General features: G+C 68.2%; 44 protein-coding genes (1 of these 44 running past the window's edge). 13 read left to right on the forward strand and 31 right to left on the reverse strand.

Translation table 11 applies throughout. The features are described from left to right. Positions 1-317: 317 nt before the first annotated feature. The 6 genes from NFU04_RS02040 (at position 318) to NFU04_RS02065 (ending at position 11,433) form a co-directional block, all read left to right on the forward strand. Entirely contained in the window at positions 318-3,227 is a 2,910-nt protein-coding gene (locus NFU04_RS02040) for a ribonucleoside-diphosphate reductase subunit alpha (protein ID WP_251307869.1), read from the forward strand. Positions 3,228-3,398: 171 nt separating this feature from the next. Next, a complete protein-coding gene (locus NFU04_RS02045) occupies positions 3,399-4,643 on the forward strand; it encodes a ribonucleotide-diphosphate reductase subunit beta (protein ID WP_251307870.1) in 1,245 nt (414 codons plus the stop codon). A gap of 1,141 nt (positions 4,644-5,784) precedes the next feature. Next, the gene (locus NFU04_RS02050) at positions 5,785-6,204 is read left to right on the forward strand and encodes an NUDIX hydrolase (RefSeq protein WP_251307871.1); all 420 of its coding nucleotides are present in this window, start codon (positions 5,785-5,787) and stop codon (positions 6,202-6,204) included. Positions 6,205-6,596: 392 nt separating this feature from the next. Next, a complete protein-coding gene (locus NFU04_RS02055; RefSeq protein WP_251307872.1) occupies positions 6,597-7,706 on the forward strand; it encodes an efflux RND transporter periplasmic adaptor subunit in 1,110 nt (369 codons plus the stop codon). After that, a complete protein-coding gene (locus NFU04_RS02060) occupies positions 7,706-10,819 on the forward strand; it encodes an efflux RND transporter permease subunit (RefSeq protein WP_251307873.1) in 3,114 nt (1,037 codons plus the stop codon). Before NFU04_RS02055 ends, NFU04_RS02060 begins: the two co-directional genes overlap by 1 nt. Next, complete coding sequence (locus NFU04_RS02065; RefSeq protein WP_251307874.1) at positions 10,816-11,433, forward strand: CerR family C-terminal domain-containing protein; 618 nt, start codon at positions 10,816-10,818, stop codon at positions 11,431-11,433. The genes NFU04_RS02060 and NFU04_RS02065 overlap by 4 nt, the downstream gene beginning before the upstream one ends. Before the next feature lie 61 nt (positions 11,434-11,494). On the opposite strand, the gene NFU04_RS02070 is transcribed toward NFU04_RS02065, so the two are convergent. Continuing rightward, complete coding sequence (locus tag NFU04_RS02070; RefSeq protein WP_146802006.1) at positions 11,495-11,674, reverse strand: PLDc N-terminal domain-containing protein; 180 nt, start codon at positions 11,672-11,674, stop codon at positions 11,495-11,497. Between the two features lie 148 nt (positions 11,675-11,822). Between NFU04_RS02070 and NFU04_RS02075 the strand changes: the two genes are divergently transcribed. Then, positions 11,823-13,640: a monovalent cation:proton antiporter-2 (CPA2) family protein gene (locus tag NFU04_RS02075; protein WP_251307875.1), complete on the forward strand. Its 1,818-nt coding sequence runs from the start codon at positions 11,823-11,825 to the stop codon at positions 13,638-13,640. After that, a complete protein-coding gene (locus tag NFU04_RS02080) occupies positions 13,624-13,968 on the forward strand; it encodes a Fis family transcriptional regulator (RefSeq protein ID WP_251307876.1) in 345 nt (114 codons plus the stop codon). The genes NFU04_RS02075 and NFU04_RS02080 overlap by 17 nt, the downstream gene beginning before the upstream one ends. Before the next feature lie 64 nt (positions 13,969-14,032). Here the strand turns inward: NFU04_RS02080 and NFU04_RS02085 are convergent, their stop codons facing one another. From NFU04_RS02085 to NFU04_RS02115, 7 genes are all read right to left on the reverse strand, one after another. Then, positions 14,033-16,321: an ATP-dependent DNA helicase gene (locus NFU04_RS02085; RefSeq protein ID WP_251307877.1), complete on the reverse strand. Its 2,289-nt coding sequence runs from the start codon at positions 16,319-16,321 to the stop codon at positions 14,033-14,035. After that, a complete protein-coding gene (locus tag NFU04_RS02090; protein WP_285835104.1) occupies positions 16,318-17,976 on the reverse strand; it encodes a VRR-NUC domain-containing protein in 1,659 nt (552 codons plus the stop codon). Before NFU04_RS02090 ends, NFU04_RS02085 begins: the two co-directional genes overlap by 4 nt. Before the next feature lie 85 nt (positions 17,977-18,061). Beyond that, positions 18,062-18,736: an SDR family oxidoreductase gene (locus NFU04_RS02095; protein WP_251307879.1), complete on the reverse strand. Its 675-nt coding sequence runs from the start codon at positions 18,734-18,736 to the stop codon at positions 18,062-18,064. 201 nt (positions 18,737-18,937) lie between these two features. Beyond that, entirely contained in the window at positions 18,938-20,245 is a 1,308-nt protein-coding gene (locus NFU04_RS02100; RefSeq protein ID WP_251307880.1) for a TRAP transporter large permease, read from the reverse strand. Continuing rightward, positions 20,235-20,714, reverse strand: coding sequence for a TRAP transporter small permease (locus NFU04_RS02105; RefSeq protein ID WP_251307881.1), 480 nt, complete (start codon positions 20,712-20,714; stop codon positions 20,235-20,237). The genes NFU04_RS02100 and NFU04_RS02105 overlap by 11 nt, the downstream gene beginning before the upstream one ends. A gap of 66 nt (positions 20,715-20,780) precedes the next feature. After that, on the reverse strand, positions 20,781-21,791 hold the full coding sequence (locus NFU04_RS02110; protein ID WP_251307882.1) for a DctP family TRAP transporter solute-binding subunit: 1,011 nt from the start codon (positions 21,789-21,791) through the stop codon (positions 20,781-20,783). 122 nt (positions 21,792-21,913) lie between these two features. Then, positions 21,914-22,783, reverse strand: coding sequence for a LysR family transcriptional regulator (locus tag NFU04_RS02115; protein ID WP_251307883.1), 870 nt, complete (start codon positions 22,781-22,783; stop codon positions 21,914-21,916). 108 nt (positions 22,784-22,891) lie between these two features. On the opposite strand from NFU04_RS02115, the gene tmpA reads away from it, so the two are divergent. Further along, entirely contained in the window at positions 22,892-24,040 is a 1,149-nt protein-coding gene (gene tmpA, locus NFU04_RS02120) for a 2-trimethylaminoethylphosphonate dioxygenase (protein ID WP_251307884.1), read from the forward strand. Next, positions 24,037-24,633, forward strand: coding sequence for an HD domain-containing protein (locus NFU04_RS02125; protein WP_251307885.1), 597 nt, complete (start codon positions 24,037-24,039; stop codon positions 24,631-24,633). Before tmpA ends, NFU04_RS02125 begins: the two co-directional genes overlap by 4 nt. Here NFU04_RS02125 and NFU04_RS02130 read toward each other — a convergent pair. The 12 genes from NFU04_RS02130 to NFU04_RS02185 all read right to left on the reverse strand — a co-directional run bounded on the left by NFU04_RS02130 (position 24,610) and on the right by NFU04_RS02185 (position 40,557). After that, on the reverse strand, positions 24,610-25,326 hold the full coding sequence (locus NFU04_RS02130; protein ID WP_251307886.1) for an EamA family transporter: 717 nt from the start codon (positions 25,324-25,326) through the stop codon (positions 24,610-24,612). The genes NFU04_RS02125 and NFU04_RS02130 overlap by 24 nt on opposite strands. Further along, entirely contained in the window at positions 25,323-26,720 is a 1,398-nt protein-coding gene (locus tag NFU04_RS02135) for an FAD-dependent oxidoreductase (RefSeq protein WP_251307887.1), read from the reverse strand. The genes NFU04_RS02130 and NFU04_RS02135 overlap by 4 nt, the downstream gene beginning before the upstream one ends. A gap of 105 nt (positions 26,721-26,825) precedes the next feature. After that, on the reverse strand, positions 26,826-27,644 hold the full coding sequence (gene phnX, locus NFU04_RS02140) for a phosphonoacetaldehyde hydrolase (RefSeq protein WP_251307888.1): 819 nt from the start codon (positions 27,642-27,644) through the stop codon (positions 26,826-26,828). A gap of 18 nt (positions 27,645-27,662) precedes the next feature. Next, entirely contained in the window at positions 27,663-28,790 is a 1,128-nt protein-coding gene (locus tag NFU04_RS02145) for a 2-aminoethylphosphonate--pyruvate transaminase (RefSeq protein ID WP_251307889.1), read from the reverse strand. 51 nt (positions 28,791-28,841) lie between these two features. After that, complete coding sequence (locus NFU04_RS02150; RefSeq protein ID WP_251307890.1) at positions 28,842-30,518, reverse strand: putative 2-aminoethylphosphonate ABC transporter permease subunit; 1,677 nt, start codon at positions 30,516-30,518, stop codon at positions 28,842-28,844. A 14-nt stretch (positions 30,519-30,532) separates the two neighbouring features. After that, complete coding sequence (locus NFU04_RS02155; RefSeq protein WP_251307891.1) at positions 30,533-31,654, reverse strand: putative 2-aminoethylphosphonate ABC transporter ATP-binding protein; 1,122 nt, start codon at positions 31,652-31,654, stop codon at positions 30,533-30,535. Between the two features lie 50 nt (positions 31,655-31,704). After that, positions 31,705-32,736: a putative 2-aminoethylphosphonate ABC transporter substrate-binding protein gene (locus NFU04_RS02160; protein WP_251307892.1), complete on the reverse strand. Its 1,032-nt coding sequence runs from the start codon at positions 32,734-32,736 to the stop codon at positions 31,705-31,707. Between the two features lie 120 nt (positions 32,737-32,856). Further along, complete coding sequence (locus tag NFU04_RS02165) at positions 32,857-33,570, reverse strand: UTRA domain-containing protein (RefSeq protein ID WP_251307893.1); 714 nt, start codon at positions 33,568-33,570, stop codon at positions 32,857-32,859. Continuing rightward, complete coding sequence (locus tag NFU04_RS02170; RefSeq protein WP_251307894.1) at positions 33,567-35,327, reverse strand: GGDEF domain-containing protein; 1,761 nt, start codon at positions 35,325-35,327, stop codon at positions 33,567-33,569. The genes NFU04_RS02165 and NFU04_RS02170 overlap by 4 nt, the downstream gene beginning before the upstream one ends. A gap of 149 nt (positions 35,328-35,476) precedes the next feature. Beyond that, a complete protein-coding gene (locus NFU04_RS02175; protein WP_251307895.1) occupies positions 35,477-38,689 on the reverse strand; it encodes an autotransporter domain-containing protein in 3,213 nt (1,070 codons plus the stop codon). 159 nt (positions 38,690-38,848) lie between these two features. Continuing rightward, a complete protein-coding gene (locus tag NFU04_RS02180; RefSeq protein WP_251307896.1) occupies positions 38,849-39,715 on the reverse strand; it encodes a LysR substrate-binding domain-containing protein in 867 nt (288 codons plus the stop codon). A gap of 176 nt (positions 39,716-39,891) precedes the next feature. Beyond that, entirely contained in the window at positions 39,892-40,557 is a 666-nt protein-coding gene (locus NFU04_RS02185; protein ID WP_251307897.1) for an HAD family hydrolase, read from the reverse strand. Positions 40,558-40,923: 366 nt separating this feature from the next. Between NFU04_RS02185 and NFU04_RS02190 the strand changes: the two genes are divergently transcribed. Further along, a complete protein-coding gene (locus tag NFU04_RS02190; RefSeq protein WP_251307898.1) occupies positions 40,924-44,418 on the forward strand; it encodes a putative bifunctional diguanylate cyclase/phosphodiesterase in 3,495 nt (1,164 codons plus the stop codon). 283 nt (positions 44,419-44,701) lie between these two features. Here NFU04_RS02190 and NFU04_RS02195 read toward each other — a convergent pair whose 3' ends face one another. From NFU04_RS02195 to NFU04_RS02240, 10 genes are all read right to left on the reverse strand, one after another. Next, positions 44,702-46,027: a PepSY-associated TM helix domain-containing protein gene (locus tag NFU04_RS02195; RefSeq protein WP_251307899.1), complete on the reverse strand. Its 1,326-nt coding sequence runs from the start codon at positions 46,025-46,027 to the stop codon at positions 44,702-44,704. 113 nt (positions 46,028-46,140) lie between these two features. Continuing rightward, positions 46,141-46,629 carry a DUF2946 domain-containing protein gene (locus tag NFU04_RS02200; RefSeq protein WP_251307900.1) on the reverse strand — a complete coding sequence of 163 codons (489 nt, stop codon included), beginning with the start codon at positions 46,627-46,629 and terminating at the stop codon, positions 46,141-46,143. A gap of 291 nt (positions 46,630-46,920) precedes the next feature. Beyond that, positions 46,921-47,340: a SpoIIAA family protein gene (locus NFU04_RS02205; RefSeq protein ID WP_251307901.1), complete on the reverse strand. Its 420-nt coding sequence runs from the start codon at positions 47,338-47,340 to the stop codon at positions 46,921-46,923. Positions 47,341-47,410: 70 nt separating this feature from the next. After that, the gene (locus tag NFU04_RS02210; RefSeq protein ID WP_251307902.1) at positions 47,411-48,604 is read right to left on the reverse strand and encodes a PqqD family peptide modification chaperone; all 1,194 of its coding nucleotides are present in this window, start codon (positions 48,602-48,604) and stop codon (positions 47,411-47,413) included. Beyond that, on the reverse strand, positions 48,604-48,975 hold the full coding sequence (locus NFU04_RS02215; RefSeq protein WP_251307903.1) for a hypothetical protein: 372 nt from the start codon (positions 48,973-48,975) through the stop codon (positions 48,604-48,606). The genes NFU04_RS02210 and NFU04_RS02215 overlap by 1 nt, the downstream gene beginning before the upstream one ends. 122 nt (positions 48,976-49,097) lie before the next feature. Next, positions 49,098-50,546, reverse strand: coding sequence for an ABC transporter ATP-binding protein (locus tag NFU04_RS02220; protein ID WP_251307904.1), 1,449 nt, complete (start codon positions 50,544-50,546; stop codon positions 49,098-49,100). Next, a complete protein-coding gene (locus NFU04_RS02225; RefSeq protein ID WP_251307905.1) occupies positions 50,543-51,373 on the reverse strand; it encodes an ABC transporter permease in 831 nt (276 codons plus the stop codon). The genes NFU04_RS02220 and NFU04_RS02225 overlap by 4 nt, the downstream gene beginning before the upstream one ends. Further along, a complete protein-coding gene (locus NFU04_RS02230) occupies positions 51,370-52,365 on the reverse strand; it encodes an ABC transporter permease (RefSeq protein ID WP_251307906.1) in 996 nt (331 codons plus the stop codon). Before NFU04_RS02230 ends, NFU04_RS02225 begins: the two co-directional genes overlap by 4 nt. Next, a complete protein-coding gene (locus NFU04_RS02235) occupies positions 52,353-53,891 on the reverse strand; it encodes an ABC transporter substrate-binding protein (RefSeq protein WP_251307907.1) in 1,539 nt (512 codons plus the stop codon). The genes NFU04_RS02230 and NFU04_RS02235 overlap by 13 nt, the downstream gene beginning before the upstream one ends. A 214-nt stretch (positions 53,892-54,105) precedes the next feature. Further along, a complete protein-coding gene (locus NFU04_RS02240; protein WP_251307908.1) occupies positions 54,106-54,624 on the reverse strand; it encodes a retropepsin-like aspartic protease family protein in 519 nt (172 codons plus the stop codon). Between the two features lie 73 nt (positions 54,625-54,697). On the opposite strand from NFU04_RS02240, the gene NFU04_RS02245 reads away from it, so the two are divergent. After that, positions 54,698-55,312, forward strand: coding sequence for a flavin reductase family protein (locus NFU04_RS02245; RefSeq protein ID WP_251307909.1), 615 nt, complete (start codon positions 54,698-54,700; stop codon positions 55,310-55,312). 72 nt (positions 55,313-55,384) lie between these two features. Here the strand turns inward: NFU04_RS02245 and NFU04_RS02250 are convergent, their stop codons facing one another. After that, positions 55,385-56,743: an MFS transporter gene (locus NFU04_RS02250; protein ID WP_251307910.1), complete on the reverse strand. Its 1,359-nt coding sequence runs from the start codon at positions 56,741-56,743 to the stop codon at positions 55,385-55,387. A gap of 196 nt (positions 56,744-56,939) precedes the next feature. On the opposite strand from NFU04_RS02250, the gene NFU04_RS02255 reads away from it, so the two are divergent. Continuing rightward, positions 56,940-57,671, forward strand: the 5' portion of a protein-coding gene (locus tag NFU04_RS02255) for a hypothetical protein (RefSeq protein WP_251307911.1). Its footprint extends 651 nt past the window's final position; the window shows 732 of its 1,383 coding nt (coding positions 1-732); its start codon is at positions 56,940-56,942; its stop codon lies beyond the right edge, outside the window.

A 57,671-nucleotide genomic window follows, 5' to 3' on the forward strand; every position in this document is an offset into this window, starting at 1 on the left:
GAAGGCGGAAGATAATACGGGTTATCTGAATTACTCGCGAAACCGCACCCCAGCGCCTCCCTCGCCGCCCCCGCCAACCGCCCCCAGAAGAGTCACAAGATACACACAAGTTATCCACTTGATGAAACCCACGGAGCACACTATCTTGTGCTCACCTACTGACTCGCCACAAGATGGTGTGCTCCTAGCAATTCGGGGCACCACTGTCAAATGCCCCGCTCGGGGCGCCAACGACGCCGCTTCCCGCGGGTTTTCAACGCACGGCGTCGACGCGATTTCGCATCATCCATCAACCATCGTCAGGGATACACGGCGCCATGGATACCACCCTTACCCCCGGCAAGACGTCTGTGAACGTGACCGCCCCCCAGCAACTGCGGGTGATCAAGCGCAACGGCGACGTGGTCGCCTTCGACGCCAGCAAGATCGCCGTCGCCATGACCAAGGCCTTTATCGCCGTGGAGGGGGACAACGCCGGCACCTCGTCACGGGTTCGGGACTTCGTGGCCCAGGCCAGCCAGGCCATCGTCGAGGCCTTCCAGCGCCGCCTGCCCGATGGCGGCACCCTGCATATCGAGGATATCCAGGACCAGGTGGAACTGGCGCTGATGCGCGCCGGCGAGCAGAAGGTCGCCCGCGCCTATGTGCTCTACCGCGAGGAGCACGCCCGAGCCCGGGCCGCCGCCGGCGGCGATATCGAGAAGCCCCACCCGACCCTCAATGTCACCCTGCCCGACGGCAGCCGCCAGCCGCTGGACCTGGGCCGCGTCGAGACCCTGGTACATGACGCCTGCGAGGACCTGGCCAACGTCGAGCCGGGCAAGATCGTCGAGGACTCCCTGAAGAACCTCTACGACGGCGTGACCATCGACGGCGTCTCCCAGGCGCTGATGATGACCGCCCGCACCCTGGTGGAGAAGGAGCCCAACTACACCTACGTCACCGCGCGCCTGCTGCAGGACAGCCTGCGCCGCGAGGCGCTCTCCTTCCTGGGCATCGCCGAGGACGCCACCTACAGCGACATGGCCGAACTCTACAAGCCCGCCTTCAAGGCCTATGTGGCCAAGGGCATCGAGTTCGAGCAGCTCGACGACAAGCTCGCCGAGTTCGACCTGGAGCGCCTGGGCGACGCCCTGGATCACAGCCGCGACAACGCCTTCACCTACCTGGGCCTGCAGACCCTCTATGACCGCTACTTCATCCACAAGGATGACGTGCGCTACGAGCTGCCCCAGGTGATGTTCATGCGCGTGGCCATGGGCCTGGCGCTCAACGAGGACGACCGCGAGGCGCGGGCCATCGAGTTCTACGAGCTGCTCTCCAGCTTCGATTACATGGCCTCCACTCCGACCCTGTTCAACTCCGGCACCCAGCGCAGCCAGCTCTCCAGCTGCTACCTGACCACCGTGCCCGACGACCTGGACAGCATCTACAGCGCCATCCGCGACAACGCCCTGCTCTCCAAGTGGGCCGGCGGCCTGGGCAACGACTGGACCCCGGTGCGCGCCCTGGGCTCCTACATCAAGGGCACCAACGGCAAGTCCCAGGGCGTGGTGCCCTTCCTCAAGGTGGTCAACGACACCGCCGTGGCGGTCAACCAGGGCGGCAAGCGCAAGGGCGCGGTCTGCGCCTACCTGGAGACCTGGCACCTGGATATCGAGGAGTTCCTCGAGCTGCGCAAGAACACCGGTGACGACCGCCGTCGTACCCACGACATGAACACCGCCAACTGGGTGCCGGACCTGTTCATGAAGCGGGTCTTCGACGACCAGGAGTGGACCCTGTTCTCACCGTCCACCTGCCCGGACCTCCACGACCTCTATGGCGCCGCCTTCGAGAAGCGCTACGCCGAGTACGAGGAGATGACCCGCACCGGCCAGCTCAAGCTGTTCAAGCGCGTCAAGGCCAAGGACCTGTGGCGCAAGATGCTCTCCATGCTGTTCGAGACCGGCCACCCCTGGATCACCTTCAAGGATCCGTGCAACCTGCGCAGCCCCCAGCAGCATGCCGGCGTGGTCCACAGCTCCAACCTGTGCACCGAGATCACCCTGAACACCAGCGTCGACGAGATCGCGGTGTGCAACCTGGGCTCCATCAACCTGGCCCAGCACGTGGTGGACGGCGAGCTCGACGACGCCAAGCTCCAGCGGACCGTACGCACCGCCGTGCGCATGCTCGATAACGTCATCGACATCAACTACTACGCGGTGCCCCAGGCCAAGCGCTCCAACCTCAAGCACCGTCCGGTGGGGCTGGGCATCATGGGCTTCCAGGATGCCCTCTACAAGCAGGGCATCGCCTACGCCTCCCAGGACGCGGTGACCTTCGCCGACCGCTCCATGGAGCTGGTCAGCTACCACGCCATCGAGGCCTCCAGCGACCTGGCCGCCGAGCGCGGTCACTACGAGAGCTTCGAGGGCTCGCTGTGGAGCCAGGGCGTGCTGCCCATCGACTCCATCGAGAAGCTGCGCCTGGAGCGTGGCGAGAAGTACATCGAGATCGACACCAGCGCCACCCAGGACTGGGACCGCATCCGCGACAAGATCGCCGCCCAGGGCATGCGCAACTCCAACGTGATGGCCATCGCCCCGACCGCGACCATCTCCAATATCTGTGGCGTCTCCCAGTCCATCGAGCCGACCTATCAGAACCTCTTCGTCAAGTCGAACCTCTCCGGCGAGTTCACCGTGGTCAACGCCTACCTGGTCCACGACCTCAAGGAGCGCGGCCTGTGGGACGAGGTGATGATCAACGACCTCAAGTACTACGACGGCAGCGTGCAGCCCATCGACCGCATCCCGGACGACCTCAAGGCCAAGTACGCCTCCGCCTTCGAGGTGGAGCCCAAGTGGCTGGTGGAGGCCGCCGCCCGGCGCCAGAAGTGGATCGACCAGGCCCAGTCGCTGAACCTCTATATCCAGGGGGTCTCCGGCAAGAAGCTCGACGTGACCTACCGCATGGCCTGGTTCCGCGGCCTCAAGACCACCTACTACCTGCGCGCCCTGGGCGCCACCTCGGTGGAGAAGTCCACCGTGGATCGCGGCAAGCTCAACGCGGTCAGTAATGGTAGTGGTACCGCCTCCGGCGCCGCCCCGGCCCCGTCGGCCAAGCCGGAGGCCAGCGAGCCCCGCGGTATCGAGGACTTCCTGCAGGGCCAGAGCGGCAGCGGCTCCCGGGCCCCCTCGGCGGGCGATATCGACGAGCTGGGCTGCGAGGCCTGCCAGTAAAGCCGTAAGCCATAAGCTGGAAGCCGTAAGAGAAGATCGCTTCCAGGCATTCGAGACCTTCCTGTAGGAGCGCGGTTTACCGCGCGAAGGGCGCCGACAGGCGCCCCGCCACGGCGCCATCGAGGCCGAGCTCCTGCAGGCTATCCGGAATAATCACCGGGAGAGAGACAGATGCTGAACTGGGACGAGTTCCACGAAGACGAGACCCCCGTCGCCGAGCAACCCAAGGCCGCCCCGGCGCCCGCGCCCCAGGCGGCGCCCTCCGCCGAGGTCGAGCCCGCCGTGGCCGAGAGCCATGGCGACTACCGGGTCGCCGAGGGCGACCGCCTGGCGCGGGCCCGTCAGTCCCTGGAGAATCTCGACGTGGCCGCCGGCCTCGAAGAGCTGGAGATGGGCGCGGCGCGCATCGAGGTCGATCAGAAGCGCATGATCAATGCCCGCGCCGACCTCAACCAGCTGGTGCCCTTCAAGTACGAGTGGGCCTGGCAGAAGTACCTGGACGGCAGCGCCAACCACTGGATGCCCCAGGAAGTGAACATGAACGCCGATATCGCCCTGTGGAAGAGCCAGGATGGCCTGACCGAGGACGAGCGGCTGATCGTGATGCGCAGCCTCGGCTACTTCTCCACCGCCGACTCCCTGGTGGCCAACAACCTGGTGCTGGCGGTCTATCGCCTGATCACCAACCCCGAGTGCCGCCAGTACCTGCTGCGCCAGGCCTTCGAGGAGGCCATCCACACCCACGCCTACCAGTACTGCGTGGAGTCCCTGGGCATGGACGAGGGCGAGGTCTTCAACATGTACCGGGAAGTGCCCTCGGTGGCCGCCAAGTCCGCCTGGAGCCTCAAGCACACCCAGTCGCTGTCGCGCCCGGACTTCCACACCGGTACCCCGGAGACCGACCAGGAGCTGCTGCGCAACCTGATCGCCTTCTACTGCGTCACCGAAGGCATCTTCTTCTACTGCGGCTTCAGCCAGATCCTCTCCATGGGGCGCCGCAACAAGATGACCGGCGTCGCCGAGCAGTTCCAGTACATCCTGCGCGACGAGTCCATGCACCTGAACTTCGGCGTGGACATGATCAACCAGATCAAGATCGAGAACCCGCACCTGTGGACCGCCGAGTTCCAGGACGAGGTCACCCAGATGATCCTCGAGGGCACCGAGCTGGAGATCGCCTACGCCCGCGACTCCATGCCCCGCGGCGTGCTGGGCATGAACGCGGCGATCATGGAGGAGTACCTGCACTTCATCTGCAACCGCCGCCTGGCCCAGATCGGCCTGAAGGAGCAGTTCCCCGGCGCCAAGAACCCCTTCCCGTGGATGAGCGAGATCATCGACCTGCGCAAGGAGAAGAACTTCTTCGAGACCCGGGTCACCGAGTACCAGGTGGGCGGCGCGCTAAGCTGGGATTAAGTTAGCAAGGCTTTGGGCTCTACCTGCAAGGTAGGGCCCAATAAAAAAGGCCCAGGACTGACGCCCTGGGCCCGGGAGAGGGGAAGGTGGCACTTCCCTCATCTCTTGGAGCAGGCTGATCGCCTACCTACTAGCACCCAGGATTTTGGTCGTGATGCTTGCTCAAGTCAACCACTGAAATGTGCAATGACGGAGGCTAGCCAGCCATGCAATTCGATGCTGCATTAGTAAAAGAGCAAGGCATTACATTCGCAGTCGTAGTAGTTAAAAAACATATTGTTAACTCATCGCACGAAAGCCAAAAGGCAATCGCCTCATTTTCCCGGCACTTTTCTCATATCCCAATAGTTTTGATGGGGCAAGATGCACGAGGAACCCCGGCATTCAGGGGGAGACATGACATTGTAAACTTTTTATCAAGAGTCCACATCTCGCGACTCCCGTGGAAGCGATATACTACAATAGCCTGAAAAACTTGAAAAAAAGACGCCCGAAGCGGCAACTTCGAGCGTCTTGACCAGCAGGGCGTGTGACCACCCCTCGGGCCGGCCTGGGTAGGCTAACTACCAAAGCAAAGGCATTGTCCTTTCTAGTCTAGCCAGGGTCAAGTTGGTCGCGCCACTCCAGAGAAATGGAGGCGACAACGATGGCCAAGTCAAAGACCACTTGCCGTCCGACTCGTACTTCTCCGAAGCCTGGGCCTAAGACGGTGCCGGTTAAACCACACCATCGCTCGAAGCCCAAGCCTCTCCCGAAGAAGTGCTGACCATCCTTGCAACCCAAGGGGTAGAAGGATCTACCCCTCAACCTGGAGAGCAATACCATGCAAGCTGCTCCGCCCCTGGTTCCCGATGATTCCTGGGCCTGGCAGGCTGCCTTGGAGCGTGCCCTGGCCGCCCATGCCGGTCCGGACGCCCTGGCCCGCTATACCCATATCGCCTTCGCTTTTCCTTCCCTCTCGCCCCATTCTTACGCCCACGAGCATCCCTTGATCGATTACCGAGAACTCAAGGTCTGGGCGAACTCGCGAGGCTGGCGGGTCCGCCCTGCTCCGGAACGTACCGCAGCGGGGCAGCGACATAGTCCACCGGTCCGCTTTACCCGCCGCTCGAACCACTGCCATTGAGGAAGGACTCTGTCGATGCCGAGCGCCCCACCCACCCTCTATGTCGCTGCCGCCCTGATCCATGACGAGCGGGGGCGATTGCTGCTGGTGCGCAAGCGCGATACTCGGGCGTTTATGCAGGCCGGCGGCAAGATCGAACCCGGAGAGACACCGGAGGCCGCACTGCGTCGGGAGCTGGACGAGGAATTGGGATGCCTGCCGCGACGGTTGCGCTACCTGGACGAGTATCTCGCCCCCGCCGCCAACGAGCCGGGGCACCGCCTGCACGCCCATCTATTTCAGGTGGAACTGGACGCAATGCCACAACCCGGTGCGGAGATCGACACCCTGTGCTGGGTCACCCCGGCACAGGCCCAGCGACTCCCGCTGGCGCCGCTGACGCGAGACCGGGTCCTGCCCCTGATGGAGCGCCAGGAGGTCGACGCGGCAGTCTGATCGAACCGCCACGCTTATCGGGTCCCGCTACCCAGGCCTTGACCGCCGTCAAGGACAGGGCGCCGCCCCGGCTGCTAGGGTAGAGGCATAACGACGGAGGAGAGTGCGATGAGCGAGCCCAAGAGCATTATCAAGCGCGTCTATGTCCCCACCCATGTGCGCCACTCGCCAAGCGGCGAGCGGGTCACCGTGCCCGGTCACTACAAGGCACCGCCGCGCCGCTGACCTCTCCCTCCAGCCTCCCTGTTCCTCGACGCCCCGGTCCCACGACCGGGGCGTCGGCGTTTGCGGTACCCCCTTCGCCCCCGACTCGGTTGCGATTTAATCATTTGATTAATACACTCTCGGGACGCTTACGACTCCGTCGCCAGGCTCGATCGAGGATCGCCGCCATGTCACTACGTTCCATCCCCCTCGCGGCCATCGCCGCCCTCGTCCTGCCCTGGCTGCTGACGGGCTGTTCGCCGGAGGCCGCTCCCCCCGCCGAGTCGCCCCGGGTGGTGGAGGCGCATGTGATCCAGCCCGACAGCGGGGCCGCGGCCACCCGCCTGACCGGGCGGGTACGTGCCGCCGAGCGCAGCACCCTGAGCTTCGAGCTGCCCGGCCGGCTGGCCCGGCTCGAGGTGGAGGCCGGCGACCGCATCCGCGCCGGGGAGCCCCTGGCCCGCCTGGAGGACGAGCGCTACCGGCTGGTGGCGGAGCAGCGCCGCGCCGAGCTGCGCGAGGCCGAGGCACTGCTCGAGGAGAAGCGCCAGGACTACCGGCGCCATGCCCGGTTGGCCGAGCGCGACTATGTCAGCGCCACCCGCCTGGATAGCGTGCGCGCCGCCCTGGCCAGCGCCGAGTCCCGCCAGGCCAGCGCGGCGGCGGCCCTGGCCCTGGCCGAGCGCGACCTGGCCCTGACCACCCTGACGGCGCCCTTCGATGGCTCGGTCGGCGCCCGCCGGGCGGAGCCGGGGGAGCGGGTCACCGCCAATCAGCCGATCCTCGAGGTGATCTCCGACCGGCAGGGCTTCGAGGTGGAGACCCGGGTGCCGGAGACCCTGGTGGGCGCCCTGGCGGTGGGCTCCCGCCATGTCGTCACCCTACCGGCCCTGGGCGACCGGGAGCTCGTCGCCACCCTGCGCCACCTGGGCACCCAGCCACGCTCCTCCAACGACTACCCGCTGATCCTGAGCCTGGCGTCGCCGCCCCCGGGACTGCGCTCGGGAATGACCGCCCAGGTGGCGCTGACCCCGCGGCGCGCCGACGCCGAGGCCGGCCTGCCGGTGCCCCTGACCGCCCTGGTGTATGACGACAACGGCGCGGCCCATGTGCTGCGCATCGAGGACCAGGCACGCCTGACGCGGGTCGCGGTGGAGGTGATCGACCTCGGCGACGGCTGGGCCCGGGTACGCGGCGACCTGGCCCCGGGCCAGCGCCTCGTCGCCCGGGGCGCCGAGTTCGTCCGTGACGGCCAGCGGGTCAGCCTGCTCGGCGAGGGACCGGAGCGCTACCACTGATGAACCTGAGCCAGATCGCCTACCGCCGCCGCCCCGTGCTCTTTCTGTCCACCCTGCTGGCCATGCTGCTCGGCGTCTACAGCTACTTCACCCTGCCGGCCCGGGAAGACCCGGAGATCCTGGTCCGCGAGGCGGTGATCACCACCGAGTTCCCCGGCCTGCCGGCGGAGCAGGTGGAGGAGAACATCACCAAGACCCTCGAGGAGAGCATCCGTACCATCGGCGAGATCAAGGAGCTGCGCTCCACCTCCCTGCGCGGCCGCTCCATCATTCATGTGCAGATTCAGGATCGCTACTTCGATCTCGAGCAGATCTGGGACGAGGTGCACCACAAGGTGGCCGCGGCTCGCCCGCGGCTGCCCGAGGGCACCCGGGACCCGGTGATCAACACCGACTTCGGCGACGTGGCGGTGATCACCGTGGCCCTGACCGCCCCGGACTACCCCCAGGCCGACCAGCAGGAGATCGCCGAGCATGTTCGCGCCCTGCTCTACGGGGTGGAGGGCACCAAGAAGGTGGAGCTGCTGGGCATTCAGGAGCAGCGCATCTTCATCGATATCGCCGAGGCGCGGCTCGCCGAGCTGGGCCTGACCCCGGGGGACCTGGCGGCGCAGATCCAGCGCCGCAATATCTTCCCCCCCGGCGGCGTCATGGAGGTGGGCGAGCAGCGCCTGGCCCTGGAGGTGAGCGGCGAGTTCCGCGACCTGGCGGCCCTGGGAGACGCCGAGCTGCGCCTGCCCGAGGGCGGCACCCTGCGCCTGCGCGACCTGGGCGAGATCCGCCGCGGCTATCGGGACCCCGCCGAGCGCGGCGCCTACTTCAACGGCGAGTCGGCCATCGTCTTCGCCCTCTCGATGCTCGACGGGGCCAACGTGCTGGACTACGGCGAGGCCGTCCAGGCTACCCTGGCGGCAGTACGCCCCAGCCTGCCGGCGGGCTACCGGCTGGAGATCATGACCTTTCAGCCCGAGCAGGTGGCCAACGCCGTCTACGGGGTGACCCAGAGCGTGATCCAGACCCTGGCCATCGTGCTGGGGGTGGTGATTCTCTTTTTGGGCCTGCGCACCGGGCTGATCGTCGGCTCGATCATCCCCACCGTGATGCTGGTCACCCTGGCGATCATGGGGCTGATGGAGGTCAGCCTGCAGCGCGCCAGCCTGGCGACCCTGGTGATCGCCCTGGGGCTGCTGGTCGACAACGCCATCGTCGTCGCCGAGGACTTCAAGACCCGCCTGGAGGCGGGCCTGGACCGCGACCAGGCCCTGGAGCAGACCGGCCGCGAGCTGGCCCTGCCGCTGCTGTCGTCCAGCCTCACCACCATCCTGGTGTTCCTGCCGCTGATGCTCGCCGTCCACGCCGCCGGCGAATACACCCGCTCCATCTCCATCGTCATCGCCATCACCCTGCTGAGTTCCTGGTTCCTGTCGCTGACGCTGACCCCGGCCCTCTGCCATCGCTTCCTCAAGGCGCCTTCTCGCGGCGACGCCGACGGCGAGGCCACGGCGGCGCCGAGCCCCAACCTCTCCGACCGGGCCTTCAACTGGGTATCGCGGCGCTATGGGCGGCTGCTGGTGCGGGTACTGCACCACCGGGCGCTGTTCCTCGGCCTGATGGGCCTGGCCCTGGTGGCGGGGCTGGCCATGATGCAGGCGGTGCCCCAGAAGTTCTTCCCCGATTCGGACCGCAATCAGGTGCTGGTGACCCTCGACTTCCCCTCGGACAGCGCCGCGGGGGCCACCGACCGACGGGTCCAGGCGCTGAGCCGGGAGCTCGGCGAGGCCCCCGGCCTGGCCGCGGACGTCACCGGGGTGGCCGCCTATGCCGGCTTCGGCGGGCCACGCTTCGTGCTCTCGCTGACGCCCATCGACCCGGCCCCCAACAAGGGCTTCATGGTGCTCAACGTGGCCGACCGCGAGCGGGTCGCGGCGGTGATCCGGGCCACCCGGGACTACCTGGGCCGCCACCACCCCGACCTCTCGCCCCAGGTGACGCGAATGTTCCTCGGCCCCGCCGACAGCACCCTGCTGCAGGTCCAGATCAAGGGCCCGGACCGGGAGGTGCTCTTCGCCGGCGCCCGGGACATCGAGGCCCTGCTGCATGACATGCCGGGCAGCCGCGACGTGCGCCAGAGCTGGGAGGCGCGCATTCCCTCGCTGCGCATCACGGTGGATCAGGCCCGGGCGCGCCACGCCGGCATCACCTCCGAGGACATCGCCCAGTCGCTGGCCGGGGCCATCGACGGCTATCGCCTCAGCCACTACCGGGAGGGCGACGACATCATCCCGGTAATGCTGCGCTACGCCGATCAGCAGCGCCACAGCCTGGAGCGACTGGCCTCGCTGACGGTCTACCCCCTGGGCGAGCCCGGCCCCGGCGTGCCCCTCAACCAGGTCGCGGAGATCCGCCTCGACAACGGCTACTACCGCATCGACCGGGAGAACCTGGTACGCACCATCACCGTGGAGGGGCGTCACGATACCCTGACCGCCGAGGACATGGTGCCGCGCCTGGAACCGGCGCTGCGCGAGCTGGAGGCGGACCTGCCGCCGGGTCACTGGATCGAGTTCGATGGGGTGGTCACCGATTCGGCGGAGGGTCAGGCGGCGCTGCAGGCCAACCTGCCGCTGTGCATCGGCCTGATCTTCGTGCTGCTGGTGGCCCAGTTCAACTCCTTCAAGCGCCCCCTGGTGATCGTCGCCACCATCCCCCTGGTGATCGTCGGGGTGGCCCTGGGCCTGCTCGCCTCCCGGGCCGATTTCGGCTTCATGGTGCTGCTGGGCATCTACAGCCTGGCCGGCATCATCATCAATAACGCCATCGTGCTGATCGACCGCATCGATATCGAGCGCCAGAATCCCCGGTTCTCGGGCCGCGACGCGGTGATCCGCGCCTCGGCGCGGCGCCTGCGGCCGATCCTGATGTCGGCCATCACCACCATCCTCGGTTTCCTGCCGCTGATCCTCGGGCGTGACCCGCTGTTCTACGGCATGGCCGCCGCCATGGCCTTCGGCCTGGGGATAGGAACTATCATGAGTCTGGGCGTGGTGCCGGTGCTCTATACCCTGTTCTTCGGCATCGACACCCGCAAGACGCCGCGGAGGAGCGCGCCATGAGCCAGACCAGCGTCGAGACCCGGGAACGGCTGGTGCGGGCCGCCATCCACCAGTTCGGCGAACGGGGCTACGAGGGCACCACCACCCGCCAGCTGGCGGAGGCCGCCGACGCCAATATCGGCTCCATCGCCTACCACTTCACCAACAAGCATGGCCTCTACCTGGCGGCGGCGGCGCATATCGCCGACGAGCTGAAGCGGCGCCTGGCCCCGCCACCGCTGCCCGCCCCCACGGATCGGGCGGGGGCCCTCGCGGCCCTGCGCGCCCTGGTCTCACGCATGGTGCACACCTTCACCGAGGACGACGACTGCCGCCAGTGGCTGCTGCTGGTGATCCGCGAGCAGGTCGCCCCCGGCGAGGCCTTCGAGCTGCTCCAGGCCCGGGCCTTCGCCCCCATCCAGATGACCCTGAGCACCCTGATCGCCACCCTGAGCGGGCGTCACCCCGACGACCGCGGGGTGATCCTCGAGACCCATACCCTGGTGGGCCAGATCATCTTCTTCCTGGTGGGCCGCGAGCCGCTGCTGCGTCGCCTGGGCCTGAGCGCCTACGACCCGGCGACGGTGGCGGAGATCGAGGCCCTGATGGCGGCCCAGTTGGCCCGCTACGGCTGAGGCTCGAAACGCCGCGGGCGGACCCGAAGGCCCGCCCGCCGCTGACGTTACCTCGCCGGCGCTACCCCTTGGGTCCCAGTAGCAGCCAGGCGATCAGGCCGATCAATGGGAAGAACAGCAGGATCAGGATCCACAACAGCTTGACCACCGGCCCCGCGCCGCTCTTGGCCACCTTGACGATGGCCCAGATAACGATGATCAGCCAGATCAGCCCGAACAGGCCAGCCACTTCGATCCCCATGGTCACACTCCTTCGTGGGCGCTTGTGAAGCCCCAGAAGTAGCACGCTTTCGGTATCCGGCACAATCGCGCTCCGCCCCCGGCTTGGCAATCCCGGCCCCGGCCGCCATTATCATCCCCTCGACTCACCACCACCGGAGCCCCAGACCTTGGCCGTCGACCTGCTGCTCAATGCCGCCATCTTCCTCGCCGCCGCCGTGCTGATGGTACCGCTGTTCAAGGCCCTGGGGCTCGGCGAGGTGCTGGGCTACCTGGTGGCGGGGGTGATCATCGGCCCCTCGATGCTGGGGCTGGTGCCGGACGCCGAGGGGGTGCTGCAGTTCTCCCAGGTGGGTATCGTCTTCCTGCTCTTCGTGATCGGCCTGGAGCTCAAGCCGGCGCGCCTCCGGGTCATGCGCCGGGCGGTGTTCGGCTTCGGCAGCCTGCAGGTGACCCTGACCACCGCCACCCTGGCCCTGGCGGCCTGGTGGCTGGGGCTATCGCCCCTGGCGGCCCTGGTGGTGGGCTTCAGCCTGGGGCTCTGCTCCACGCCCCTGGTGCTGCAACTGCTAGGCGAGCGCAAGGAGCTGGCCACCCGCCAGGGCCGCCACGGCTTCGCCCTGCTGCTGTTCCAGGACCTGGCGGCGATCCCGGTGCTGGCGGCCATTCCCATCCTCGCCGCCGGCTCGCTGCTGGCGGCGGGCCCCGAGGTGCTGGTCAAGGAGGCGGCCCTGGCCCTGGGCGCCTTCCTGGGGCTGATCCTCGGCGGGCGCTACCTGCTGCGCCCGCTCTTTCACCTGGCCGCCCGCACCCGCAGTCGTCAGGTCTTCACCGCGACCACCCTGCTGGTGGTGATCGGCGCCGCCCTGCTGATGGAGCTGGCCGGCCTCTCCATGGCCCTCGGCGCCTTTATCGCCGGGGTACTTCTGGCGGATTCCGAGTATCGCCACAGCATCGAGGCGGATATCGAACCCTTCCGCGGCCTGCTGCTGGGGCTCTTCTTCATGGCGGTGGGGATGATGGCGCAGATCGGCCTACTGGCGGAGATGCCGCTGACGGTGCTGGGCCTGACCCTGGGGCTGCTGCTGCTCAAGGGCACCAGCCTGGTACTGGCCAGCCGCCTCTATGGCGGCTCCTGGAAGGAGGCCACCGGGCTCGGGGTGCTGCTCTCCCAGGGCGGCGAGTTCGCCTTCGTGCTGCTCACCGCCGCCGCCACGGCGGCCCTGCTCGACCGCGAGCTCACCGAGCTGCTGGTGCTGGTGATCTCGCTCTCCATGGCCACCACCCCGCTGCTCTACGGCGGCTATGCCCGCTGGCTGCGGCCGCGCTTCGCCAAGTCCAGGAAGCGGCCCGGCTACGATACCCCCGAGGACGACGCCCCCCAGGTGATCATCGCCGGCTTCGGGCGCTTCGGGCAGATCCTCGGCCGGGTGCTCCAGGGCCTGCAGATCCCCTATACGGTGCTGGATATCAATGCCGAGCAGGTCGATTTCGTGCGCCGTTACGGCAACAAGGTCTACTACGGCGACGCCGCCCGCCTCGACCTGATGGCCGCCGCCGGCGCCGACAAGGCCCGCGTCCTGGTGCTGGCCATGGACGATATCGAGGCCTCCATGCGCATCGCCGAGCGGGTCCGGCGGCGCTTCCCCCGGCTGCGCATCTTCGCCCGGGCCCGCAACCGCTACCACGCCCATCTCTTGATGCGCGCCGGCATCCATGACCTGGTCCGCGAGATGCTCCCCGCCAGCCTGGAGCTGACCCGCGAGGTGCTGGTCGCCCTCGGCCTGCCCCCGGAGCAGGCCGACCACGGCGTGGCCACCTTCCGCGAGCACGACGAGCAGACCCTGCTGCGCCAGCTGGAGGTATTCGGCAACGAGAGCCAATATATTCAGACGGTCCAGGAGGCGGCCCGGGAGCTGGAGAGCCTCTTCGAGGCCGACGAGGAGATCGCCACCCCCGCCGGAGGCCCCCATGCGAAAAAGCGATAAACAGCTCGACAACCGCTTGCGCGGCGCCCTGATGGAGGTCTGCGAACTGGCCCTGGAGAGCGTGCCGGGCTTTCGCTGGCTGACCCATCTGGCCGACTATCGCCGCTTCCCCGACAGCCTGCGCATCGTCTGCGTCTTCGACAGCGACGACGCCCTGAGCCGGGCCCGGGAGGCCCGGGAGGACGACTACCTCTGCCAGCTGCTCCAGGCCAAGCTGGCCGCCGCCGCCATCAAGCCCGCGGCGCTGCGCCGCCAGGTGCACTTCGACAGCGAGGAAGCCTGCCAGCGGGAGCACCGGGGCAACTGGAAGCGTCGCCTAAGCCAGTAGGTCGGCTAAACGAGCCGCAAGCGAAAGCAGCCGACGCCAGGTGCGGAAGCGCTTCCCTCTTCCCTCATCGCTGTCCCCACCACTCGGGCAGCAGGGCCCGCACTTCCGGGCGGGCGAAGCGCTCGTCCATCAGCACCACCACGCCCTCGTCCTCGGGACCGCGGATCACCCGACCGGCGGCCTGCACCACCTTGGTCAGGCCGGGAATCCGGTAGGCGTAGTCGTAGCCGCACCCGAAGCGCGCCTGGAGCCGGGCGCGCAGCGCCTCCTGGAAGGGGTCCGAGGGCGGCAGGCCCAGGGTAGCGATAAAGGCGCCGATCAGCCGCTCCCCGGGCAGGTCGATACCCTCGCCGAAGGCCCCACCCAGCACCGCGAAGCCGATGCCCCGGCCCCCGGGCGCGAAACCCGCCAGGAAGGCCTCCCGGGCCGCCTCGTCCATGCCGCGGGCCTGGTGGCGCTGGGGAATCTCGGGATGCGCCGTGGCCAGTGCCTCCCGGGCCGCCTCCAGGTAGGCGAAGCTGCTGAAGAAGGCCAGGTAGTGCCCCGGGCGGCGCCGGTACTGGTCGGCCAAGGTGGCGACGATGGGCCCCAGGGAAGCGGGACGATCCGCCAGGCGGGTGGAGATATCGCTACGCACCCGCACCTCGAGCTGCTCGGCGCGAAAGGGGGCGGGCACCGTCTGCCAGACGCTTCCCGAGGGCAGCCCCAGCAGGTCGCGGTGATAGGCGGCGGGGCTCAGGGTCGCCGAGAAGAGCACCGCGCAGTGGGCGGCGGCGAAGCGCGGCGCCAGGAAATCCGCCGGCACCAGGTTGCGCAGCCCCAGCCGCGCCTTGCCCCGGCCGCGGCGCGCCAGGTCGCACAGGGAGTGGTCGCCGAAGCGCTCCGCCAGGCGACCGAAGGCCAGGGCCTCGAAGAGCAGCTCCTGCCACTCCCCCTGGCCGGGATGCTCCACCAGGTAGTCGCCGAGACGCGTCACCAGCCCCTGCAGGGCCCCCAGCAGGCCGCCGGGCAGCCCCTCGAGGACCGCGTAGGCGGGGCGCCGCGGCGAGCCTTCCTCGAGGCCGCTCTCCCGCACCAGGGCCTGCCACTGGCGGCTCAAGCGCGCCAGGGGCGGCTTGAGCATCCCGGGCGCGTCTCGCTTGAGACGATTGAGCCGCGCCTGATCCAGCTCGGCGCTGTACATGCCCCGGGCGCGGCCCACCAGGTTATGGGCCTCGTCGACCAAGAGCCCCAGGCGCCAGCCATCCGCCTGGGCCAGGCCATGCAGCAGCGCCGTCTCGTCGAAGTAGTGGTTGACGTCGCCGACGATCACATCGCACCAGCGGGCCAGCTCCTGACCCAGGTAGTAGGGACAGACCCGGTGGGCCAGGGCCAGCTCGCGAAGCGCCTGGCGATCCAGCCAGCCCCGAGCCACCGCCGCCCGGCGCGCCGCCGGCAGGCGATCATAGAAGCCCTCGGCCAAGGGGCAGGCCTCGCCCTGGCAGGGGGTGCCCGGATACTCGCAGGCCTTGTCCCGGGCGATCAGCTCCAGCACCCGCAGCGGGAGTGCCTGCGTGGCGGCGCCCAGGCTGGCCAGGGCATCCAGGGCCAGGCGCCGCCCCGGGGTCTTCATGGTCAGGAAGGCCAGGCGATCCAGGCCCTGACGGGGCATGGCGCTGAGCAGCGGGAAGAGGGTGCCCAGGGTCTTGCCGATGCCGGTGGGGGCCTGGGCCAGCAGGCAGCGGCCGGTGGCGGCGGCCTTGTAGGCGGCCTCGGCCAGGGCCCGCTGCCCGGGGCGGAACGCCGCATGGGGAAAATGCAGCCGGGTCAGGGCGGCGTCCCGGGCACGGCGGTGGGCCGAGTCCTGGCGCGCCCAGGCCAGGAAGTCGCGGCAGCGGGCGACGAACTCCGCCTCCAGCTCGGCGGCCGCCACGCTCTCGTCGAGGCGGGTCTCCTCGCCGCTGGTGATCTCCAGGTAGACCAGGCGAATCGTCACCCGGGTCAGCCCCTCGGCGCGACACAACAGGGCCCCGTAGGTGCGCGCCTGGGCCCAGTGCAGGGCACGCTGGTTGGCGGCCTGACGGCTCAGGTCGCCGCGATGGGTCTTGATCTCCTCGAGGCAGGCCTCCCCGGGGGCATAGCCGTCGGCGCGACCGCGTACCACCAGGCACATCCCCGCCTCGCGAAACTCGCCCGCCAGGGGCAGCTCGGCACGATAGTCGGCGCCGCGGCGAGCCACCACCCGGGCATGGCCGGCGATGCCCTCCCGGGCGCTGGGCGCCGGGGTGAAACGATGGTCCAGGTCGCCGCGCGGGGCGGTGAAGTCGCATAGCGCCCGCACCGCCACCCGATAGGTCAGCGGCTCGTCACTCATGCCCAGCGCACCCGACACACCGCCGCGGGAATGCCCCGCTCATGGAAGAAGGCGAGCCAGCGGCGCTGGTTGTCCTGGAGGCGATCCCCCGGTCCCTTGACCTCGATCAACCGGTAGTCGCCGCGCTCGGGGAAGCACTGGATCAGGTCCGGGAGGCCGGCCCGGTTGGCCTTGAGATCCGCCAGCAGGCGCTCGAAGCAGGCGCGCAGATGGGCCGGCGGCAGGCTCGCCAGGGCCAGCTCGAGGAGCTCCCGATCCAATAGCTCCCAGGCCACGAAGGGCGAGGCCAGGCCGTGCTTGGCCGCCCAGGTGGCGCGGATCGCCTGCCGATAGTCGCCGTTGTCCAGGCGCGCCAGGCAGGCGTCGAAGCGCGCCCGGCGTCGGCTCACGAAGTCGGGGCGGTAGAGGTCGGCGGGACCGCCCTGGAAGGGGTGAAAGAAGGCCCCGGGCAGGGGCGCGAAGATCGCCTCCCAGCAGAGCAGGCCGAACAGCCCGGTGAGCAGGCCGTTCTCCACGTAGCGCACCGGCGCCTCGGGGGTGGCGAGGTGCTCGGCCACCGCCCGCTCCACCCCGCCGGCCGCCTGGGGCAGGGTCAGGGTCAATCGCTCGGGGGCGGGCTCGGTCGGCGCCGGCGTCACCGCCAGGCCCAGGCGCTTCTCGAGGCGCGGCACCAGCCGCGTCAGGGCCTGGCGCTGGGCCTCGCTGGCCGGGGCGTCCAGGGCGGGCCGCGCCAGATCCAGGGCGCGCCGATGCTCGCCGAGACGCTCCAGCAGGCGCAGCCGACGCACCAGGGCCTCGTCCTCGCCGCCCTGGGCATAGAGGTCGAGGGCCAGCGCGGCCTCGCCCTGGCGTTCGGCCTCCCGCCCCAGGCGCAGGGCCAGGCGGCGGCGCCGGGCCGCCAGCCAGGGATTGGCCGCGGGCGCGGGCAGGCTCGCGAACAGGGCATCGGCCAGGTCGCTCACCGCCTCCCCCACCGCCAATCGCTCCCCCAGCGCATCCAGGGCCAGGTAGGCATCCAGCTCCTCCGGGTGCCGAAAGGCCCGGGACTCGGGCCCGAAGGGCACCGTCTCGAAGCGCTGATGGCCCAGCTCCGTCAGCACGAACTCCGACCAGTCCTGGCGCAGGTTGCCGAAGAACATCAAGCGTAGCCGCTCACAGGTCGCCATCGCCGTGAGGCGCACCAGTCGATCCGGGGCCTGGGGCCACCAGGCGGAGTAGCGCCCCAGCGCCGGCATCAGTGCCGGGAGTCGCGTCGTCAGCTCGCCCTTGGTGGCCCGGCCCAGCCCCGCCTCGGCGAGCGCCTCCGCCAAGGCCTGGCGCAGCTCCGCCAGGCGCAGCTGCCGGCACAGCTCCTCGACGCCGAGCACCGGGTCCGCCTCCACCAGGCCCGAGGCGATCAAGGGCGCCAGGGCGGCGTCGGTCTCGCCGATCTCGGCATACTCGAGCCGCGAGGTGCGAAAGTGCTCGCCGCGACGCATCACCAGGCGCACCAGCAACGCCTGGGCGGCCTCGGGCAGGGCGGCGAAGCGGGCCAGGAAATCGCGCTCCTCGTCCCTCAGCAGGTCGTCGTAACGCGCCACCACCCAGTCCAGGGCGGCACGGAAGTTGGCCAGGTAGTAGCGGGGATCGCTCAGGGGGGCGATGGGTAGCGGCATCATGGCGCCATGGTAGCAGTTGGCCTCGTGGCTGGCTGGCAGGAGTCGAGCCTCCCCGCCTCCTTGTCAAGGTCAGGGAGGGCCGCTACCAGGGCAGTGCCTCGCCGCTGCTGTGCCAGAAGCCGCCACTGGTGCGCAGGGTGAGTTCCTCGATGCGTTGGGCGATGCCGGCGGCGGCCTCCTCGGCGTCGATCAGGCCGCCGAAGTTGACCATGCGGGTCTTCACGTAGCCCGGGTGGATCTGGGCCACGGCGATGCCGCGGGGCTTGAGGTCCACCGCCAGGGACTTGCCGAAGGCGTTGAGGGCCGCCTTGGAGGCGCGATAGCCGTAGCGACCACCGGAGTCATTGTCGGCGATGGAGCCCATGCGGCTGGTGATATTGGCGACCTTGGCGCCCTCGCCCAGGTTGCCCAGCAACGCCTCGGTGACCCGCAGCGGCGCGTAGGCGTTGATCTCCATCTGCTCGCGAATCGAGTCGAAGTCGATCTCCCCCAGCGCCTCGTCCTTGAGCAGGCCGGCGTTGTTGATCAGCAGGTCCAGGCGGCGTCCCACCAGCTCCCGCTGCAGCCGGGCCACGTCCTCGGGACGGGTCACGTCGATGCCCTCGATCAGCGTCTCGGCGATCTCGGCGAGTTCGGCGGCCGCCTCGCCGCCGCTGCGGCAGACCCCGATCACCGCCCAGCCGGCGGCGTGATAATGGCGGGCCAGGGCCAGGCCGACGCCGCGATTGGCGCCGGTGATCAGTACGGTGGAAGTCATCTCAACTCCGGGGTGGGAAAGTGGGCGATGCCTTAAAGGTGGGGGGCGCGGGGCGCCAGTTCAACCCGCAGCACCCAAGGCCCCCTATCATGGCCCTTGCTTCTTGCTTCTTGCTTCTTGCTACTTAGCCGACGTTATAACCCAGCACCCGCGGCAGCCAGAGGGCGATCTCGGCCGGAACAAGAGGCGCGACTCTTGGCCTTAGCCGACGTTATAACCCAGCACCCGCGGCAGCCAGAGGGCGATCTCAGGAAAGATCGCGACGAGCGCCAGGGCAGCGCCCATGGCCGCCACGAAGAGCAGCGCCCAGCCGACGGTCTGCTCCAGGCGGATCCTGGCCACCTCGGTGGTCACCATCAGGTTGACCGCCACCGGCGGGGTGAACTGGCCGATGGCGATATTCATCGCCAGCAGGATGCCGAACCACACCGGATTCCATTCGAAGTGCTGCATCACCGGGATCAGCACCGGCATCAGGATCAGGTAGATGGAGATGGCGTCCAGCAGCATGCCGGCGGCCAGCACCGCCAGCATGATCAGGATCAGCAGCAGCACCCCGTTGTCGGTGAGGGCGATGATCCATTCGGCCAGGCCGCGGAAGGTGCCGAGCATGGTGCCGGCCCAGGCGAAGATGCCGGCCAGGGCGATGATCAGCATCACCACCCCGGAGATCGCCGCCGCCTCGCCGAACAGTGCCCAGAGGTCGCGCCAGCCGAGCTCGCGGGTCACGAAGAGGCCGATCACCACCCCATAGGCCACCGCCACCACGGCGGCCTCGGTGGGGGTGAAGAGGCCCGAACGCAGCCCGCCGAGGATCAGCACCGGGGCGAACAGCGCCGGCAGCGCCTGCTTGAAGGTCTCCCCCACCCGCAGCCGCTCGGCGCCCTGCGCCGCGTCGCCCCCTTCCCAGCCGAAGCGCTTCGCCACCAGCAGCGCCGGCACCAGCAGCGCCAGGCCGGCGAGGATGCCGGGGAAGAGCCCGGCGGCGAAGAGCGCGCGCAGGTCGACCCCGGGCACCACGATGGAGTAGAGAATCAGCGCCACCGAGGGCGGGATCAGGATCGCCGTGGAGGCCGAGGCGGCGATCAGGGTCGCCGAGAAGGGTTTCGGGTAGCCCGCCTTGGTCATGCTGGGCAGCATCACCATGGCCACGGCGGCGGCATCCGCCGGCCCCGAGCCGCTCATGCCGCCCATGATCATGCACACCAGCACCGCCACCAGGGCCAGGCCGCCGTGACGGGGACCGATCAGCGCCTGGGCGAAGCGCACCAGGCGCAGCGCCACCCCGGAACGCTCGAAGATCAGGCCGGTGAGGATAAACAGCGGGATGGCGATCAGCGGGTACTTGGCGATGCTGTTGTAGGTGTTGGTGCCGAGGGTCGCCAGCATCATCGGCGGCAGGCCGCTCAAGATACCCACGGCCCCGGCCAGGCCCAGGGAGAAGGCCACCGGCACCCCGGCGATCAACAGGCCGGCGAAGGCCAGCAGCATCCACAGATCAGGACTCATCGTCGAGCCTCCCGCGCAGGCGGTCCAGGGTCTGCTGGGTCTGGCGGACCAGCATCGCCGCCGAGAGCAGCGGCAACCAGACGATATACCACCACTGGGGCAGGCCGAGTCCCGGCGACAGCGACCGCCACTGATACTCCTGCCAGGCCAGCTTGGCGCCGAACCAGGTGATCAGCCCCAGCAGCGTGACGGCACAGGCCCATTGCAGGAGGATCAGGACCCGGCGCGGGCCCCACGGCAGGGCCCGCTCCAGCAGGCCGATACGAATATGGCCGTTACGGCGCAGCGCCACCGCGGCGCCGCCGAAGGTCAGGACCACCAGCAGGAACACCGAAAACTCCTCGGTGAAGGCCAGGGAGCCACCGCTGAGGTAGCGGGTGACCACGTTGGCCAGGCTGATCAGGGCGATGATCACCAGGGCCAGGGACGCCAGCCAGCGTTCCGGCCGCGCATCGAGGGAAGGTTTCATGACGACCTCATGCAAAAGGCCGGCCCAGGGGCCGGCCGACATTCAGGGTAGGAAAAGGGGGGCGACTCAGCGCGCCTCGACGGCCTGACGCGCGGCCTCCACCAGCGCCTCGCCGACCTGGGGCACCCACTCCTGGTGGACGCTCTCGGTGGCCTCGACGAAGGCCTGGTACTGGGCCTCGCTCAGCTCGGTGACCTCGACGCCCCGTTCGCGGATGGCGGCCAGGCGCTCGGCCTCCTGCTCGCGGGTCATGGCGATCTCCCACTCGCCGGCATCCACCGCGGCCTCGCGCAGGATCGCCTGATCCGCCTCGTCCAGCGACTCCCAGACCCGGCGGTTCACGGCGAAGATCAGCGGATCGTTCATGTAGTTCCACAGGGTCAGGTGGTCCTGGCCCACCTGGTCGATGCGCGCCACGTCGAACACCGACAGCGGGTTCTCCTGGCCGTCCACCGCGCCGGTGGTCAGCGCCGGCTGGGCGTCGGTCCAGCTCATCTGGGTGGGATCGGCCCCCAGGGCGCTGAAGGTGTCCTGGAAGAGCGGCGACCCCACCACGCGGATCTTCAGGCCTTCCAGGTCCTCCGGGGCGGCGATGGCGCCACGGGAGTTGGAGAGCTGGCGGAAGCCGTTCTCGCCCCAGGCCAGGGGCACCACGTCCCGGGACTCGATGGCCGCGAAGATCGTTTCCCCGGCCGCCCCGCCGGTGACCGCATCCACCGCCGCCTCGTCGGGCAGCAGGAAGGGCAGCGAGAAGAGGTTGAGCTCCGGCACCTGGGGCGACCAGTTGATGGTGGAGCCCACGGCGGCATCGATCAGCCCCGAGCGCATGGCGGAGAACTCGCGGGTCTGGTCGCCGGCCACCAGCTGGGCGTTGGGATAGACCCGCATGGTGAGGCGCCCCTCGCTGCGCTCCTCCACCAGCTCGGCCCACTTCTCGGCGGCCTGGCCCCAGGGGAAGGCGTCGGAGAGCACGGTGGAGATGGAGAGCTCGCGGGCCTGAGCCGAGAAGGCGGCGCTGAGCAGGGCGGCACCGGCCAGGCCGGCGGCGAACTTGGAAAAGACGGAGGTGGATGACATGGCGTGTCCTTGCGAGGAAGACCGGACGAGACTCCCGGCCCGGTGGATTATTTTGATCACCGCCATATTGTATGGCAACTAACGTTGAAAAAAAGCCACACTCCATCACTCCCGCGGCTCGCCTATCCGGCAGCGCCGCGCAAGACCTCCCGGACCCGCGCGAACTCCCGATCGGCGGCCCCCTCGGCGGGGCGCGTCAACCAGTAGCCCTCGGCCATGGGCAACTCGGCTGGGCTCAGGCGGCACAGGCGGCCCTCGTCCAGCGCCGCCTGGCACAGCGGCAGCGACCCCAGCAGCACCCCCGCCCCCGCCTCGGCGGCGCGCAGGGCCTGGACGAAGGTATCCAGGCGCAGCGCAGGCGCCGGCCCCGGGGCCTCTCCCAGGCACCGCTCCCACTCCCGCCAGCCCAGCCGCGGCCCGGCCACGGCGATCCGCGGCAGGCCTCGCCACTCGCCGTCGGAAGCCAACAGCCCGGGGGCCGCCATGGGCGTCAGTACCTCGCCGAACAGGCGGTGGGCCTCGCGGCCGGGCCAGTCGCCGTCGCCGAAACGGATCTCCAGGTCGGCCTCGGCCTGGGCATAGTCGGGCCAGCGATGCATGGTCGAAAGCACCAGCTGCCGACCGGGCAACCGGGCGCGCAGCGCGGCCAATCGCGGGATCACCCAGAGCTCGAGCAGCGACGCCGAGGCCATCAGGCCGAGGCGACTCCGCGGCGCCGCGAAGAGGCTGTCGGCACTCCGGGTCAGGCGCTCGATGGCCTGCTGCACATGGGGCAGCCAGGCCTCGCCCTGGACCGAGAGGACCACCCCCCGGGCCCGACGCTCGAACAGCGCCACCCCCAGGCGCTCCTCCAGGTGGCGAATCCGCTGGCTGACGGCGGCCTGAGTCAGTCCCAGCTCCTCGGCGGCGGCGGTGAAGCTGCCCAGGCGCGCCGCCGCCTCGAAGACCCGGACCCACTCCAGGGAGGGCAGCAGGGCAGTGGATTTAGCCATAAGTTTTTTGACCCTCTCATCCTAAAAACCATTGATTGTTCTTATGTCACGGCGAACGTCAAATGACCGGGCATTCCCTCACTGGAGAGCCCCATGCTGGAGAGCCCCATGCTAGAGACCGCCGACGTGATCGAGGACGGTGACGCCGTCCTCCTGACCTTTCGTCAGGGCATACGGCGACGCTTCCACGCCATCTGGCTGCGCGACAACGCGCAGGACGCCGCCACCCGCTCGCCGGACAATGGCCAGCGACTGATCGCCCTGGCCGATATCCCCGCCGCCCTGCGCCTCAGCACGGCGCGGGTCGAGGCGGGTCGCCTGATCGTCAGCATGGCCCCGGAGGGCCGCGAATTCGCCTACGACGCCGCCTGGCTCTGGCAACATGCCTACGATCGCGAGCCGCCGCGCCTGCGCGGCTGGCTCGATGCGCATCGAGAGACCTGGGACGCCTCGCTGGCCGAGCGCCTGCCCAGCGCCGATATCACGGCGCTGGGCCGCGACGCCGCCGTCAAGCGCCGGTGGCTCGCCGACATTCGCCGCTACGGCATCGGCAAGCTCACGGGCGGCCCGGTCGAGGATGGCGCCCTGCTCGAGGTGGTGGCCCAGTTCGGCTTCACCCGGGAGACCAACTACGGACGCTACTTCGAGGTGCGCAACGAGATCGCCCCGACCAACCTGGCCTTCACCGGCCTCGGCCTGCCGGCCCACACCGACAACCCCTACCGGGATCCGGCGCCGACCCTGCAGCTGCTCTACTGCCTGGAGAACTCCGCGGCCGGCGGCGACAACCGGGTAGTGGACGGCTTCCGCGCCGCCCAGCGCCTGCGCGAGGAGGATCCCCGCGGCTTCGAGCTGCTGGCCGGCTACTGCGCCCGCTTCGAGTACCGCGGCCTCGGCGACGTCTGCCTCCAGGCCCGGCGCCCGATGATCGAGTTGGCCCCGGATGGCGAATTGATCGCTATTCGCTTCAACAACCGCTCCGCGGCGCCCTTCACCGACATCCCCTTCGCCGACATGGCCGCCTACTACGCCGCCTATCGCCGCCTCGGCGAGCTCCTCGAGTCCCCCGAGATGGGCGTGACCTTCAAACTGGCGCCCGGCGAGGCCTTCCTGGTCGACAATACCCGGGTGCTGCACGCGCGCACCGGCTACTCCGGCGAGGGATCGCGCTGGTTGCAGGGCTGCTACGCCGAGCGCGACGGCCTGCTCTCTACCCTCGCCTGCCTGGAAGCCGCCACCACCGGAGGTGCCGCATGACCACGACACCGGATACCCTCGTCGCGTCGATCGGTGCGCTGTTCGCCGAGCAGGGCGCCAAGAGCTACCTGGGCGAGGCGGTCACCATGGCCGAGCATATGCTGCAGGGGGCCTGGCTGGCCGAACAGCAGGGCGAGAGCGACGAGATCATCGTCGGCGCCCTCCTCCACGATATCGGCCATTTCGCCGGGGATCGCGGCACCTTCGCCCTGACCGACACCGAGGATCGCTGTCACGAGAGCACCGGCGCCGCCCTGGTGGAGGCGTACCTGCCGCCGGCGGTGGTCGCCTGCATTCGCGAGCACGTGGCCGCCAAGCGCTACCTCTGCGCGGTCGACCCGACCTATGTCGACACCCTGTCCAAGGCCTCGCAGCACTCCCTGCGCCTGCAGGGCGGCCCCATGAACGCCGAGGAGGCGGCGGACTTCGCCCGCCACCCCCACCTGGAGGCGATCCTCAAGGTGCGCCTGCTGGACGATGCCGGCAAGGAAGCCGGCCGCCAGACGCCGGACTTCGCCTACTTCGCGCCGCGGCTGCGGCGCCTGATCGAGGCCCAGCGGCACAGCGACTCAGGGCAGCGCCACCGTCCATAGCCCGACCAGCATCAGCGCGGTGCCGAACCACTTGATCGGCGCCGCGCGCTCGCCCAGCCACACCACGCCGAGCAGCACCGTCGGCAGGCCCCAGGCCAGGGTCATCAGCGCCTGGAGCACCATGAAGGTGGCCCCGGCGGTCAGGCTGGTGTGGCCGGCGGCGAGCATCAGCGCCAGGGCCTGCTTGTCGATCAGCGAATAGCCGGCGGTGGCCACCGCCGCCAGCAGGGCGAAGCCCAGCGCCGGGGTCAGATAGCTCGACGCCCGCCAGCCCCGGGGACCCGCCAGCGGCAGGCACAGGGCCCCGATCAGGATCCCCCCCATGCCGACCAGGTCCAGGGGCGTCAGGGCGCGACTGCCCAGCAGGCCCAGCGAGACCAGGGGCACCAGCACCACCGGCAGGGCCCGGGCGATGGGATAGAGCACGCTGACCTCGCCCCGGGCATAGGCCCAGGCCAGGCCGCCCATATAGAGCATCTGGCACAGCCCCGAGGCGGCCAGCCAGCCCCAGAAGGCCGCCGGCAGCCGCGTCGGCGGCGGGCCCAGCCACAGCAGCGGCGAGAGCACCAGGGCGCCGCTGCCCATGGCCAGCACGAAGAAGGCCAGCGACGGCGTGCGCCGCTTGCCGAGCAGGTTCCAGCCGGCATGCAGGCACACCGACAGCAGCACCAGGCCCAGCGCCAGGGGGCTCACGAGGCGAGCTTGTCGGACTTGCCCGCCGCCGCGGCGAAGCCGGCCAGCCAGTCGTCCCAGGGCCGCGGCCGGTGCTCTCGGTCCTCGGCGCGCTCCTTGCGGCGAATGGCGTTGCGCACCATCAGCGAGCCTAGGTAGCGCGCCGGCTCCGGCGGGAAGCGGCCCAGCGGCCCCCCGGCCAGCGGCGAGCGACTCCAGGCGTTGTCCTGTTCCAGCACCAGGGCACTGAGCAGCTTGGCGCCCATCCGCGTCGGCCCCACGCCATTCCCCGAGTAGCCGAAGCCATAGACGATATTGGCGTGCCCCGGCAGGGCGCCGAAGAACGGCAGCCCGGTCACCGAGCGATCCGAGGGGCCGGTCCAGCTGGCCGCCAGCGGCACCTCGGCGAGACTCGGGAAGAACGCCGCCAGGCTCCGGGAGAGCGGCTCCCGATAGCGGGACGGACGATCGAAGAGGTCATGGACGTGTCCGCCGAAGGCGAAGGTATTGCCGCCCTTGCCGAACATCAGCCGCCCCGCCGGGGTGCTGCGGTAGTAGTGCACGAAGGTCCGCGAGTCGAGCACCGAGACGCCATCGGCCAGGCCCGTGGCCGCCAGCGCCTCGGGGGCCGGCTCGGTGATCACCATGTCGCTGGAGACGATGGCGATGGTGCGCCGGAACTCGGGGAACAGCCGCGCCATCCAGGCGTTGGTGGCCAGCACCACGCGGTCGGCGATGATTCGCCCGCCCGGGGTGATCACCCGCGCCGGGCGGCCCCGCTCCAGGGCCCGCAGGGGCGTGCCCTCGAACAGCTCGACGCCCTGCTCCCGGGCCACGCGGCGCAGGCCGCGCACCAGCTTGGCCGGCTGCACCGTGGCCGCCCGGGGCGAGAACCAGCCCTGGCGGTGGCACGACGAGCCGCTGCGTCGCTGCACCTCGGCCGCCTCCAGCGCCGCGAAGCTGCCGATACCGCGCTCGGCCAGGCCGTCCATCAGCGGCGCGATGGCCGCCTGCTGGGCGCGATTGGTGGCGGTGAACAGGGTGCCGTCATGGCGAAACTCGGCGTCGATGCCGTGCTCGCGGCAGAAGTCGCCGATCTCCGCGGCGCAGCGTTCCGATTCGGCCACCAGGCGCAGCGCCTCCGCGTCGCCGAACAGCCGCTGCAGGGTCGGGTACTTGCTGGCCCAGCCCAGCACGCAGCCGCCATTGCGGCCGCTGGCGCCGGCCCCGCAGATGTCCGCCTCGATCAGCGCCACGCGCAGGCCGGGGGCCTGGCGACGCAGTTCGAGGGCGGTCCAGAGGCCGGTGTAACCGCCGCCGACGATGCAGACGTCGACGCGCAGCTCCCGATCCAGGGGCGGCGCCGGCGGCTCCGGCATCGTCTCCAGCGCCTGGTTCAACCAGAAGGGTCGCATGACACGCTCCTCGCGATAGGGGCCACGCCGGAGCGACTCCGGAGTGGCAGGGATCCGGTCCCCTTGCCCCGGGGGCGAGGCAAGGGGGTACCGCTCAAGCCCGCGTCAGGGGCGCTCGCCCCGGGCCAGGCGGGCATCGATCTCGGCCACCACCGCCGGCAGCTCGGCGATGGTGTCGATCATGAAGTGCGGCCGGGCGGGGGCGAACTGTGCCTCGATGCGCCCGCGACGCTCGGCCAGCTCGGCGGCATCCAGGTCGCGATAGGCGGCGTAGTCGAGCCCCAGGGCGTTGCCCGAGCAGGTCAGCGCCACCGTCCACATGCCGGCACTGCGCCCCTCGAGAATGCCCGGCGCGGTGTCGTCCACCTTGACGCAGGCGGCCACGTCGCTCACGCCCAGGGCGATCACGTTGGCCAGCGCCTGGGCCGGGTGCGGGCGGCCGTTGGGCACCTCGTCGGTGGCGACGACATGATCGGCCACATAGCCGTTGGCCCGGGCCCGGGTCACCACCTGCTCCATCACCACGGCGGGATAGCCGGAGCAGGAGCCGATCTTCAGGCCCCGCTCGCGCAGCGCGGCGATGGCCTCGAGCGCCCCGGGGATCAGCGCCGAGTGTTCGCCGATCTTGGCGATCTGCAGCGGCATGAAACGCTCGTAGAGGGCCGTGACGTCCGCGTCACTGGGGGCATGACCCACCGCCGCCTCGAAGCGCGCGGCGATGGCCGGGACGTCGCAGAGGGTGCGGATATGGTCCCACTTGCCCATGCCCATGGGCCCGCGGGCCTCTTCCAGGCTGAGGTCGACGCCCAGCTCGGCGAAGGCCTCGACGAAGATCTGGGTGGGGGCGAAGGAGCCGAAGTCCACCACGGTGCCGGCCCAGTCGAGGATGGCGCATTGCAGGCGGTCGGGGGATTGATAGTGCATCGGGGTCTCTCCGGTGAGTCAGGCGGCGGGACGGCAGTCGTCCACGCCCAGGGTGGCCAGGGCGGCGTCCACGGCCTCCAGCAGTCGGGCGATCACGGCGGCATCGAGGCGGCCGATGCTGCCGATGCGGAAGCTCTCCACCTCGGTGAGCTTGCCGGGGTAGATGATGAAGCCGCGAGCCTTGAGCTCGGCGTAGAAGCGCGGGAAGTCGAAGCCGGGATGGGCGGGGCTGAGGAAGGTGGTGATGATCGGCGACAGCCAGCGATCCTCCAGCAGGGTCGCGAAGCCCCGCCGGCGCATGCCCGCCACCAGGGCGTCGCGATTGGCGGTATAGCGGGCCAGGCGTCCGTCCACCCCGCCCTCGGCATCATGCTCGTCCAGGGCCTGGCGGAAGGCCGCCACCACATGGGTGGGCGGCGTATAGCGCCACTGGCCGGTGCGCTCCAGGTAGCGCCATTGATCGTGCAGGTCGAGGGAGAGCGAGTGACAGCGCCCCTCGGCGGCCGCCAGGGCGTCGCGACGGGCGATCACGAAGCCGAAGCCGGGCACGCCCTCGAAGCACTTGTTGGCCGACGAGACCAGCGCCAGGAAGGGGGTACGCCGGGCGTCCACCGGCACGGCGCCGAAGGCGCTCATGGAATCGACGATCAGCTCGCGGCCCTCGGCGGCCACCGCCTCGGCGATGGCCGCCAGGGGGTTGAGGATGCCGGAGCTGGTCTCGCAGTGGATCAGCGCCACATAGCCGATGGCGGGATTGGCCTTGAGCCGCTCGGTGACCGCTCCGGGGCTGGGCGGGGCGGCCTCGCCGCTGTCGAGCACCTCGCAGGGACGCCCCATGCGTTCGAGCAGGGCGGCCAGGCGCTTGCCGTAGGCGCCGTTGCTCAGCACCAGGGTGGTGCGCGCCGGGTCGATCAGGGTGCCGAGTGCCGCCTCCACGGCGAAGGTGCCGCTGCCCTGCAGCGGCACGCAGGCATGGCTGTCCCGGGCATTGGCGTGGGCCAGCAGGCGCCGGCAGATCTCGGCGGTCATGGCATTGAAGTCGCTGTCCCAGGAGCCCCAGTCACGTCGCATGGCGGCCTTGACGGTGGCGCTGGTGGTCAGCGGCCCCGGGGTCAGCAGGTAAGGGTCGGTCGTGGCATCAAGCATTGGTCTATACCAGTGGATTCGGGCAAAAAAATTTGGGGTATGGCGGGCCTCCTAGCCCGCCTGGCGCCACGCCTGGGCGCGAGTCAACAACAGCTGGCTGAGTGCCGCATGGGCGAGCTTGACCGTCAGGGAGGTGAAGAAGATCAGCACCGCCATGGCCGCCGCGCTGGCGAAATAACCGGCCTCGTCCAGGTGCATCACCGCCACCGAGGCCAGGCGCGTGTCGCTGGTGTAGAGGAAGACCACCGCCGACACCGTGGTCATGGCGTTGACGAACAGATACACCGAGATATCCAGCACCGCCGGCAGCGAGACCGGCAGGGTCACGCGGCGGAAGGTCACCCAGAAGGGCACCTTGAGGGAGGCGCCGACCGCCTCGAACTCCGGGTCGAGCTGCTTGAGGGCGGTCACCGAGGTGAGGTGACAGACGGTATAGAAGTGCACCAGGGTATTGAGCACCAGGATCGCCAGGGTGCCGTAGAGCCAGCCCAGGGGGTTGCCGGCCTGGTTGAAGAAGAAGATATAGGCCAGGCCCAGCACCATGCCCGGCACCGCCATGGGCAGCATGGCCAGGAAGTGCAGCCCCTGACGCAGCGCCCGGTAGCCGTCGCTCTTCTCGATCAGCCAGGCATTGAAGAAGATCACCAGGGTGCCGATCAGCGCCACCGAGAAGGCCAGCTTCAGGGAGTTGAACCAGGACGCCCAGCCGCCCCCGGCCAGCATATCGAAGGCGTAGTGCCCGAGGGTCAGCGACAGGTTGTAGGGCCAGAACTGTATCAGGGAGGCGTAGATGGCGGTGCCGATCACCAGCAGGATCGCCGCCCCCACGGCGTAGCAGATCAGCGCGAAGGTCCAGTCCCGCAGCGGGCTCGGCGTGGGCCGCCAGGGCACCGCCCGGGCGGAGAGCTGGGCCACCTGGCGGCGCTGGATCCAGCGATCCACCACGAAGGAGGCCAGGGCCGGCAACAGCAGGATCACGCTGACCACGGCGCCCATCTGGAAGTTCTGCTGCCCCACCACCTGACGGTAGACGTCGGTGGCCAGCACGCTGAACTGGCCGCCGATGATCTTGGGCACGCCGAAGTCGGTGATCGCCAGGGTAAAGACCACGAAGGCGCAGGAGATCAACCCATAGCGAGCCCCGGGCAGGGTGATGGTCAGGAAGCTGCGCCACCTGGGGGTGCCCAGCGCCTCGGCGGCCTCGTAGAGGCGGGCGTCGCTGGTGGAGAGCGCCGTGATCAGGATCATCAGCGCATGGGGGAAGATCCAGAAGCACATGCCCAGGACGATGCCGATGGGACCATAGATGCTCTGCCCCATCAGTACCTCGCGGAACCAGCCCTGGTTGCCGAACAGATAGACCAGGCTGATGGCCGGCAGCAGCGAGGGCGCCAGGATCGGCAGCACGGCCAGCATGCGGAACAGCCGCTTGCCGGGCATGCAGGTGCGGGTGATGCCGTAGGCGCAGAGGAAGGCCAGGCCCACCACCAGGGCGGTGCTGATCAGGGCCACCGTCAGGGAGTTGACGATGGAACCCACCAGGGCCGGTGTCTGCACATAGCGGGCGAAGTTGGCCAGGCCGACGAAGTCGCCGGCGCGGTCCTGGAGGCTCTTGACCAGCATGCTGGCCAGCGGGAAGAGCAGCCCCATCACCAGCAGGGTCAGGGCCGCCAGCAGCGCCAGCAGGCGCACCAGTGCCTCGCCGGAGAGCCCTCGCGACCCGCTCATCGGAAACGCTACCCTCATGCCCGCGCCTCCCGGTCCGGGTAGAGGCGCAGCGCCTCGCTAGGCAGCAGGACCCCCAGGCCCGCACCGGGCGCCAGGCCCAGGGCCTCGGCATCGCGCACGGCGATATCCGCGACCAGCGCCTGGTCGGTCTCCGTCAGGGTCAGGCCGACGCGCAGGAAGGCCCCCAGGAACTCGATATGCTCGACCCGGGCCGACAGCCCCTCGTTCGCGGCACACAGCTTGACCGCCTCGGGGCGGATGGCCAGGCGGGCGCGGCTATCGCCGGCGCAGTCATGGGCCGGGCAATCCAGGCGACGCCGGCCCAGGTGCAGGGCGTGAGCGCCATCGGGACGCACCTCGAGGAAGTTCATGCTGCCGATGAATTCCGCCACGAAGGCGCTGGCCGGCCGGCGGTAGATCTCGGCCGGGGTGCCCACCTGCTCGATGGTGCCGTGATTCATCACCACGATGCGGTCGGCCATGGCCAGGGCCTCCTCCTGGTCGTGGGTGACCATGATGGTGGTCACCCCCAGGCGCGCCTGCAGGGCCTTGATCTGGCCGCGCAGGTGCACCCGCACCCGGGCATCCAGGGCCGAGAGCGGCTCATCGAGCAGCAGCAGGCCCGGCTCGGTGGCCAGGGCGCGGGCCAGGGCGACCCGCTGCTGCTGGCCGCCGGAGAGCGCCGCCGGGTACTTGGCCTCGCTGCCGGCCAGGTCCACCAGGGCCAGCAGCTCGGCGACCCGCGCGCGGATCCGGCCGCGGTCGTCGCGACGATTGCGCAGCCCGTAGGCCACGTTGTCGAACACCGTCAGGTTGGGGAAGAGCGCATAGGACTGGAAGACGATGCCGAAATCCCGGGCCTGGGGCGGCAGCCGCGAGATATCGCGGCCGCGCTGCACGATGCGCCCGGCACTCTGGGGCGCCAGGCCGGCGATGGCCCGCAGCAGGGTGGTCTTGCCGCAGCCGGAGGGGCCCAGGAAGCAGACGAATTCGCCCTCGCGGATGGCCAGGTCGATCTCGCGCAGGGCGGTGAACTGGCCATAGCGCTTGGTGAGGCCGCTGATCTCGAGATGAATGCCCGCCTCGGCCACGGCGGCATGCACCGAGCCGGACAGGGGGGCGGTCAGGGTAGGCATGGGATAGCTCCTGGCCCCGGCGCGTGGCGCCGGGGCATTGACGACGAGATTTACTGGCTGTCGGACTTGCCGTCGTAGCGACGCTGCCACTCCTCGAGCAGGCGGTCGCGATGGTTGGCCGCCCAGGAGAAGTCGGCATCCACCATCAGCTCGGTAATGTTGGAGGGATAGTTTTCGATGGGCTGGGCCACGCCGGGGTAGGCGACGACCGCATAACCCTCGTTATAGAGTTCATTGGCCTCTCGGGAGACGGCCCAGTCGAGCAGGGTCTCGGCGGCCTCGCGATTGTCGCTGCCCTCGATGATGGCCGACGCCTCCATATCCCAACCGGCCCCGTCTTCGGGGAAGACCACTTCGATGGGAGCCCCCTGGGACTTGAGCCGCGCGCCGCGGAAGGCGAAGGAGACGCCGACCACCGCCTCGCCGGAAGCGGCCAGGTTGCAGGGCGCCGAGCCGGAATGGGTGTAGCGAGAAATGTTTTCGTGGAGGCGATCCATGTAATCCCAGGCCCCCTCCTCGCCCCACAGCTGCATCCAGCTGGCCACGTCCAGGTAGCCGGTGCCGGAGGAGCTGGGGTTGGGCATGATCACGTGACCCTGGTACTCGGGACGGGTCAGGTCTTCCCAGGAGGTAGGCATGGGCACGCCCTGACGCTCGCCTTCGATGGTGTTGTAGCAAATCGAGGCCACCCAGGCATCCATGCCCACCCAGGCCGGATCCTGGCCGTCACGGGCCGCCGGATCGACGAACTTGGGATCCAGCGCCTCGACACCCTCGGGGGCATAGCGGGCGAGCATCCCCTCCTCTTCCAGCACCAGCAGGCTGGTGGCGGCCAGGCCCCAGACCACGTCGGCCTGGGGGTTGTCCTTCTCGGCCAGCAGGCGGGCGGTGATCACCCCGGTGGAGTCGCGCACCCAGTTGATCTCGATCTCCGGGTGCGCCTCGTTGAAGCGCTCGGCGTACTTCTGGAGGTCGTCGGACTCCACGGCGGTATAGACGGTCAGCTCGGTGGTGGCCTGGGCAGCGGTGGTCATGGCCAGGGCGACGGCACCGCCGAGCAGGGAACGGATAAAGGGTGACATGGTGGCTCTCCGGGTCGGGTGGGTAACAACGACTGCTGATCTGGTATAGGCCAGGAGTCTGATGACCTCGGATGACAAGCCGGTGACGGTTAGTTGAAGGCTGGATGACGACTCGCCCTCCTATGCCTTGCCGTCCAGCTCCACGGTGATGCACAGGGCGTCGTGCAGCCAGTGCTCCTCGTCGTACTCCACCGGGCGACGGCGTTCATCGAAGGTGGTGCGGCTCACGCGGAGCCCGGCGGTGCCGGCGGCCACCCCCAGCTCGGCGGCCTCCCGCTCCGGCAGGGCCTCGGAGTAGAGGCGCAGGGAGCGGTGGGTCAGGCTCAGGCCCCAGCGGCTGCGCAGCTGGCCCCACAGGGAGTGGGAGGCGTAGTCGCCCTCCAGCAGGCCCGGGGCGCGCTCCGGCACCACCCATAGCGACTCCGCCAGCACGGCGCGGTCGTCGACGAAGCGGCGCCGGCGAATATGGTAGAACGGCTGGTCGGCGGACAGCCCCAGGGCCTCGGCGGCGGTGGGATAGGGATGCGTGTCGGTCAGCAGCACCTCGGTGCGCGGGCGGCGCCCCTGGGCCCGGACATAGTCGTTGAAGCCGGCGTCCCGGGTCGGGTCATAGTCGAGGCGCGCCGGCGAGACGAACCAGCCGCGGCGATTGCTGCGGTGGATGCGCCCCTCGCCCTCCAGTTGGGCCAGGGCCTGGCGCAGGGTGATCCGGGTGGTGCCGAAGCGCTCCGCCAGAATGCGCTCGGCGGGCAGGCGGCCTTCCTCGCAGGCCTGGGGATCGCTCAACAGCTCGCGCAGGCGATCGGTGAGACGCAGATAATAGGCATCGCTCATGCCAGGCTCCCGGTCGGTCGCAGATGGTGGCGGCGGTCGACGAAGAGGCTGTTGCCGGGGCGGCGCTTGGCCTGGGCCTTGAGCTCGGAGAGCTCGGCGGCCAGTTGGGGCGGCGCCAGCGACTCTCCTGCCGCCACCGGCCGTGCCGCCAGCGACAGGCTGACCAGCGGATGGAAGACCGACTCGCCTCGACGATTCTCGCCCACCAGGCCGCCGGCGGCGCGATGCTCGGGGCGATAGAAGTCGGGCACCAGGGCGGCGAAATCGGCGAGGATCGCCTCGCAGGTGGTCCGCCAGTCGTCGCCCCCCAGCAGCAGCATGAAGTCGTCGCCGCCCACATGGCCGAGGAAATCGTCGGCATCGCTCAGGCGCGCCAGCAGCAGCCGCGACAACGCCAGGATCATCCGGTCGCCCTCGGCGTAGCCGTAGCCGTCATTGTAGGCCTTGAAGTTGTCCAGGTCGGCGAAGACCGCCACCAGGGCCTGCCCCTGGCCCAAGCGCTCGGTGAGGGTCTCCTGGATCAGGATATTGCCGGGCAGGCCGGTCAGGGGATTGGCGTTGCGCGCCTGGCGCACCTGGATGGCGGTGATCTCCCGCAGCAGGTCGATGATATTGCCCATGCCCCGGTAGCGGCCCTCGCCGTCGACGATCACGAAGTCCTCCTGCTGCAGGCCGCGGACATCGGTGATGCGCTGACTCAGGGATTCCAGGGACGTCTCCTGGGTCACGCCGAGCCACTGGCGGTCGGCGATCTCGCCCACCTTGCTGCGGGCGTGCAGGGCATGGCTATAGGGATTGGTGAAGAGGGTCAGGAACTCGTGGCGACGCACGACCGCGAGCGGCCGCCCCTCCTCCACCACCGGCACGCAGCGCAGCGCCGGCTGGGCGCGAAAGCGCTCGGCCAGGGTCAGCACCGGCAGCGACGGGGCGACCGGCGCGATGTGTGTGACGATGGCGCTGGCGCGGCGCCGCGGCGAGCGGGCCGGCAGGCCATGGCTGGGCAGCAGCGGCGATACCCGGCGGGGCGGCTCGGCACAGGGGCGGGCGAAATAGTAGCCCTGCAGCAGCACCAGGCCGCGATCCAGCTCCCACAGGCAGCGCTGCTCCTCGGCGGTCTCGACCCCCTCGGCGATCAGCTGGCAGCCCAGGCTGCGCGCCACGTCCAGCAGCGAGCGCAGGAACTCGCGCTTGTCCGCCGAGGCATCGATGCCGGCCACGAAGTGGCGATCCAGCTTGACCATGTCCGGGCGCAACTCGGCCCAGTGACGCAGGCTGGAGTGCCCCGCCCCCAGGTCGTCCAGGGCCACCCGGAAGCCCATCTCCCGGTAGTGATCCATGGCCTGGCGCATCGCCTGGTAGTCGGCGATGGGCAGGTGCTCGGTGAGCTCGATCACCACCCGCTCCGGCGCCAGGCCGGCCGCCTCCAGATAGGCCAGGGTCAGGCCCTCGCGGAAGTCGCGTTCCAGCAGGGTGGAGGGCATCACATTGAGGAACAGCTTGCCTTCCAGCCCCAGGGCCACGAAGCGCTCGATGGCCAGGCGCCGGCACAGCAGATCGAGCTCCACCAGGCGTCCGGCCTGCATGGCGACCTCGAAGAGCCGCTGGGGCGAATGCAGTGGCGACTGCTCCGGGCCGCGAATCAAGGCCTCGTAACCGTGGATACGGCGCCGCCCCATATCGACGATGGGCTGAAAGTAGGGGGTCAGTTGCTCCCCGGCGATGATCGCCTCCAGCAGGTGTCGCTCGCTCGATGTCATGCCCGCACTCGTTGCCATAAAACGCCAAGGATGCGACATGATTAGTGTCAATTCTATGACATCGGATCAGACTCCCTCCCTACCCGGAAGCGCCTACGACAAGAGGCCAGCGGCATCGCCGCTGGCCTGCTTCGCCGTAAGGGCTCGACTCAGAAGCGAACATTCAGGGTTGCGTTGACACCATGGTCATCCAGCTCGCCGCCCAGTCGGCCGCTATACCCCACATTTACCGAGGTATTCGAAGACACACCGACTTCCAGGGAGACCCCCAGCTCCGCGCTATCCTCCGCCAGCGGCACACCCTCCACGTTGAAGCGGGTGCCATCGCCGAAGGCCAGTCGCTCTTCCGCAGCCTCGCCATCGAGGGCGTGCAACCAGGCGGCATCGGCCCGCAACACCGCCGCATGCTCCTCCAGCGTGAACGGCATAGCGACACGGGCTCCCAGGCTGGAGAAGGTCGCATCGAGGTCTTGCGCCTCGCCGGTCAGCGCCGCGACACCTCCCGACTCCTGGAAGCCATCCCGCGATACCCGCACCTGGGCGAGCCCGGCGAAAGGCTCCAGGCGCACCTCGCCGAACGACAGCGGATAGCGCACCTCGCCGAAGACCTGCGTCGTTTCGCCGTCATACTCCGCCGTCAGCTGCTCATCGACGCTCGCAAAGGCGACGCTACGCTCGGTCTCCACCACGCTGTGCGAGTGGCTGGCCCCCAGGCTCAGGTCGAAGTTCCCCAGGCGGGCGCCCCCATAGATACCGAGGTGGTAGCTATCGGACTCGGCCGCTCCCAACATGCCGTCACCGTTATAGGTGGTGGCACCATACCCGGCCACCATCCCCAGGCGTCCCGATTCGCCTACGCCGCCATCGGCACCGATCAGGAAACCTGTCGTATCCCGGGCCAGGTCACGCCCTTCGCCGGCATCATGCTGCCCCCAGTTGCCGATGCCTTGCCACCAAGCGGTCAGGCCATCCTCATCGCCAGCCGCCAGGACACGCTGCTCCTCACCGCGACCGGCCAGGCGCGTGGTCACGGCATGACGCAGCAGCCGGCTCTCGTCGACCAGCCCGCCCTGCAGGCCCGCGTGCAACTCACCACTGAGCTGGCTAAACGCCGCATTCGCGGTCTCGCCATCCAGCGTCACCACGGCATCGTAGAGCCCATTTCCCATGCCCAGGCTTTCCACGCCACGCGCTGCCGCCTGTCGATTAGGCGAGATCGCGACTTCATCGAAGGCCGTGTCGTTGCGCTCCATGCGAAGCGTCACGTCCTGAGCACCATAACGCAGGCTGGGATCCAGGAAGACCTGACTCGAGCTGATGGTATCGAACTCACCGCTCACGCCACCCTGGGCCGTCAGCAGGCGGTAGTCGGTTTCCGGGGCATAATTTCCATTCTCCGCCAGGGCCAGCACCGACCCACCGTCGATCTGGACGTCGCCGCTGACCACCACACGGTCGGCATTCCCGGCGGCATCCACCTCGGCCTGATAGATCGCCCCCTGATCGAAGCGAAGGTCGCCATCCACATGCAGGGTGCCAACGGAGCGACCCGGCGACAGCGCCCCCCCCGATTCGATGGTCAAATCACCGATGCGGCCATTGCCACCCAGGGCCGCTCCCTCCGCGACCCCAGTATGCGACGAGGTGGCGATGGAGCCATCGACGGCCAGCAGGCCCTCGCTGACCCGAGTCTCTCCGGTGTAGGTGTGATCGCCGTCGAGCAGCAGAGTCCCCTGGCCGCGCTTTTCAAAGGCACCATTTCCCGATATCTCGCGGGCCAGCGATACCTGGTGCCGAGCATCGGCCACATCGATAAAGCCACCCTCGCCCTCCAGGCTCACCTCGCGATTCAGCGAGGTCATCTGGTTGCCGGCGATGCGGAGGCCACCATCATTCAAGCGCAGCATGGCATCGCTATTTCCCAAAGCCGCGTCTTCATCCACCACCAGGGTGCCGCCATCGGTGACCAGGGTTTCGCTAATGAAGCTGTGGTCGTCGATACAGTAATCGGCGATCGCCTGCTGGAAGCGGGGGTCACTACTGCCGCAGTCCAGGCGGGTGCGCTTCTCCTCCGGTGTCAGATCTGTAAAGATCGGGTTCCCCCACTCGTCGGCGATCTGGCCAAGGTAGACATCGTCGCGATGATTATTGCGCGTCAGGTAGAAGACCCCTCCATTTTCTTCGAAGACCGTCGCCCCACTTCCCCAGACAAGCCGGGTCTCGGTGTTGCCATCCTGTTCGAAGCGTTCGAGTTCGGGCCCTACCCATCTGACGTTATGGGCCACTGGAGCATGGTCGGACAGGGGCACGTCGTTATTGGCAAATCCGGTATCGTCCAGTACGCCCAAATACGGATCGTCCGGGTCATCGGCCAACACGAACCATTTGCCGAAAGGGCGCGACGCCATGAAGTGATCGATGCTGCTAAAGTCCCAGCTTGGCCAGTTATTCTCCCCCTGCTCTGGCTCCGAGGGCCAGGTGGAACTACCATCACCCGGCTCATGGGGGTGCCAAGGCTCGCGCTCGCTTTCGTTCTGCAGCACCATGTATTGTTGCTTCAGTATATTCATCGTGCGCGGGGTGTTTCCGGCGACCGGATATGTCTCCGGAGAAAAGAGCCCGTCGGGAATCGCTTCATCATCGATATCCTGGCCGCGATACGTCTCTATAAAGTCATCCAATACCTGTCGATCATTCGCATACTGAGAAAGCAGGTCATAATAGAAGTCATTGTTATTTTTTAGATAACTTCTCAACAGCAGCTTCTGCTGATCCACCGAGTGAAGGCCACGTTCCGCCACATCTCCGGCATTGAAATCCCCCGTCAGGATAATGGGCTGATCTGCTTCCTGGGCCCAGCGATTGAGGCTTTGCGCTTCCCGCACCCTGATGCTGTCGTCGTCATAGTAGTTGAGGTGCACGGTGCCGACCGTGACGTCCGGCACGCCGCCCTCGGCGTCCAGCTCTATATAGCCCACCGAGCCGTCTTCGACATACTGCCCATGCTCGCCATCCAGGCGAGACATCACGCCGAGGTCTCCCACCTGGCTCGTGGTGTAGTCTCCCAGACCGGCTTCCTTCAACAGGTCGGGAAGCTGGTCAAGGTAGGTGCTGTTCTGACGGGATTCCTGAAAGGTGAGCACGTCATAATCCCCCTTGATGAGGAACTCCGACAGCAGGGATGGATCATGAGAAAAGCGGTCCATCCAGGTGTTCAGGGAGAGAATTCTAAGCTCTCCGTCCGGCGTATCGGCAAGCGCCTGGCCGGCCAGGAAGAGTGGAAGTGCGGCGAGGCATCCCAGTGAAGCCCTTTTCAAGGATGCCCTGCCATCACGCACATGTCGGTACGAACCAGCCTTCATCTTTCTCACCTCATCGATGTCATGGAAGAGTCTCAACCATCATCGACGGGGCGAATGAAGAAAAAGGTGTCTTGCCTCGGGAAGCGCCTTATGACAGCCACAAGAAAATCTTAATCGTAGGCCGTATGGCACGCGATACTCGCCCCACGGCGCCCACGGTTAGCACTGCTCATGCAGCCAGGCGCAAAACCAGGAGACCTTGCCGGATCGTTTTAAGCGGGTAATCAAGTAATGCCCGGACTCAGAGGGCATCTGGCCCTCGATCGCCGGAACCAGGGCACCGCTCTCCAGTAATTCCTTAGCCGCCAAGGAGCGTACCAGCAATACTCCGACGCCCTGTCGTGCGGCTTGCAAGCCATGCAGAGAGCTGCTGATCTCCAGCACGACCCGTGGAGAGGTTTGCGAGAGTCCATGATACGAAAGCCACTCCATCCAGCCATCTTGATATCCCTTGACCTGTATGGCCGGCAGATCATGCAGGTTTCCCGCCTCAAGCGACTCACGGTAGCGCTCTCGAAAGTCGGGGGAGCAGACCATTAGCCACTGTTCGCGGAAGAGTTGCTCACTCTGGGTCTCGGGGGAACGACAGGCACCATTGGTGATCTCTATATCGACGTCGCGACATGGATCACGGGAGGGCCAATCCACCACCGAGATATCCAGACGAATAAATGGGTGACGATGAAAAAAGTCTGGGAGCCTTGGCAGCAACCAGCAGTGCGCCAGGGTGTGATTGACCCTCAGCGTCAGTATTTGGGGCTTGTCGTCACCGAAAAGGGCCTGTGTCTGGTGACGAAGGTGGCCCAAGCAACCAGCGACTACCGGCTGATACTGCTGAGCGGCTTGCGTCGGCACCAGGCCTCGGCTGTCTCTCTCGAAGAGGGGTTGTCCAAGGAACGACTCCAGTCGCTTCAACTGCTGACTCACGGCAGCCTGACTTACCCCCAGCTCCCGTGCGGCGGCCATCATACTGCCTTGCCTGATCAAGGCTTCGAAAGCCACGAGGGCCTTGAAATTCGGCAGCATGGGTTGCTCCTGTCGTTATCGTCGCTCGACGTTCGGGCTTACGGCGCATCATGGATGCACTCCGTGCCCCATAGGGGAACTGCGCTATATCCGAAAATTGGCTGCGCTCGCCGACGTTTCGCACTAGCCCTAGCGGTATGGCCCCAGGCAATGCACTCGGTTGAGCGCCGCCTGATTCAAGCAGGCATGCGCCAATCGAGCCGTGGCCATGCCTCGACCCGCGCCACCTCGGCAAGCACGGGATCTGGATTCACGGCCACCGCTCGGTCTACCCGACTAAGCAGGGGGAGATCATTGTGAGAGTCGGAGTAAAAGCTCAAGTGGGTGACGGGCACTGGCTGACTGGCCAGCCAAGCCTGTAGACGGGATACCTTGCCATCGCGATAGGACAGCTCCCCGGTCGTGGTACCACTATAACGCGCCCCATCCATTGCCGGCTCCACGGCGATGACCTCATGGATCCCCAAGGCAGCAGCGACAGGCTCCACCAGATGCCGAGAGGAAGCAGACACGATCATCACTCGCTCCCCCTGCGCCCGATGCTGCTCGACCTGGGCACGCCCCTGAGGGAAGAGCCGTGGCTCGATACGCGCCTCAACGAAGGCTTCTACCTCGGCACGCACGTCCTCCTCACGGCGCCCGGCCAGGGGCGACAGGGTCAGGGCCAGGTACTCCTCCAGGCGGAGGCGGCCGGCATGATAGGCGGCATGCATGGCCTGGGTGTGCATCAGGAACTCCCCCGGCGCGGCGATCCAGCCACGCTCGATCATCCAGGCGTTCCACAGCTCGCTGCAGTCGCCATCCAGCAGGGTATCGTCGAGGTCGAAGAGGGCGAGGCGCATGGCATCCTCCAATGGCCCGGGTTTCAATGGAGGCCGCAGCCTACGCCAGGGGTGTGACAGCACCGTGACGACGCGTTCGCCAGAAGCCACTCACCGACGGCGCGATCAGCCGCACGAAACCAGCGACATCGCCACCGACGGCGAGTGAGACGGGCATTCTTGCGGGGGTTCATCCGGGCCTCCTGGAGGTTGGTTTGGTTCGCCCCCCAGCGTTCCGGGTCGGCTCCGGATGAACAACCTACCGAGAGACCACTCCCAGAGGGGGAAAGGGCCGATCGTTGATTTAACATATTGCCGGCCGCTGATTTTCCTGGCCCCATAGATGGCTTGAAGTCATACCACCGCGGGGTGGAGGAGCAGTACCAGATGAACATGAACAGCCGCCACCTCGGCCTACAGGCGTGGCTCCTAATCCTGCTCATCAGCAGCTTCCTCATCGGGGTGACGAGCCTTCTGATCGACCTCTGGGGCTATGCCCCACTCCCCCCCCAATGGCGGTTGAGCACCGATGGCGCCATCGCCGTGGTGCTGGCCAGCATGGGGCTGCTGGCCCTGCTGGGAAAGCAGTCGCGCTGGCGATATCCGGTGGGCGGGTTGCTGCTGACGTTAGGCGGCTATTGCCTGGGTCACTACTTGCTCGTGCCGGCGACCGACAGCGGACTCTCAGGGCTCACCGGCTATCCCCGCTTAAGTCCGCTACCCGCCTCGCTGGTTCTGGTCATGGGGAGCTGCTGCTTTCTTCCTCCACGAGCAGATCTCACCCGGATCATCTATCGGCTGTTCGGCGGGCTGGCACTCGGGATCGGGGCTTTCACGCTGGCGTACCCATTGACGCTCGATACCCCGCCTATCTCGGTATGGGGCATCACGTCGATGGGCGGCCTGTTTTTTCTGCTATTGGGCGCCAGCCTGCTCGTCATGGTTCGCCTGAATGCCAGCCCGACGCCGCCGCTACCACGAGCTGCCATAGCAGTCGGCATTCTCGGGGCCACTGTCAGTATCGTCATCTGGTTAGTCAGCAGCTGGATTCAGTACAACGCCCGCGTAGCCGAGGCCGACAAGCTGGTGAACAATATCTCTTTAGGCATCGCCCAACATATCGAGTCTCGTGTCGAAATGATCGCACGGCTCAAAGGGCGTTGGATGGCACTGAGGGAGAGGCCTATCGGCGCCGTTAGACACCTCCAGCAGCTGGAATTGCGCTCCTACCTGGAAGACGAGCCCAGCTTGAAAGCCATCGCTTTTCTAGGGCCCGACCTGCAGCCGCAATGGCAAATGGGCCGCGAGCCGGAAGACTTGCTATGGCTGACAGACCAGCTGACTGCCCCCGAAACGCTCGACTGGCTGCACCAACAGGACGATGTGAGCCAGCGGACTCGTTGGTACTTCCCCGACCCCGAAAACAGCGGCTACGGTGTGCTCTCGATATCGTTAGACGGCGGCCTGAGTACCATGGTCGCCACGCTGGACCTCACGGAGGTCATTCAGATGGTACGCCACCTGAATACTGACGGGTTCACGATCCACTACAGTTCCGAGGGCAAGGAGTGGGGCATGCAATATGCCCACGATTGGCACGAAAGCATCTCTCCACGCTCCTTTGCGTCTCGGCAAAGCGTATTAGCAGGCGGCCCTACATTGACCGTGACCGCCCTGGATGGTCCCCTCTCATTAACCAGCCTACCCGGCGCCTTACCGGTAGTCTTCGGCCTGGTGGGACTGGGGTTCACGCACCTACTGATCATCAGTTGCGCGTTAGCCTTAATACGCGATGCCCAGGCGGTGGCATTGCGACGCAGTGAGCAGCGTTTCCGCTCGCTATTCAGCCAGCATCCGGATGCGGTCTTTGCTCATTCGCGTGATGGGATCTACGAAAGCCTCAACCCCATGGCCGAAGTTATCACGGGAATTCCCGAGAAAGAGCTAGTGGGACGGCCCATCCACTCGATCATCTGCGAGCCGGCCTGCTCCAAGCAGGATATTCAAGACACGGAGTCGGCCTTCCTGAATGCCGCGAGTGGAGTTCCTAGCAGCTACACCATGCGCCTGTCCCTCAAGGGAAGACCTTCCCAGGACCTGGAAGTCACCATGGTTCCCATTGTCGTCAATGATGAAATCGATGGCGTCTTTGGCATCATCAAGGACATCACGAAGCGGGTACTTGCCGAAGAGCGGCTACACGTTCTCGAGCGCAGCCTGGAGGCCAGCAGCAACGGTGCCGTAATTGTCGATGTGCGCGAGGAAGAAAAACCCGTTATTTATGTAAACCCCGCCTTCACCCGAATTACCGGCTATCGTGAACAGGAAGTCATCGGGGCTCCCCTGGTCTTCCTCAACAGCGATAAAACCAGCTCCCAGGATATCCAGCAGATTCAGGCGGCGCTGTATCATGGTAGAAGCCTGTCGACGACTATTCGGGTCTATCGACGTGATGGCACCCCCTTCTGGAACCAGCTGTTTCTATCGCCGGTGCATGATGCTCAGCAGCAGATCACTCACTTCGTAGGCATCATGAATGACATCTCGGAGCGCAAGGAGCAGGAGAGCCAGCTCGCGTATCAGGCTACCCACGACGTACTGACAGGCCTGGGAAACCGCGCCCTGTTTAGCGATCGGCTATCCCATGATGTGGACCTGGCGACCCGTAACGGCCAGACATTGGCTGTGCTATTCATTGATCTCGATGAATTCAAACCCGTTAATGACACCCTCGGTCACAAGGTGGGCGATCGGCTATTGATCAGCGTGGCCGAGCGGCTTCGGCAGGGCCGGCGTGCTAGTGACACCCTCGCCCGTTTGGGCGGCGACGAATTCGTGCTGCTGCTTCCCGACCTGAGTGGCCCTGGCGAAGCCGAAGAAGTGGCGGATCGCCTGCTGAAAGACCTCGACAAGCCCCACCGAATCGGCGAACACGAGCTGCACGTCTCGGCCAGCATCGGCATCGCGACGAACCACGGCGGGATCCATGAGCCCGAACGGCTGCTTCAACATGCTGACATAGCGATGTACCAAGCCAAGCAGCAGGGCCGCAACGCCTATCAGTCATACACGGAGGATCTCGATAGCCAACTGAGTCAGCGCGTCATACTCCGCAGTGAGCTCCAGGAAGCTATCGAGTGTGGCCATCTCGATTTGTATTACCAACCCTTGATAAATCGAGAGGGTCATGTTGACGGCCTGGAAGCACTGGTTCGTTGGCCGCACCCAACCAGGGGGTTCATCTCCCCAGCGACCTTCATCCCTATCGCGGAAGAGACCGGACAAATCATCCCGCTGAGCCGCTGGGTGATACGAAAAGCCTGTCAGGATGCTCGTCGGCTAGTGGATCAAGGCCTGCTGCGTGGACGCGTCGCGGTCAACCAGTCTCCCCTCCACTTTCATCGCCCCAACTTTCTCGACACGCTGCGCGACGCACTGTGCGAGACAGGCCTGCCCGCAACACATTTGGAGCTGGAGCTTACCGAGGGCATCCTGATGCGCAATGCGGAAGGTGCCATTGATATCCTCCACGCACTGAGCGATATGGGCATCACGACGGCTATCGATGACTTCGGCACAGGCTATTCGAGTTTGAGCTACCTGCGTGACCTCCCCATCGACAAGATAAAGATCGACCGCAGCTTCGTTCAGGATGCGAATAGCAGCGATAAGAACGCTGCTATCTGCCAGGGAGTGATCACCTTGGCTCAGCAGCTCGACCTCAAGGTAGTTGCCGAGGGCATCGAAACCGCGGAACAGCATGATTATCTGATGTCGCTGGGCTGTGAGGTCTTCCAGGGCTACCTGTTTGCCAGGCCCATGCCCCTGGATGACCTGACCCGATGGCTGTCGAAGCAGGTTCACATGCCATCCAGCTCCTGACGGTGGCCCAGATCACCCCGAGAGATTCATTAGACTCAGAGCCCGCTATCGGTGGCCTGGACAATGGTGACTGCCAACATAGATGACGCCTGAATTGGGTTCTGCTCTTTAAAACCCTGTTACTTCCGGTAGCAGTGCCCGCTCGGCGTGCTCCGGGATAGTCAGGCTCATGGGCGGTGCCATCTTTTTGATTCATCAACTCCGGGCCTGGCCCCCCAAGACCCTCGGCCCGGAGCAGATACTCGGCGATTTCGGAGAGTAATCAGTCGGGGCTCTCCAGAATTCATGCGAGGGCCCGCTTTTCCCCTCGCCTTCTGACCAGGCCATCCACCATGGCCATGCCGATCATCGAGGCGCCGACCAGCGGGAAGATCACCCCGCCGATGGCGAGCAGTGCCAGCACACCTCGCAGCCGTCGCGGATCGCTGGGGGCCGGCGGCACGCCCAGGCGTCCCGAGGGCCGGCGCTTCCACCACATCACGCCCGAGGACACGCACAGCAGCACGATGCCGGCGCAGGCCAGGGCCAGGATAAGCTGGTTGGCCAGGCCATACTGCTGGCCCAGGTGCACGTTGATGCCCCACTCGAGCCCTCGCCCCAGCGGGCCATAATCGGCATAGCCCATGTCCAGCAGCGGCTCACCACTGTACTGATCGAGATGCACGACCCGCTGCCGGCTCAGATCGTCCGGATAAATGGAGCCGGTATAGACGCCATCCGGCCCGCTCGGCAGGCCGACCGCATACCCCGGCGCCAACCCCAGGGCGTCGAAGGTGGCCACGGCCCGGTCGAGCCCGATCGAGGGCGCCGAGGAGTCGGCCGATGTCGGCAGGCGTGCCTGCTCCAGTGACCAGGGGGTCTCGGTGTGCTCGGCCAGGCGCGCCTCGGACATCGGCACATTGACGCGCACGCCGTCGGGATAGCCGAAGTTGTGACCATTGGCCAGCTCGTTGACCTTGCTGCCCCACACCGTCGACCAGGGCATGCCGGTGACGGCCAGGAACAGGATGATGCCGCCGACGAGAACCCCGGTCACGGCATGCAGGTCGCGCCAGAACACGCGCTTGCGCGGTCCTCCGCGAACCGACATCACGCCGCCGCGACGCCCCCTCGGCCACCACAGGTAGAGGCCGGTCACGACCAGCAAGATCGACCAGCCACCGACGATCTCGATGATCATGCTGGCATTGGCGCCGAAATAGTTGAGGCTGTGCAGCATGCGGATCGTCCACATCACGCTGCCTCGGTACGGCATGTCACCGGTCACCCGGCCACTGTAGGGGTCGACGAAGACGGCGACCCGGGTCCCATCCGGACGGCGCACATCGACCTCCGCGGCCAGCGCCGCACCGGGTGGCGGCACATAGCGGAACGCCACGCCGTCGACCACGGCCAGGGCCGCGTCCCGCTGCGCCTGGGGCGACACCCTGACGCCTTCCTGAGCCTCTACCCGCATCAGGTCGGCGTGCAGCCAGTGATCGATCTCGTCCTTGAACAGATATAGCGCGCCGGTCACCGCCAGGGAGATCAGGAAAGGAATGACGATCAGGCCGGCATAGAAATGCCAGCGCCAGACGGCACGATAGACGTCGTTGGTCTTACCACTCATAAGGGCCCCTCTGAAAAATGAAAACCTTGTGGCCTGCTCGGCGACAGGCCGAACGCACGAGCCCGTCACCGTCGCTTGAGGCGACGACGACGGTGCGGGTGCTTCTCGGTCGATCAGCGGGTAAGAACGGGAGGGGCCCGGGTCAATGCCTGGGGGAAGACCGCCGCTCCGCCGTGCGCCCTGCGCGTGGCGACCACGGGGGACGTGATGTCAGACGACACCACCGGTGCGACGTATGGCAGCCTCGCCATCAGCACCGGCACCTGATGGAAGAGCGAGCAATAGCCGCATTGGGCATGCCAGTCGAACGCCGCCGCCTGCGGCTGGGTATCGCCATGGCCGGCGTGGCCGTTATGGCCGGCGTGGCTGTTAGGACCGGCGTGGCTGTTAGGACCGGCGTGGCTGTTAGGACCGGCGTGGCTGTTAGGGCCGGCGTGGCTGTTAGGACCGGCGTGGCTGTTATGACCGGCGTGGCTGTTATGGCCGGTATGACCGCCGGCACTTAGCTGCCCGATCAGCGGGCCGGTGACCAGCAACAGCATCGCCAGCAGCGCGAAACGCGCGGCCAGGCGTGAGCGATAGTGCTGGGAGCGGTACGACATGGGCGATACGCCAACCGGAACGGGCAGGCGGTCATGATAGCGCGGGCCCCGCGAGCATGCGGCGACGGCAGGCGCGGTACCTTGTCGCACGATGGCATCGCCACGCTACCCGGAGCGCCGGACCGGCGACCTCCGTCCTGGCCAACCCGGTGTTGGCGAGACGCTGCCAAGAGAGGAGTGACGTGTGCCCTGAGCCTGCCCGGCCAAGGGCAGCAGGCATCCCGAACGGTTTAGAAAATGGCCGCTGCCCAGCGACGATTGGCTCGGCGGTTCGACCGATGACCGGGACATTCAGGCGCCGTGATAGCCGTCTTCCTCGGGGTTCTCGTGGGCGCCCTTGGGCAGGTCGCCGACCCACGCCATGGCGGCGGCATAATCGCGACCGGGGAAGGTGCGAATCTCCATGGCCTTGAAGAGGCGATCCTCCAGGTGGGCGATATGCTTGATCCACTCCTTGTCGGTGATCACGGCGGCACGGTGGTAACGCTTGAGATCGCCGAGCTGGGTCAGGCCATAGCCGATATCCTTGAGCAGCGCGGTCAGGGTCATCCAGCGCATATCGTCGAGCTCGGCCAGCAGGCTGATCCTGGGATGGTGGCGCTTGGCGGCCTCGATGGCGTCGATAACCTGCTGCAACTCCGCGGCGGTGATGACGCCGCCGACCTTGATGGCCACGACATGCTCCGCCGGATGAGACATGAACTCCAACATGAAGGCTCTCCTTGGATCACGGGAGGACGGGACGCCTCGCTCGCTTTCAGCATAGCGTGCCCCGGCGAAGCTAGGAGGCGTCGGCGAGGGGCTCGGCGGGGATCACCAGGTCGGCCTCGACCAGCCCCGCCAGCAGGGCGTGCAGGTCGCGGGCCAGCGTCGTGCGTGGGCGGTCGAAGTGCTCCGCCAGGCAATCGGCGAGTTCGTCGAGGGAGAGCGCCTCCTCGGCCAGCAGCGCCCAGGCGGCGTGGCCGCTGGCGTTGAGGCGGTGGATGCCGCCGCTGGGGCCATGGATCAGGAAGAGCTCGTCGCCCAGTGGATAGGCATGGACCCGTGGCGAAGGACGCCAGCGGCGGCTCGGCGCCAGGGGGCCGCCGCGGCTCGGGACCATCCGGCCGGCCTCACGGGCCGGGACATCCACGCCGGCTCGCAGGACACGGGCCAGCTCGCGGGCCGCGGCCAGGGGCTCGGCATAACGCAGCAGCAGGCAGGGCAGGCGTTCCATCAGCGGCAGCAACCGGGGCATCAGGGCCGCGTCGTCCCGGTCGTCGGCAAAGTTCTGGCGCAGCAACTGGGCCAGCCCCTCCCCCGGGGAGAGCCGCACCACCTCGGCGGCAGCGAGGCCGGCGTCGCGCTCCAGCAGGACGATGGCCCCCAGCGGGCGGGTCTCGCCATGGGCGGCGAGGCGGGAGGGCCGCAGGAAGCGGTAGCGGTGGTCCCCGGGGCCGGCATGGCGATGGAGGTAGGCCAGCAGCTCCGGGGCCAGGTCATCGGGCAGGGGCAGGCGCAGCCGCGGCGCGATGCCCAGCGCCATGCCCTCTCCGCTGGCCGTCAGGCCCAGGACATCGTCGCCGAAGAGCCGATGCCCCGCCGCGGCGAAGGCCAGGCTCAGGGTGCTCTTGCCGGCCCGATGGGCCTCGGGAAAGATCGCCAGCCGGCCGTCGATCTCCACGCTGGCGCAGTGCAGGCCGAGCAGGTCCAGGTTGCGCTCGGCGGCCAGGATCTCGCCGGCCAGGTCGGCGATCAGGCTGGTGGCCGCCGCCGTGGCCGTGGGCAGGTCGAGTCCTCCGGGCAGCGCCGGGGCGTACTGCCGATAGCCGGTACCGCAACGGTAGAGGCGAATGGCCGGGGCGCCGCCCCGGGCCGGGCAGACGCTGGGAGTCCAGCCGGGCAGGGCCGCCACCAGCGTGCGGGTCACCTCGGGGGCATCCACCAGGCGCAGGCAGCGTCCCAGGCCGGGCAACGAGAGATCCAGGGCCGCCATTACCAGCGTTCCGGCGGGCCGAAGATCAGGTCCTCCACCAGGCGCACCGGGTCATCCCGGTAATCCTCGACCCGCCGGTAGACATGCCGGTCATAGCGCTCGTGGCGGCCCCAGTAGCGGCGATCCGTGTGGCGGCGGCGATGGCCGTGATAGCGGCTGGGCCGGCTGCGGCTGGGCCGCGAGTAGCTGGGGCGGCTGCGACTGGGGCGCGAGCGGCGGTAACCATGCCCGTCCCAGGCCTGGGCCTGGCCGAGGCTGAACAGGGTCGGCGCCACATAGGCGCCGGCGAGTCCCAGGCCCAGGGTGGCCAGCAGCTTGCGACGCTGGCGCTTGGCCCTATCGGCGGACGTGGTGGGATCTGGGGCCGTCATAGGGGCCTCCTCCAAGGTTATCGAACATTGTTCAGATTAGCCCTGGCCCGCCCGGTCCCTCCAGCCGTTCACCGGCGTTGTCGATTTGTTCCTCGCGCTGTTGCCTCCCGGCGACAACCCGACTAGACCGCCCGGGCGCCGAGGCTCTCGGACGCGGGCGCGGCCTCCCCATGCCCCAGCCCCAGCACCAGGCGCCGGTCGCAGAGCCGTTCGATCAGCGCCGGGTCGTGGCTAACCAGCATCACCGCGCAGTGACGCTCCCGGGCCAGCTCCACCAGCAGGGCCAGGGTATCGCGCTGGGTGATGGGGTCGAGGCGCGAGGTGGGCTCGTCGGCGAACAGGAAACGCGGCTCCATCAGCAAGATCCGCAGGATGGCGAAGCGCTGCAGCTCGCCGCCGGAGATCTCGCCGGGACGACGCGCCAATAGCGCCTCATTCAGCCCCAGCCGCGTCATCAGCGGGGCGATGGCGGCGCGATCCAGGCGGTGGCGGCGCACCAGATCCTCCAGCAGTCGGGCCAGGGACCAGTGGGGCGAGAAGGCCGCCGGCGGGTTCTGGTAGAGCTTCTGGAAGGCCAGGCGAGGGCCCGGGGCGCGCTTGACCTCCCCCGCATCCGCCCCGGTCAGGCCCAGCAGCAGGTCGCCCAGGGTGCTCTTGCCGCACCCCGAGGGCCCCACCACGCCGACGATCTCGCCGGGCCTCAGGCTCAGTTCCAGGTGGCGGAACAGCGCGCGGCCGCCGCGCCGCTTGGCCAGGCCCCGGGCCTCGACGACGGGCTCCCCGTCCGAGGCCGGGGGCGGCGGCGGGGCCGGCCAGCGGCTCGGCTCCGCCTCCAGCAGGCGCTTGGCGTAATCGCTGCGCGGCGCGCTCAGCAGCCGCTCGGCGGGGCCGCGCTCCACCACCCGGCCCCGGCGCAGGAGGATCACCTCGCCGCCCAGGCGCCGGGCCACCTCGATATCGTGGGTAATGGTCAGCAGGGCCCCGCCCCGCTCCGGCGTGGCGGCCAGCAGCCGCACCACGGCATCGCGACGCGGCGCGTCGAGCCCCTTGGTGGGCTCATCGGCGATCACCAGGGGGGCACCGCCGGCGCTGGCCGCGGCGAAGGCGACCCGCTGGGCCATGCCCCCGGAGAGTTCGCCGGGCAGCCGGCGATCGGCGTCGGCCAGGCCCAGGCCGGCCAGGTCGCCAAGAGCCGCCTCCCGGGCCCGACGGCGCCCCAGGCCACGCAAGTATCGGTGACTCTCGGCCACCTGGGCGCCGGAGGCCATGGTCGGGTCCAGGGCGTGCCAGGGCTCCTGGGGCAGCAGCGCCAGGCGCCGCCCCCAGAGGGCGCGTCGCGAGGCGCCCTCGGCGGCGGCGTAGCCCTGTCCCTCGATCGTCAGCTCGCCGCTGGCGGCGAGGCCGCTTGGCAGGGTGCCCATGATGGCCTGGGCGATCAGGCTCTTGCCGGAGCCGGTCTCGCCGAGCAGGGTCAGGCGACCGCCACGGGCCAGGGAGAAATCGACGGGGGCGATGCTTACGCCCTCGCCGTGGACGCCGAGGGCGTGCCCCTCCAGCAGTATCTCGCTCATTTCGTCTCCTTGGCCGCCAGCAGATTCAGGCTCAGCACCAGCAGGCAGAGCGCCAGGATCGGCTGGGCCATGGCCCAGGGGGCCTCGTGGTAGTAGGGCAGCAGCTCGGTCATCATCAGCCCCAGCTCGGCGGTGGGCGGACGCAGGCCGACGCTGACGAAGCCCAGGGCGGCCATGGCCAGGATGGCGCTGGCGGCGCCGAAGGCGGCCAGGGTCAACACCAGGGGAGCCAGCTCCGGCCACAGGTGGCGGCGGAACAGGTAGCCGGGGCCGAAGCCCAGCAGGCGGCTGGCCTCCAACTGGGGCGAGGCCACCAGCACCCGGGTGCGGGCACGCACCACCCGGAAGTACTCGATCCACAGCACCAGGGCGATGCCCACGTAGAGGGCCCAGAAGTTACCGGGGGCGATGGCCGCCAGCAGCAGCACCAGCAAGAGTCCCGGCAGCGCCAGGCAGGCGTCGGCGAGGCCGCCCAGTAGCCGGTCGCTCCAGCCGCCCCGCCAGCCGGCGATCCCCCCCAGCAGGATGCCCGGCACGGCGGCGCTTACCACGCTGAGCAGCGCCATGCCCAGCGACAGGCGCAGGGCCGCGGCGGTACGCGCCAACATGTCGCGGCCCAGATAATCGGTCCCCAGGGGCGCGGCCAGCGACGGCGACTCGAGGATACGGGTGAGCTGCTGGCGGGCCGGGTCGGCGTCATGCAGCCAGGGCGTCAGCCAGGCCACGGCCAGCAGCAGCCCCAGCAGGACCAGGCCCAGGCGCCGGCGCATCGAGAGGCGGCGCCACCCATCGGCCGGGGCCGCGCCCAAGGCGAAGGACAGCTTCATGACGGACGCCTCCTGGGATCGAGCCCGTGGCAGAGCAGGTCCACCCCGGTATTGAGGGCCACGAACAGCAGGCCCATCAGCAGGGCGGTGCCCTGAATCATCGGCAGGTCCCGGGCGACGATGGCATGCACCAGGGCATGGCCGATGCCGGGCCAGGCGAACAGGGTCTCCACCACCACCACGCCCTCGATCAGGGTAACGAACTGCACCCCCAGGTAGGCGACGATGGGCAGGGCGACATTGCGCAGGCCGTGGCGCAGGAAGCTGAGGCGCTCGCCCAGCCCCTTGGTGCGCGAGAAGGCGTAATAGGCGGAGCCGGAGACCTCGACCATGGCATGGCGCGCCACCCGGCTGGAGACCGCGGCCAGCGCCAGGGCCAGGGTCAGCGCCGGCAGCACGAAATGGGCACTCCGACCGTGGCCGGCGGCGGGCAGCCAGCCCAGGCTCACCGAGAAGAGCAGGATCAGCAGCAACCCCAGGGCGAAGGGCGGCAGCGCCCGCAGCAGGCTGGCCACGGCCTCGCTGACGCGATCCAGGACGCCGCCGGGACGCAGCCCCGCCGCCAGACCCAGCGGCGGGCCCAGCAGCAGCGAGAGCAGCAGGGCCACCGCGGCCAGGCCCAGGGAGTGGCCGAGCAGGTGTCCCAGCTCCTCGATCACCGGGGCACCGCTGACCAGGGAGCGTCCCAGGTCGAGGCGCAGCAGGTCCCCCAGCCAGCTCAGGTAGGCCAGCAGCGCCGGCTGGTCCAAGGCCAGCTCGGCACGCACCGCCTCGGCGGCGGCGCCGTCGACCATGTCATGACCGTAGCGGCCGGCGGCGATGCGGTAGGCCATGTCGCCGGGCAGGGTGCGGGTCAGCACGAAGGTCAGGGTGCCCACCAGCCAGGCCACCAGGCCGGCCTGCAGCAATCGCGGCAGCAGCACCCGACCCAGGCCAGCACCCAGGGCCGGGAAGCGCCGAGAACCAAAACGCCGGGAGTTTATTGCGTCCACGCGAGGTCCTCCAGGCGATAGCTGCGTTCCAGCGGATCGATGGAGAAGCCCTCCAGCTCGGCATTGACCGCGGCGGTCTGTTGATACCAGGCCACCGGAATCACCGGCATGGCCCGATTCAGCCGCGCGGCGACGCGGCCGGCCAACGCCTCACCCCGCTCGGGATCGGCGTCCCGGCGCAGGCTATCGAGCCAGGCGCTGACCTCGGCATCCGACCAGTGCATGGCGCCCCAGTCGCCGCCGGGCTGCGCCGGGTCGCCACCGAAGTCCTCCAGCACCGTGCCCAGGGGGTCGGGCACCAGGCCATAGTTGCGCGCCGCCAGGCCCAGCTCCAGGCTACCGTCCCGGTGCCCGGAGGGGATGGCGCTGGCGTTGCTCACCGCCACCTCCAGGTCGATGCCCAGCTCGCGCCACTGATCCTGCAGGGCGGTGGCCACCAGCGGCAGCTCGGGACGGTCGGCGAAGGTGGTCAGGGTCAGGCGGAAGGGGGTGCCGTCACGCTCGAGGACGCCCCGATCGTTGGCCTGCCAGCCCAGGGCCTCGAGCGACGCCCGGGCCGAGGTCGGGTCGCCGCCGGCCTCGTCATCCAGCCCCAGGTGCCAGGGCCCCAGGCTCGCCGGAAAGAGCTCCGGGGCGGCGGCCTCGGGGTCGCGCAGCAGGCCGGCGGCGATGCCGCGGCGATCGACGGCCTGGCTCAGCGCGCGGCGGGCCGCTTCCTCGGCCAGGAAGGGGTGACCGGCATTGACCTTGATCACGATGGTGCGCGGTAGCGGCTCGGCATGCAGCGCCAGGCCCTCATCACGGGCCAGGCGCCCGCGGCTGGCGGGGTTCAGGGTAAAGACGATATCGGCGTCGCCGCTCTCGGCCATCAGCGCGCGGGTCTCGCCACGCCCCACCGCCAGGTAGCTGACCGCCTCGATGGCCGGCGCCGCGTCCCAGTAGTCGACGAAGCGCTCGGCACTGAGGCGCTGGGGCGGCGCCAGCTCGGTGAGGCGATAGGGCCCGGTGGCGATCATCGCCTCCACCCGACCGCCGTCGGCGTAGGCGGCGGGGGCCAGGATCTGGGTGGTGGAGTGGGTGAGCAGCGCCGGCAGCGGCGCGAAGGGCGCCTCCAGGCCGATCACCACGGCATCGTCAGCGACCTCGATGGCGGTGATCGGCGCCGAGTCGAGCATCCCCGGCTTGGCCCAGGCATGGCGCAGGCTGTCGGCCGCCGCCTCGGCGCTCAGCGGCGTGCCGTCGTGGAAGACCACCCCATCGCGCAGCTCGAAGCGCCAGCTCAGGCCCGCCTCGTCGACCGCCCAGTCGCTGGCCAGCCCCGGGATCAGGCGTCCCTCGGCATCCACCTCCACCAGGGTCTCGGCGATCCCCATGCGGCCGAAGATATAACCGGAGGTGGCGGGGTCGTTGCCGGTGATTTCCCAGGGGGCCACCACCGCCAGGGGGCGCGGCTCGGCCAGCAGCGGCGGGGAGATCAGGGTGGTGGCCAGGGCCAGGCCGGCGAGCAGGCGTCGTGGGGAAGGCATCAAACGGGGCTCCTTGGCAGAGGATTCGGCAGAATACGCCGCAAAAAAAGATACCTTATAACATAACACCCAGATACCGAGAACAGCCCTCGACTGGCCATCCGGCGAGATGACGCCCTGAAATATCGGAGTGTCGCGAGTCGCGAGGCGTGAGGAAAAAGAGGCTCGAGATATCGCGCGGAAGCCAATGGGCGGCCCCGGGCACGCCGGCGATTCAGCGCCGGGGCGTCGAGAGGATCATCTCCTCGCCACGAATCTGGATATCGAAGTGGTTGAGGAAGCTCATGCCCAGCAGGGCCAGGTCGGGACTCATGCCCGGGTTGATGGCGCCGCGTATCCGGTGGGCGCTGAGCCCGCCCAGGGTCACCTCGTCGAGGGTGGTCAGGTAGCCCCGGCTGCGACCGCTGGCGGTCTGGAACCAGGCGGAGGCGCCCACCGCCAGGCCCAGGCGTTCGGCCAGTTCCTCGGAAAGGGCCACGTAGCTGGCGCCGGTGTCGATCATGAACTCCACCGGCTCGCCATTGATGCGCCCGGTGGCCACGAAGTGACCGCCGGCATTGCGCTTGAGGCGCACCGGCTCACCGCCGTCGCTGACCTGCGCCAGGTGGGTATTGGGATTACGGCGCTCCTCCAGGTACAGGTGAAACCACCAGCTCCCGCTGACGATCAGCAGCGCCCAGAACAGCAGCATCATGCCCAGGCCGAAGCGCCGGGCGGCCCTGTCGTCTCGCATTCGCCTCTCCTTGCCTCGGCGGAGGCCCCGCCCCATGCTGGAAGGGTTACCGACCCCGTACCGCGAGAGTCCCATGAATTCCTCACCACTGCACGCCGAGCAGCTTTCCGCCGGCACCCTCTATCGCCTCTTCTCCGGCGCCGTCGCCCCACGCCCCATCGCCTGGGTGTCCAGCATCAATGCCCAGGGGCAGGCCAACCTGGCGCCCTTCTCCTTCTTCAACGTGGCCAGCGTCGACCCGCCGGTGCTGGCCTTCTCGCCGCTGCTCAACGGCCAGGGCGAAGCCAAGGACACCACCCGCAACCTGGTGGCCGGGGCCGAATGCATCATCCATATCGGCGGCGAGCCCCTGGCCGGGGCCCTCAATGCCACCAGCGCCCCGCTGCACTACGGCGAGGACGAGTTCACCCACGCGGGGCTGACCAAGGCGCCCCTGGGGGAGCTGAAGGTACCGCGCATCGCCGAGGCCCGCGTGGCCTTCGGCTGCCGGGTGCGCGAGGTGATTTCCTTTGGCGACCGGCCCCTGGCCGGCAACCTGGTGCTGGCCGAGGTGGTGGTGATCCACACCGACGAACGGGTCTGGGATGGCCGCCATGTGCACCTGGAGGCGTTGCAGCCCATCGGCCGCCTGGCCGGCTCCGATTTCGTCCGCTGCAGCGACCGCTTCGCCCTGGAACGGCCCGGCTAGGCTCCGCTCTCCCCCACGGGTACGTCCGCTGCAGCGACCGCTTTACCCTGGAGCGGCCCGGCTAAGCGCGGCTCAGTCGCCACCGTTATGCCAGGCCTCGGCGGCACGCTGGCCGCGGGCCTGGTCGACGAACAGGCAGACCAGGATGGCGACGATAAACAGCGCCGCGCAGAGCAGGATGGAGGCCTGCAGTCCCACCAGGGACTGCAGCAGGCCCAGGGCAATGATGCCGAAGACCCCGGCCAGCTTGTTGGCCAGGCCCCAGAAGCCGAAGAACTCCGCGGCCTTGGTGGTCGGCGAGAAGAGTCCCACCAGGGCGCGGCTGGCGGACTGGCTGGAGCCCAGGGAGAGGCCCGCCAGGCAGCCCACCACCAGGAACAGGTGCTGGGCCTGCCAGTCCAGGCCGAGGCGGGCATTGAGCCAGGCGGTCAGATCGGGGGTGGCCCAGATGGCGAGGATCGCCGCCACCCAGAGCCCCAGGGTGCCGAGGTAGGTCACCTTGGCGCCGATGCGGTCCTGGATGAAGCCGAAGCCCAGCGCCCCCGCCGCCGCGGTGATCTGCACGATAACGAACATCAGGTTGCGGATCTCGGCGTCCCAGCCGATCACCTGGGCGCCGTAGATAAAGGCGAAGGCGATGACGATATAGACGCCAGCCATGGAGAACAGCAGCGAGACCAGGAAGATCGCCAGGTCACGGAAGCGCCTCAGCTCATGCAGGGTGGTGGCGACCCGGGCCCGGGCGATGGCGGCATAGCCCTGCCCCGGCGGCAGGGCCCGAGCGCGCCCACGCTCCTTGAGCCACAGGAAGGTGGGAATCGCGGTGATCAGGAAGAAGCCGGCGGCGAAGGGCCCCACCCAGCGGATGCGCTCGAAGTTCTCGGCGGTGGCCTCGCCCAGCACCACCAGGGTGAAGCCGGCGGCGAAGAGCCCCCCCACATAGCCCAGCGCCCAGCCGAAGCCGGAGATCTTGCCCAGGTCGCGAGGGGGGCCCAGGTCGGGCAGGAAGGCGGCGATAAAGGACTCGCCCAGGGAGTAGGCGGTATTGGAGATCACGATCAGCGCGAAGCCCAGCCATACCTGGCCCGGCGCCACCCAGTAGAGCAGTGCCGTGGTCCCCACCGTGACCAGGTAACTGACGAAGAGGAAGCGCTTCTTGGCCGCCGCGAAGTCCATGATGGCGCCGCATACCGGGCCGCTGACCACCACCAGCAGGTAGCTCAGGGCCAGGGCCAGGCTCCACAGCAGGTTGGCGAAGCGGTAGTTGTCGCCGCGATCGCCGACGATCACGGTGGTGAAGAGCTCGCCGAAGACCACGGTGATGATCAGCAGGGTGTAGGCCTGGTTGGCGAAATCGAACATCGCCCAGCCGAGGATCTCGCGCCGAGGGGCACGCTGCCGGGGTGGGTCAGTGGCGATCATGGGCTGCATGACGAGGGCTCCCTGGGACGAAGGCGGCACCCCATGTGCCGCGCTGGGATCATGATACCTGCCGCGGCCGAAAACTCTCCTCCAGGGGGGCGAAATCACCGAGAAATTCCCTATAATGCGGGTGTCGAGTCGAGGCTCGCAGCGCCGAGCCGATCTTCACACCAACCGATGCTTGCCATCGAACAAGGATGCTTCCATGGCCAATCGTGCCTCCTCTTTTACCCTGGTCGCCCTCGGCGGCGCTACCCTCGGCCTGCTGGCCGGCTGCAGCGCCAACACCAGCGATGACGCCCCCGTCGTCCACGCTATCGAACTGGGCGAGCAGTTCCGCGGCGAGATCACCTCCTCCAGCGAGCTCAACGGCAAGGATGGCAGCCGCTATGCCCGCCATACCCTGAGCCTGGATGGCGACAGCCTGGTGGAGTTCGAGTTGAGTGGCGCCCTGAACGGCAGCCTGGCGCTCTATGATGACGAGACCCAGTTGCTGGCCGCCAGCATCGCCGATGCCTATGGCCAGCCCGGAAGCGCCCTGCGCCGGCGCATCGACGAGACCGGCGACTACCTGGTGGTGGTGAGCGGCGTCGACGCCAGCAGCTTCGGCCCCTACGACCTCAACAGCCGCGAGATCGAGCTGAGCGCCAGCGGCAGCGAGCTGACGGTTTCCCAGCCCCTGGACGGCTGGCTGCAGGATGGTCCCTCGACCTACCCGCTGACCATCGAGGAGACCGGCCTCTACCGCATCGAGATGCGCTCCGACGACTTCGACACCTACCTGGAACTCTCCGGCGGCCCCAACCGCGTGCGCCTCGAGGATGACGATGGCGCCGGCAATCTCGACTCGCGCATCAGCGATTTCCTCGAGCCCGGCGACTACACCGTCACCGCGCGCAGCGTCTACGGCGACGGCAGCGGCCTCTACCAGTTGAGC

It is taken from the genome of Halomonas sp. NCCP-2165, assembly GCF_023708045.1.
Classification (GTDB): Bacteria; Pseudomonadota; Gammaproteobacteria; order Pseudomonadales; family Halomonadaceae; genus Bisbaumannia; species Bisbaumannia pacifica.

What these genes read in the sequence shown, in the direction of transcription:
- NFU04_RS02150 (WP_251307890.1), bottom strand. Translation starts at nt 30,518, where the DNA reads ATGAGCGGGTCGCGAGGGCTCTCCGGCGAGGCACTGGTGCGCCTGCTG.
- NFU04_RS02100 (WP_251307880.1), bottom strand. Translation starts at nt 20,245, where the DNA reads ATGAGTCCTGATCTGTGGATGCTGCTGGCCTTCGCCGGCCTGTTGATC.
- NFU04_RS02045 (WP_251307870.1), top strand. Translation starts at nt 3,399, where the DNA reads ATGCTGAACTGGGACGAGTTCCACGAAGACGAGACCCCCGTCGCCGAG.
- NFU04_RS02220 (WP_251307904.1), bottom strand. Translation starts at nt 50,546, where the DNA reads ATGAGCGAGATACTGCTGGAGGGGCACGCCCTCGGCGTCCACGGCGAG.
- NFU04_RS02060 (WP_251307873.1), top strand. Translation starts at nt 7,706, where the DNA reads ATGAACCTGAGCCAGATCGCCTACCGCCGCCGCCCCGTGCTCTTTCTG.
- NFU04_RS02165 (WP_251307893.1), bottom strand. Translation starts at nt 33,570, where the DNA reads ATGAGCGATGCCTATTATCTGCGTCTCACCGATCGCCTGCGCGAGCTG.
- NFU04_RS02145 (WP_251307889.1), bottom strand. Translation starts at nt 28,790, where the DNA reads ATGCTTGATGCCACGACCGACCCTTACCTGCTGACCCCGGGGCCGCTG.
- NFU04_RS02225 (WP_251307905.1), bottom strand. Translation starts at nt 51,373, where the DNA reads ATGAAGCTGTCCTTCGCCTTGGGCGCGGCCCCGGCCGATGGGTGGCGC.
- phnX (WP_251307888.1), bottom strand. Translation starts at nt 27,644, where the DNA reads ATGCACTATCAATCCCCCGACCGCCTGCAATGCGCCATCCTCGACTGG.
- NFU04_RS02155 (WP_251307891.1), bottom strand. Translation starts at nt 31,654, where the DNA reads ATGCCTACCCTGACCGCCCCCCTGTCCGGCTCGGTGCATGCCGCCGTG.
- NFU04_RS02085 (WP_251307877.1), bottom strand. Translation starts at nt 16,321, where the DNA reads ATGAGTGACGAGCCGCTGACCTATCGGGTGGCGGTGCGGGCGCTATGC.
- NFU04_RS02250 (WP_251307910.1), bottom strand. Translation starts at nt 56,743, where the DNA reads ATGCAGCCCATGATCGCCACTGACCCACCCCGGCAGCGTGCCCCTCGG.
- NFU04_RS02115 (WP_251307883.1), bottom strand. Translation starts at nt 22,783, where the DNA reads ATGGCTAAATCCACTGCCCTGCTGCCCTCCCTGGAGTGGGTCCGGGTC.
- NFU04_RS02070 (WP_146802006.1), bottom strand. Translation starts at nt 11,674, where the DNA reads ATGGGGATCGAAGTGGCTGGCCTGTTCGGGCTGATCTGGCTGATCATC.
- NFU04_RS02135 (WP_251307887.1), bottom strand. Translation starts at nt 26,720, where the DNA reads ATGCGACCCTTCTGGTTGAACCAGGCGCTGGAGACGATGCCGGAGCCG.
- NFU04_RS02040 (WP_251307869.1), top strand. Translation starts at nt 318, where the DNA reads ATGGATACCACCCTTACCCCCGGCAAGACGTCTGTGAACGTGACCGCC.
- NFU04_RS02110 (WP_251307882.1), bottom strand. Translation starts at nt 21,791, where the DNA reads ATGTCATCCACCTCCGTCTTTTCCAAGTTCGCCGCCGGCCTGGCCGGT.
- NFU04_RS02050 (WP_251307871.1), top strand. Translation starts at nt 5,785, where the DNA reads ATGCCGAGCGCCCCACCCACCCTCTATGTCGCTGCCGCCCTGATCCAT.
- NFU04_RS02195 (WP_251307899.1), bottom strand. Translation starts at nt 46,027, where the DNA reads ATGAGTGGTAAGACCAACGACGTCTATCGTGCCGTCTGGCGCTGGCAT.
- NFU04_RS02170 (WP_251307894.1), bottom strand. Translation starts at nt 35,327, where the DNA reads ATGACATCGAGCGAGCGACACCTGCTGGAGGCGATCATCGCCGGGGAG.
- NFU04_RS02185 (WP_251307897.1), bottom strand. Translation starts at nt 40,557, where the DNA reads ATGCGCCTCGCCCTCTTCGACCTCGACGATACCCTGCTGGATGGCGAC.
- NFU04_RS02200 (WP_251307900.1), bottom strand. Translation starts at nt 46,629, where the DNA reads ATGTCGTACCGCTCCCAGCACTATCGCTCACGCCTGGCCGCGCGTTTC.
- NFU04_RS02090 (WP_285835104.1), bottom strand. Translation starts at nt 17,976, where the DNA reads ATGCCGCTACCCATCGCCCCCCTGAGCGATCCCCGCTACTACCTGGCC.
- NFU04_RS02205 (WP_251307901.1), bottom strand. Translation starts at nt 47,340, where the DNA reads ATGTTGGAGTTCATGTCTCATCCGGCGGAGCATGTCGTGGCCATCAAG.
- NFU04_RS02125 (WP_251307885.1), top strand. Translation starts at nt 24,037, where the DNA reads ATGACCACGACACCGGATACCCTCGTCGCGTCGATCGGTGCGCTGTTC.
- NFU04_RS02240 (WP_251307908.1), bottom strand. Translation starts at nt 54,624, where the DNA reads ATGCGAGACGACAGGGCCGCCCGGCGCTTCGGCCTGGGCATGATGCTG.
- NFU04_RS02215 (WP_251307903.1), bottom strand. Translation starts at nt 48,975, where the DNA reads ATGACGGCCCCAGATCCCACCACGTCCGCCGATAGGGCCAAGCGCCAG.
- NFU04_RS02065 (WP_251307874.1), top strand. Translation starts at nt 10,816, where the DNA reads ATGAGCCAGACCAGCGTCGAGACCCGGGAACGGCTGGTGCGGGCCGCC.
- NFU04_RS02190 (WP_251307898.1), top strand. Translation starts at nt 40,924, where the DNA reads ATGAACATGAACAGCCGCCACCTCGGCCTACAGGCGTGGCTCCTAATC.
- NFU04_RS02095 (WP_251307879.1), bottom strand. Translation starts at nt 18,736, where the DNA reads ATGACTTCCACCGTACTGATCACCGGCGCCAATCGCGGCGTCGGCCTG.
- NFU04_RS02245 (WP_251307909.1), top strand. Translation starts at nt 54,698, where the DNA reads ATGAATTCCTCACCACTGCACGCCGAGCAGCTTTCCGCCGGCACCCTC.
- NFU04_RS02080 (WP_251307876.1), top strand. Translation starts at nt 13,624, where the DNA reads ATGCGAAAAAGCGATAAACAGCTCGACAACCGCTTGCGCGGCGCCCTG.
- NFU04_RS02105 (WP_251307881.1), bottom strand. Translation starts at nt 20,714, where the DNA reads ATGAAACCTTCCCTCGATGCGCGGCCGGAACGCTGGCTGGCGTCCCTG.
- NFU04_RS02055 (WP_251307872.1), top strand. Translation starts at nt 6,597, where the DNA reads ATGTCACTACGTTCCATCCCCCTCGCGGCCATCGCCGCCCTCGTCCTG.
- NFU04_RS02180 (WP_251307896.1), bottom strand. Translation starts at nt 39,715, where the DNA reads ATGCTGCCGAATTTCAAGGCCCTCGTGGCTTTCGAAGCCTTGATCAGG.
- tmpA (WP_251307884.1), top strand. Translation starts at nt 22,892, where the DNA reads ATGCTAGAGACCGCCGACGTGATCGAGGACGGTGACGCCGTCCTCCTG.
- NFU04_RS02235 (WP_251307907.1), bottom strand. Translation starts at nt 53,891, where the DNA reads ATGCCTTCCCCACGACGCCTGCTCGCCGGCCTGGCCCTGGCCACCACC.
- NFU04_RS02160 (WP_251307892.1), bottom strand. Translation starts at nt 32,736, where the DNA reads ATGTCACCCTTTATCCGTTCCCTGCTCGGCGGTGCCGTCGCCCTGGCC.
- NFU04_RS02210 (WP_251307902.1), bottom strand. Translation starts at nt 48,604, where the DNA reads ATGGCGGCCCTGGATCTCTCGTTGCCCGGCCTGGGACGCTGCCTGCGC.
- NFU04_RS02175 (WP_251307895.1), bottom strand. Translation starts at nt 38,689, where the DNA reads ATGAAGGCTGGTTCGTACCGACATGTGCGTGATGGCAGGGCATCCTTG.